This is a genomic window from Veillonella criceti (assembly GCF_900460315.1).
GTDB classification, from domain to species: Bacteria; Bacillota; Negativicutes; order Veillonellales; family Veillonellaceae; genus Veillonella_A; species Veillonella_A criceti.
Genome location: NZ_UHIO01000001.1, coordinates 1,125,856 through 1,183,526 on the forward strand (window position 1 = coordinate 1,125,856; position 57,671 = coordinate 1,183,526).

The 57,671-nt window shown below is 37.0% G+C and carries 53 protein-coding genes, 1 tRNA gene, 1 CRISPR repeat array and 3 riboswitches (2 of these 58 only partly in view); of the genes, 13 read left to right on the forward strand and 41 right to left on the reverse strand.

Going from position 1 to position 57,671, the window contains the following annotated elements:
• From cas6 to DYE54_RS05190, 11 genes are all read right to left on the reverse strand, one after another.
• A protein-coding gene (gene cas6, locus DYE54_RS05140) for a CRISPR system precrRNA processing endoribonuclease RAMP protein Cas6 (protein WP_115310229.1) crosses the window boundary here: on the reverse strand, nucleotides 1–290 show its beginning. 529 nt of this gene lie to the left of the window's left edge; the window shows 290 of its 819 coding nt (coding positions 1–290); the start codon lies at nucleotides 288–290; the stop codon falls past the left edge of the window.
• A gap of 48 nt (nucleotides 291–338) precedes the next feature.
• Complete coding sequence (cas1, locus tag DYE54_RS05145; protein WP_115310230.1) at nucleotides 339–1,322, reverse strand: CRISPR-associated endonuclease Cas1; 984 nt, start codon at nucleotides 1,320–1,322, stop codon at nucleotides 339–341.
• A 147-nt stretch (nucleotides 1,323–1,469) separates the two neighbouring features.
• Nucleotides 1,470–3,524: a CRISPR direct-repeat array (repeat unit 35 nt; unit sequence GTTTCAATACCGCAAGCGGTAAGCAGTGCTGCAAC).
• A 467-nt stretch (nucleotides 3,525–3,991) separates the two neighbouring features.
• The gene (locus tag DYE54_RS05150; protein WP_172460564.1) at nucleotides 3,992–5,962 is read right to left on the reverse strand and encodes a TIGR03986 family type III CRISPR-associated RAMP protein; all 1,971 of its coding nucleotides are present in this window, start codon (nucleotides 5,960–5,962) and stop codon (nucleotides 3,992–3,994) included.
• 2 nt (nucleotides 5,963–5,964) lie between these two features.
• A complete protein-coding gene (gene csx19 / locus DYE54_RS05155; RefSeq protein WP_115310232.1) occupies nucleotides 5,965–6,540 on the reverse strand; it encodes a type III-D CRISPR-associated protein Csx19 in 576 nt (191 codons plus the stop codon).
• A 7-nt stretch (nucleotides 6,541–6,547) separates the two neighbouring features.
• Nucleotides 6,548–7,951, reverse strand: a complete 1,404-nt coding sequence (locus DYE54_RS05160) for an RAMP superfamily CRISPR-associated protein (protein ID WP_115310233.1) — start codon at nucleotides 7,949–7,951, stop codon at nucleotides 6,548–6,550.
• Nucleotides 7,952–7,962: 11 nt separating this feature from the next.
• Entirely contained in the window at nucleotides 7,963–9,651 is a 1,689-nt protein-coding gene (locus tag DYE54_RS05165) for an RAMP superfamily CRISPR-associated protein (RefSeq protein ID WP_115310234.1), read from the reverse strand.
• Nucleotides 9,651–10,295, reverse strand: a complete 645-nt coding sequence (locus tag DYE54_RS05170) for an RAMP superfamily CRISPR-associated protein (protein WP_115310235.1) — start codon at nucleotides 10,293–10,295, stop codon at nucleotides 9,651–9,653. Before DYE54_RS05170 ends, DYE54_RS05165 begins: the two co-directional genes overlap by 1 nt.
• A 2-nt stretch (nucleotides 10,296–10,297) precedes the next feature.
• Entirely contained in the window at nucleotides 10,298–11,890 is a 1,593-nt protein-coding gene (locus tag DYE54_RS05175) for a Cas10/Cmr2 second palm domain-containing protein (protein ID WP_115310236.1), read from the reverse strand.
• Between the two features lie 671 nt (nucleotides 11,891–12,561).
• Complete coding sequence (locus tag DYE54_RS05180; RefSeq protein WP_115310237.1) at nucleotides 12,562–14,469, reverse strand: TM1812 family CRISPR-associated protein; 1,908 nt, start codon at nucleotides 14,467–14,469, stop codon at nucleotides 12,562–12,564.
• Between the two features lie 101 nt (nucleotides 14,470–14,570).
• Complete coding sequence (locus DYE54_RS05185; RefSeq protein ID WP_115310238.1) at nucleotides 14,571–16,721, reverse strand: TM1812 family CRISPR-associated protein; 2,151 nt, start codon at nucleotides 16,719–16,721, stop codon at nucleotides 14,571–14,573.
• Nucleotides 16,722–16,792: 71 nt separating this feature from the next.
• A complete protein-coding gene (locus DYE54_RS05190; RefSeq protein WP_115310239.1) occupies nucleotides 16,793–17,158 on the reverse strand; it encodes a hypothetical protein in 366 nt (121 codons plus the stop codon).
• A 104-nt stretch (nucleotides 17,159–17,262) separates the two neighbouring features.
• On the opposite strand from DYE54_RS05190, the gene DYE54_RS05195 reads away from it, so the two are divergent.
• The gene (locus DYE54_RS05195) at nucleotides 17,263–19,749 is read left to right on the forward strand and encodes a WYL domain-containing protein (RefSeq protein WP_115310240.1); all 2,487 of its coding nucleotides are present in this window, start codon (nucleotides 17,263–17,265) and stop codon (nucleotides 19,747–19,749) included.
• 61 nt (nucleotides 19,750–19,810) lie between these two features.
• Here the strand turns inward: DYE54_RS05195 and cas2 are convergent, their stop codons facing one another.
• A complete protein-coding gene (cas2, locus tag DYE54_RS05200; RefSeq protein ID WP_115310241.1) occupies nucleotides 19,811–20,086 on the reverse strand; it encodes a CRISPR-associated endonuclease Cas2 in 276 nt (91 codons plus the stop codon).
• Between the two features lie 235 nt (nucleotides 20,087–20,321).
• Between cas2 and DYE54_RS05205 the strand changes: the two genes are divergently transcribed.
• Nucleotides 20,322–20,564: a hypothetical protein gene (locus DYE54_RS05205; protein ID WP_115310242.1), complete on the forward strand. Its 243-nt coding sequence runs from the start codon at nucleotides 20,322–20,324 to the stop codon at nucleotides 20,562–20,564.
• Nucleotides 20,565–20,693: 129 nt separating this feature from the next.
• Here the strand turns inward: DYE54_RS05205 and DYE54_RS05210 are convergent, their stop codons facing one another.
• The 4 genes from DYE54_RS05210 to DYE54_RS05225 all read right to left on the reverse strand — a co-directional run bounded on the left by DYE54_RS05210 (nucleotide 20,694) and on the right by DYE54_RS05225 (nucleotide 23,519).
• Nucleotides 20,694–21,155, reverse strand: a complete 462-nt coding sequence (locus tag DYE54_RS05210; protein ID WP_115310243.1) for a hypothetical protein — start codon at nucleotides 21,153–21,155, stop codon at nucleotides 20,694–20,696.
• Nucleotides 21,156–21,159: 4 nt separating this feature from the next.
• Complete coding sequence (locus DYE54_RS05215) at nucleotides 21,160–21,606, reverse strand: Panacea domain-containing protein (RefSeq protein WP_115310244.1); 447 nt, start codon at nucleotides 21,604–21,606, stop codon at nucleotides 21,160–21,162.
• A gap of 136 nt (nucleotides 21,607–21,742) precedes the next feature.
• Entirely contained in the window at nucleotides 21,743–22,663 is a 921-nt protein-coding gene (locus DYE54_RS05220) for a hypothetical protein (RefSeq protein ID WP_245935693.1), read from the reverse strand.
• A gap of 94 nt (nucleotides 22,664–22,757) precedes the next feature.
• Nucleotides 22,758–23,519 (reverse strand): helix-turn-helix domain-containing protein, encoded by a 762-nt coding sequence (locus DYE54_RS05225; RefSeq protein ID WP_115310246.1) that lies wholly within the window; start codon nucleotides 23,517–23,519, stop codon nucleotides 22,758–22,760.
• Nucleotides 23,520–23,840: 321 nt separating this feature from the next.
• On the opposite strand from DYE54_RS05225, the gene DYE54_RS05230 reads away from it, so the two are divergent.
• Both DYE54_RS05230 and DYE54_RS05235 read left to right on the forward strand, forming a co-directional pair.
• Nucleotides 23,841–24,464 (forward strand): site-2 protease family protein, encoded by a 624-nt coding sequence (locus tag DYE54_RS05230; protein WP_115310247.1) that lies wholly within the window; start codon nucleotides 23,841–23,843, stop codon nucleotides 24,462–24,464.
• A 65-nt stretch (nucleotides 24,465–24,529) separates the two neighbouring features.
• The gene (locus DYE54_RS05235) at nucleotides 24,530–25,012 is read left to right on the forward strand and encodes a low molecular weight protein-tyrosine-phosphatase (protein ID WP_115310248.1); all 483 of its coding nucleotides are present in this window, start codon (nucleotides 24,530–24,532) and stop codon (nucleotides 25,010–25,012) included.
• Between the two features lie 93 nt (nucleotides 25,013–25,105).
• Here the strand turns inward: DYE54_RS05235 and DYE54_RS05240 are convergent, their stop codons facing one another.
• The 11 genes from DYE54_RS05240 to DYE54_RS05290 all read right to left on the reverse strand — a co-directional run bounded on the left by DYE54_RS05240 (nucleotide 25,106) and on the right by DYE54_RS05290 (nucleotide 36,232).
• On the reverse strand, nucleotides 25,106–25,744 hold the full coding sequence (locus DYE54_RS05240) for a bifunctional 2-keto-4-hydroxyglutarate aldolase/2-keto-3-deoxy-6-phosphogluconate aldolase (RefSeq protein ID WP_115310249.1): 639 nt from the start codon (nucleotides 25,742–25,744) through the stop codon (nucleotides 25,106–25,108).
• A gap of 108 nt (nucleotides 25,745–25,852) precedes the next feature.
• Entirely contained in the window at nucleotides 25,853–26,803 is a 951-nt protein-coding gene (locus tag DYE54_RS05245) for a sugar kinase (RefSeq protein WP_115310250.1), read from the reverse strand.
• A gap of 79 nt (nucleotides 26,804–26,882) precedes the next feature.
• Nucleotides 26,883–27,869, reverse strand: coding sequence for a 2-keto-3-deoxygluconate transporter (gene kdgT / locus DYE54_RS05250; protein WP_115310251.1), 987 nt, complete (start codon nucleotides 27,867–27,869; stop codon nucleotides 26,883–26,885).
• Between the two features lie 56 nt (nucleotides 27,870–27,925).
• Nucleotides 27,926–28,711: a gluconate 5-dehydrogenase gene (locus DYE54_RS05255; RefSeq protein ID WP_115310252.1), complete on the reverse strand. Its 786-nt coding sequence runs from the start codon at nucleotides 28,709–28,711 to the stop codon at nucleotides 27,926–27,928.
• Between the two features lie 154 nt (nucleotides 28,712–28,865).
• Complete coding sequence (gene kduI, locus DYE54_RS05260) at nucleotides 28,866–29,708, reverse strand: 5-dehydro-4-deoxy-D-glucuronate isomerase (RefSeq protein ID WP_115310253.1); 843 nt, start codon at nucleotides 29,706–29,708, stop codon at nucleotides 28,866–28,868.
• Between the two features lie 128 nt (nucleotides 29,709–29,836).
• Nucleotides 29,837–30,865 (reverse strand): LacI family DNA-binding transcriptional regulator, encoded by a 1,029-nt coding sequence (locus DYE54_RS05265; RefSeq protein WP_115310254.1) that lies wholly within the window; start codon nucleotides 30,863–30,865, stop codon nucleotides 29,837–29,839.
• A gap of 409 nt (nucleotides 30,866–31,274) precedes the next feature.
• On the reverse strand, nucleotides 31,275–31,607 hold the full coding sequence (locus tag DYE54_RS05270; protein WP_115310255.1) for a branched-chain amino acid transporter permease: 333 nt from the start codon (nucleotides 31,605–31,607) through the stop codon (nucleotides 31,275–31,277).
• Nucleotides 31,604–32,317 (reverse strand): AzlC family ABC transporter permease, encoded by a 714-nt coding sequence (locus DYE54_RS05275; RefSeq protein WP_115310256.1) that lies wholly within the window; start codon nucleotides 32,315–32,317, stop codon nucleotides 31,604–31,606. The genes DYE54_RS05270 and DYE54_RS05275 overlap by 4 nt, the downstream gene beginning before the upstream one ends.
• The gene (locus DYE54_RS05280) at nucleotides 32,307–33,449 is read right to left on the reverse strand and encodes a 5-methyltetrahydropteroyltriglutamate--homocysteine S-methyltransferase (RefSeq protein WP_115310257.1); all 1,143 of its coding nucleotides are present in this window, start codon (nucleotides 33,447–33,449) and stop codon (nucleotides 32,307–32,309) included. Before DYE54_RS05280 ends, DYE54_RS05275 begins: the two co-directional genes overlap by 11 nt.
• 67 nt (nucleotides 33,450–33,516) lie before the next feature.
• Nucleotides 33,517–33,628: riboswitch (SAM riboswitch) on the reverse strand.
• A 181-nt stretch (nucleotides 33,629–33,809) separates the two neighbouring features.
• Nucleotides 33,810–35,252 carry a [FeFe] hydrogenase, group A gene (locus tag DYE54_RS05285; RefSeq protein ID WP_115310258.1) on the reverse strand — a complete coding sequence of 481 codons (1,443 nt, stop codon included), beginning with the start codon at nucleotides 35,250–35,252 and terminating at the stop codon, nucleotides 33,810–33,812.
• A gap of 227 nt (nucleotides 35,253–35,479) precedes the next feature.
• Nucleotides 35,480–36,232 (reverse strand): BUD32 family EKC/KEOPS complex subunit, encoded by a 753-nt coding sequence (locus tag DYE54_RS05290; RefSeq protein WP_115310259.1) that lies wholly within the window; start codon nucleotides 36,230–36,232, stop codon nucleotides 35,480–35,482.
• Nucleotides 36,233–36,558: 326 nt separating this feature from the next.
• Here DYE54_RS05290 and DYE54_RS05295 point away from each other — a divergent pair, with 326 nt between their 5' ends.
• A complete protein-coding gene (locus DYE54_RS05295; RefSeq protein WP_115310260.1) occupies nucleotides 36,559–37,509 on the forward strand; it encodes a 2-hydroxyacid dehydrogenase in 951 nt (316 codons plus the stop codon).
• 183 nt (nucleotides 37,510–37,692) lie between these two features.
• On the opposite strand, the gene DYE54_RS10150 is transcribed toward DYE54_RS05295, so the two are convergent.
• The gene (locus tag DYE54_RS10150; RefSeq protein WP_172460565.1) at nucleotides 37,693–37,854 is read right to left on the reverse strand and encodes a hypothetical protein; all 162 of its coding nucleotides are present in this window, start codon (nucleotides 37,852–37,854) and stop codon (nucleotides 37,693–37,695) included.
• 197 nt (nucleotides 37,855–38,051) lie between these two features.
• Between DYE54_RS10150 and pyrF the strand changes: the two genes are divergently transcribed.
• Nucleotides 38,052–38,771: an orotidine-5'-phosphate decarboxylase gene (gene pyrF, locus DYE54_RS05300; RefSeq protein ID WP_115310261.1), complete on the forward strand. Its 720-nt coding sequence runs from the start codon at nucleotides 38,052–38,054 to the stop codon at nucleotides 38,769–38,771.
• A complete protein-coding gene (pyrE, locus tag DYE54_RS05305; protein ID WP_115310262.1) occupies nucleotides 38,768–39,355 on the forward strand; it encodes an orotate phosphoribosyltransferase in 588 nt (195 codons plus the stop codon). The genes pyrF and pyrE overlap by 4 nt, the downstream gene beginning before the upstream one ends.
• Before the next feature lie 165 nt (nucleotides 39,356–39,520).
• On the opposite strand, the gene DYE54_RS05310 is transcribed toward pyrE, so the two are convergent.
• The 5 genes from DYE54_RS05310 to DYE54_RS05330 form a co-directional block, all read right to left on the reverse strand.
• The gene (locus DYE54_RS05310) at nucleotides 39,521–39,892 is read right to left on the reverse strand and encodes a metal-sensing transcriptional repressor (RefSeq protein WP_115310263.1); all 372 of its coding nucleotides are present in this window, start codon (nucleotides 39,890–39,892) and stop codon (nucleotides 39,521–39,523) included.
• A 73-nt stretch (nucleotides 39,893–39,965) separates the two neighbouring features.
• Nucleotides 39,966–41,543, reverse strand: a complete 1,578-nt coding sequence (locus DYE54_RS05315; protein ID WP_115310264.1) for an ABC transporter ATP-binding protein — start codon at nucleotides 41,541–41,543, stop codon at nucleotides 39,966–39,968.
• Between the two features lie 13 nt (nucleotides 41,544–41,556).
• Nucleotides 41,557–43,131 (reverse strand): ABC transporter substrate-binding protein, encoded by a 1,575-nt coding sequence (locus DYE54_RS05320; RefSeq protein ID WP_115310265.1) that lies wholly within the window; start codon nucleotides 43,129–43,131, stop codon nucleotides 41,557–41,559.
• 111 nt (nucleotides 43,132–43,242) lie between these two features.
• Nucleotides 43,243–44,106: an ABC transporter permease gene (locus tag DYE54_RS05325; protein WP_115310266.1), complete on the reverse strand. Its 864-nt coding sequence runs from the start codon at nucleotides 44,104–44,106 to the stop codon at nucleotides 43,243–43,245.
• Entirely contained in the window at nucleotides 44,090–45,058 is a 969-nt protein-coding gene (locus tag DYE54_RS05330; protein ID WP_115310267.1) for an ABC transporter permease, read from the reverse strand. The genes DYE54_RS05325 and DYE54_RS05330 overlap by 17 nt, the downstream gene beginning before the upstream one ends.
• A 345-nt stretch (nucleotides 45,059–45,403) precedes the next feature.
• Here DYE54_RS05330 and DYE54_RS05335 point away from each other — a divergent pair, with 345 nt between their 5' ends.
• Nucleotides 45,404–46,111 carry a class I SAM-dependent methyltransferase gene (locus tag DYE54_RS05335; protein ID WP_115310268.1) on the forward strand — a complete coding sequence of 236 codons (708 nt, stop codon included), beginning with the start codon at nucleotides 45,404–45,406 and terminating at the stop codon, nucleotides 46,109–46,111.
• A gap of 237 nt (nucleotides 46,112–46,348) precedes the next feature.
• On the opposite strand, the gene DYE54_RS05340 is transcribed toward DYE54_RS05335, so the two are convergent.
• The 5 genes from DYE54_RS05340 to DYE54_RS05360 form a co-directional block, all read right to left on the reverse strand.
• Entirely contained in the window at nucleotides 46,349–47,755 is a 1,407-nt protein-coding gene (locus DYE54_RS05340) for a pyruvate carboxylase subunit B (RefSeq protein ID WP_115310269.1), read from the reverse strand.
• A gap of 233 nt (nucleotides 47,756–47,988) precedes the next feature.
• Nucleotides 47,989–48,309 (reverse strand): hypothetical protein, encoded by a 321-nt coding sequence (locus DYE54_RS05345; RefSeq protein ID WP_115310270.1) that lies wholly within the window; start codon nucleotides 48,307–48,309, stop codon nucleotides 47,989–47,991.
• A 111-nt stretch (nucleotides 48,310–48,420) separates the two neighbouring features.
• A complete protein-coding gene (locus DYE54_RS05350) occupies nucleotides 48,421–49,323 on the reverse strand; it encodes a hypothetical protein (RefSeq protein ID WP_115310271.1) in 903 nt (300 codons plus the stop codon).
• Nucleotides 49,324–49,331: 8 nt separating this feature from the next.
• Complete coding sequence (locus tag DYE54_RS05355; RefSeq protein ID WP_115310272.1) at nucleotides 49,332–50,279, reverse strand: phosphodiester glycosidase family protein; 948 nt, start codon at nucleotides 50,277–50,279, stop codon at nucleotides 49,332–49,334.
• 19 nt (nucleotides 50,280–50,298) lie between these two features.
• A complete protein-coding gene (locus DYE54_RS05360) occupies nucleotides 50,299–51,111 on the reverse strand; it encodes a polysaccharide deacetylase family protein (protein ID WP_115310273.1) in 813 nt (270 codons plus the stop codon).
• Nucleotides 51,112–51,327: 216 nt separating this feature from the next.
• On the opposite strand from DYE54_RS05360, the gene DYE54_RS05365 reads away from it, so the two are divergent.
• The 5 genes from DYE54_RS05365 (at nucleotide 51,328) to DYE54_RS05385 (ending at nucleotide 55,263) form a co-directional block, all read left to right on the forward strand.
• Nucleotides 51,328–52,122 (forward strand): carbon-nitrogen family hydrolase, encoded by a 795-nt coding sequence (locus DYE54_RS05365; RefSeq protein WP_115310274.1) that lies wholly within the window; start codon nucleotides 51,328–51,330, stop codon nucleotides 52,120–52,122.
• A 191-nt stretch (nucleotides 52,123–52,313) separates the two neighbouring features.
• On the forward strand, nucleotides 52,314–52,763 hold the full coding sequence (locus tag DYE54_RS05370) for a helix-turn-helix domain-containing protein (protein WP_147285261.1): 450 nt from the start codon (nucleotides 52,314–52,316) through the stop codon (nucleotides 52,761–52,763).
• An 89-nt stretch (nucleotides 52,764–52,852) separates the two neighbouring features.
• A tRNA-Ser gene (locus DYE54_RS05375) sits at nucleotides 52,853–52,943 on the forward strand.
• A gap of 117 nt (nucleotides 52,944–53,060) precedes the next feature.
• A riboswitch (SAM riboswitch) is annotated at nucleotides 53,061–53,152 on the forward strand.
• 139 nt (nucleotides 53,153–53,291) lie between these two features.
• On the forward strand, nucleotides 53,292–54,125 hold the full coding sequence (locus DYE54_RS05380; RefSeq protein WP_115310276.1) for a MetQ/NlpA family ABC transporter substrate-binding protein: 834 nt from the start codon (nucleotides 53,292–53,294) through the stop codon (nucleotides 54,123–54,125).
• Between the two features lie 123 nt (nucleotides 54,126–54,248).
• Nucleotides 54,249–54,339: riboswitch (SAM riboswitch) on the forward strand.
• Nucleotides 54,340–54,432: 93 nt separating this feature from the next.
• On the forward strand, nucleotides 54,433–55,263 hold the full coding sequence (locus DYE54_RS05385; protein WP_115310277.1) for a MetQ/NlpA family ABC transporter substrate-binding protein: 831 nt from the start codon (nucleotides 54,433–54,435) through the stop codon (nucleotides 55,261–55,263).
• Nucleotides 55,264–55,387: 124 nt separating this feature from the next.
• On the opposite strand, the gene DYE54_RS05390 is transcribed toward DYE54_RS05385, so the two are convergent.
• The 3 genes from DYE54_RS05390 to deoC all read right to left on the reverse strand — a co-directional run.
• Nucleotides 55,388–55,810, reverse strand: coding sequence for a cytidine deaminase (locus DYE54_RS05390; RefSeq protein ID WP_422822089.1), 423 nt, complete (start codon nucleotides 55,808–55,810; stop codon nucleotides 55,388–55,390).
• On the reverse strand, nucleotides 55,807–57,129 hold the full coding sequence (locus DYE54_RS05395) for a thymidine phosphorylase (protein ID WP_115310278.1): 1,323 nt from the start codon (nucleotides 57,127–57,129) through the stop codon (nucleotides 55,807–55,809). The genes DYE54_RS05390 and DYE54_RS05395 overlap by 4 nt, the downstream gene beginning before the upstream one ends.
• A gap of 75 nt (nucleotides 57,130–57,204) precedes the next feature.
• On the reverse strand, nucleotides 57,205–57,671 hold the 3' portion of the coding sequence (gene deoC / locus DYE54_RS05400) for a deoxyribose-phosphate aldolase (RefSeq protein WP_115310279.1). 232 nt of this gene lie beyond the right edge of the window; 467 of the gene's 699 nt are visible here — the last part of the coding sequence; the start codon falls outside the window, past its right edge; it ends in the stop codon at nucleotides 57,205–57,207.

Here is a 57,671-nt window from a genome sequence, read left to right on the forward strand (position 1 = left end):
GATAGTATTAACTCTAACAACCTTTCATCCCAACAAGCAATACGAAACATAGCTTCTGTCCCTGGCTTAACTTTGATTTTATTATCAGTTTCCTTAATTTTAAATTTAAAAGTTAATGACGATAACGAAAAAGGTTTCAATTGAGACATATTATGATAAAATGTCGCTTCTTCTTCACTAACAGTCTGAAGCAAAGAAAAAAAGGCCCCATGCACAGCTCGTCCATTATACTTGTCTATATTTCCTTCTTTTACACATCGTAATTCAAACTCAATCGCACCTAAAATCATATGTCCTATTCACTCCTAAAGAAAACTACTCCTTAATTATCTTATATTTTATTTACTATTATCTGCTGTCTCTTTCTGATATTCTCGGACCTGTTTATAAAAATCTTTCACTTCTCTCTCAATTAATTTTCTCGGAGTTAAGCCATCTAATCCTTTAAATTCAGTTTCCATATACTTTTCATATACCTCAATCCATTTTACCTGACCTTGAGATGATAAAAAACAGCCTTTTTCTTCAAAAACAAAATCATCAATAGAAAAAGTCTTTACATTTAATACCTTTAATACTAATCGATCTGTTACCTTTTGTCTTAATAAATCCATTAAATCATAAACTAAACTATCTTTACGCCCATTATTACTATGAAGAACACCAATTCGTTCATCCAAATAAATCTCCATCATAGCTAAGCGTACTTCCCGTTCTAAAAAACTATAGGCATAACTCAACAAAGAATTTACTGGATCCATAGTCCCCTTGTGTTCACGTCCCACCCACTGCCAAGTATCTGCTCTTAATACACTACTGAAAGCTTCAAAATAATACTTTGAAGCCATTCCTTCAGTCCCACGCAATTTTTCAACAGAAGCAGAACGTTGACACATAAAAAATGCTTGTTTTAAATATTGTAACGAATTATTTATTTCCCCAGAACTATCTTTTTTTACATATCTTTTTAAAAGCTCTGTTTGTGCCATAATTTTATGTTTAACAATATAACGTGCCAACTCTAACTGATAAACAGAGTTTGTAAATAAATTTACTTGCTGGATTAATTTATTTGCCCCCACTCTATGTCCGCCCAAATAAGATAATACTCTACCTTTATAATCTACATAAATAATAATAACCTTATTAACAATTAATTCAGCAATAAGTTGAGTCGATATTTGTGCATATTTACTAATTACGACCTGTTTTACTGTTTTTAAGGGTATACTATATTGAACACTACCATCCTTGGCAACCACAACTCGCCCTCCGCTTTTACTTGCTACAGCCCCTGGCGATAATAAATACAGTATCGGCATACCTTTCCCCCATTTTGCACAAAAAACATTAAGATGGATATTTAAATCCCCTAAATCAATATTTATAAAGTAAGTCCAATCATCAGCTCAATCTATATAGAGGACTTCTACATAATTAACTAATACATTTTTACTTAATGCAATAACTATTCACTATTGCAAGTGGTAAGCAGTGCTGCAACCAGAACAAAGCGGCGTAATCACTATACTTGACTAAGTTTCAATACCGCAAGCGGTAAGCAGTGCTGCAACTCAAAAAAGAGCTCACTCAGGGGGCAACTCGAATGTCGTTTCAATACCGCAAGCGATAAGCAGTGCTGCAACTGCCAAGTCTTAGAACCATCAATGATCCCAGTTAGTTTCAATACCGCAAGCGGTAAGCAGTGCTGCAACATAAATATGTATCTGATTATATTGAGTTTATTAAAAATTGTTTCAATACCGCAAGCGGTAAGCAGTGCTGCAACTCTATCAAGAGTTTATGGAATCAGACTGTAATTTGTTTCAATACCGCAAGCGGTAAGCAGTGCTGCAACCTTTTAACGGAAAGATGTTAGAATTAAGAGCCGTTCAGTTTCAATACCGCAAGCGGTAAGCAGTGCTGCAACTAAAGACCTGGGCATAACAAAAGAAAGCATTTGTTTCAATACCGCAAGCGGTAAGCAGTGCTGCAACTATACCCTACAAAATTTTAATTACAGGGACACCGTTTCAATACCGCAAGCGGTAAGCAGTGCTGCAACACAGAGCCAGAACTCGTGGACATTGCAATCTTTGGGTTTCAATACCGCAAGCGGTAAGCAGTACTGCAACTTTAAAGCCGGCGTTAATATGATTAGTGACATGACGTTTCAATACCGCAAGCGGTAAGCAGTGCTGCAACTTTAGTAATTATTACAATTTTATTGTCAATTGGGTTTGTTTCAATACCGCAAGCGGTAAGCAGTGCTGCAACTGTAAACACGTCCGAAGGAATTCGGACGATCGAACCGTTTCAATACCGCAAGCGGTAAGCAGTGCTGCAACGTTATTTAAAAGCAAATGTATTGCTTCTTCATTTAGTTTCAATACCGCAAGCGGTAAGCAGTGCTGCAACTGGGCTTAAGGATTTTCCAGGCGAGATTATTAGTTTCAATACCGCAAGCGGTAAGCAGTGCTGCAACTATATATCTGGTTATAAGAGGAAAATGACATGAAGTTTCAATACCGCAAGCGGTAAGCAGTGCTGCAACTTAGAAAGGATATTATTATGGATAATATTATTGGTTTCAATACCGCAAGCGGTAAGCAGTGCTGCAACCGAGTACGTGCAAAAGTCAATACTGTATTGCCTCAGTTTCAATACCGCAAGCGGTAAGCAGTGCTGCAACTAAATCTGGTTTTATCGGTAATGAATGCGCACAAACGTTTCAATACCGCAAGCGGTAAGCAGTGCTGCAACGAAAAGCTCTTCATTGTTTGAAGATTTTGACGGTTTCAATACCGCAAGCGGTAAGCAGTGCTGCAACTAGAACCTGACATGATCCCTGTAATATGGGAGTTTCAATACCGCAAGCGGTAAGCAGTGCTGCAACTCTAAAGTAGAACAACAAGTATTTGAAGCTTTAAAGTTTCAATACCGCAAGCGGTAAGCAGTGCTGCAACCGGTGCAGTGGTTAAGTCTTTCGGGGAGGTAGTGGGTTTCAATACCGCAAGCGGTAAGCAGTGCTGCAACGGACGGCTCTGATTGGAACGCCACTGACGGCGTGAGTTTCAATACCGCAAGCGGTAAGCAGTGCTGCAACAATTAACGGCGAATTTAGCTTTAGCCAAACGCCAGTTTCAATACCGCAAGCGGTAAGCAGTGCTGCAACTAGTATGAATTTACTATCATTTAATTATGCGGAGTTTCAATACCGCAAGCGGTAAGCAGTGCTGCAACTAACTATGCCTATAGTAATATTGACTTCACTCAGAGTTTCAATACCGCAAGCGGTAAGCAGTGCTGCAACCCATTCCATTTTTCACGAATTTCACCATTTTCGTGTTTCAATACCGCAAGCGGTAAGCAGTGCTGCAACTATTGGTTATGCATGTAGTATGGCCTCCTTATTATTAGTTTCAATACCGCAAGCGGTAAGCAGTGCTGCAACGCTCTCAAATGGTCCCATTGGAACACCCTTATACAGTTTCAATACCGCAAGCGGTAAGCAGTGCTGCAACACTATAATCTCAAACTTCGCATAAACACTAGCTCAAAAACAGTATTTTAGAAACCTAAGCAACTCTATAACACTATTTTTCAAATCTTGTGTTTTGCTACTTCTTAGAAATAGTTTCAACTCACCAAAACACTGATAAATACTTCGTTCTCAATTACTGATAAAGTGTAAGAAATCTATTTTCTAACTATATTGATATTATAAGGGTTTTCTCACTTTTAGTCAATTTCAGGATAGATTTCTTAAAAATTACATAAAAATCAATTGAGCCCATACTTACACTATTTGTAACAATATTTTTGATTTTTACTATTAAAGAAAACCTTAAACCTTAAACCCTAACAGCTAAAATCTAAAATTTAAAGTCTAAAGTCTTATACTAAAATTACTTATACTAAAATTAGAGGTCATAACAAAATAAATGGTAAAACTATCATTCTATTACAACCTCTAATTCGTATTAATTACCTATCTAATTTTTATACTTTCAAATTCTAATGCTGGCTTTAATGGAATTCTATGAGTAAATTTCTTTTTATCATCACCACTAAGAGTCATATAAGCTACCTTTTGTAACCACTCTTCACTGCCCTTACCATTCCAATTCATCATAGCCAATAAAGTTTCTTTGGTCTTATTAAAAGACTCTTGACTCGCATTATCGCCAAGTTGTTCTTTCCTATATTCATTAAACTTATCGACGAAACTCTGTTGGTCTAAATTAGACATAGGTTCCTCAAATCCCATATTCCCTAAGAGCGCACTATATCGTTTATTCAAGTCATCAAGGACTAAATTGGTAACAATCATAATACTACCTAAACCAATACTTTTACCTTGGCCAATCTTAAAATAATACTGTGACTGTTTCTGATTAAACACTTCTAATAAAGCCCCTAATTCAAGATCAGTTAATTCATTAAAATATATTTTACCAGAGAACTTATTGCCCCAATCTAGCGGTCTAATCTTTTTCGTACCATTCACAAATTTTGTTTGATCATTGCTACACCAGTAATTTTTACTAATTTGTTGATGCCAATATAACTTATAACCACGAATGCCTGAACTTTTGCCCCAATGATTAATTTCTCCCCCTTTATCTGGTTGATTCAAATATAATTGGTGCGACGTCGGATTGGGACTCATTAAAGCCTTCGGATACTTTGCTTCTTTACAAACGTATTTAGCGTCTCCTTCCAAAGACGCATCACTAAAGAACACTCGACTCGCCCACCACTCCTTCTTGCCAAACATAGCATCTGTAAAATCTACAACATTGCTATTAATTGATTTAGGGATGTGTTCACCAATCGATTTGTCATAAGCAATTCGATATAAATGACCATGGCCAAAATGAACTACCTTATTATTTTCTTCACTATAAAAACAAGGTATTATAAATTCAATATCTGAGCGCCCAGTAATAGCTTGAATTTTTTCTTGATTATCATGTTTAAATAAACCTCCATGTTTTTCAGCTTTCGAGAATAAGAAAAAACGTTTTCGATTACCTTCTGTTAAACTCTTTTCTGCTACCATATCCGTATTACTACCTAATACCAATTTATAATCAGCATAATAATCTTCTACTACGGATTTTGGTACTTCAATGCGATTTGTATCTGAAAAATTATTACAAGTAATAGTATAATAATGTTTTTTTCCACTCATATTGCCAGTAATAATCTTACATGTAACTGTTTTTTCACTATCATTTTTAGACGAATATTTATCCCAAATAACACCTATGTCATCAATTTTCGGATAATTTTTATCATCTGAAATCCTCTTACGGCTCGAATCGCCCTTAAAGATAAAATATTTTGCTTCTGTAGCCTCATTATCTTTACTAGAACTCCTAATCTTCACTAAAAAGCCACTCTTCGGTTTTGCATACTTACCTCGTTTGTCTTCAGCTCCCAACAATTTTTCAGTATAATAAGCCTGTGTATGTTGAGTAGAATATTCATTTTGTTCAAGACTAATACTAGTAATCGCTCTAAAATATAGATGTCGATCAGCTACATCACCATCTGTATTATTCTTATTATAGGTTCTCATAGCACTACAAGATAAAATTTTGAAAATATTTTTTACCATACCACGAAGCGAACTTCCCGGAATAATTGGCACTCCAGCGGGAGAGTAAGACGCGAAATCGTCACTCCCCCCTATATAAAGGGGACTTTTATTTGTTATCTTTAAATCAATATAACCAGAGTAGCATCCATACTCTTTTACATATGATTTATAAGCAGCTTGTGCCTTTACTTTATCATTATTGTTAACTATTTTTTTCCATTCCTCAGAACTCGCCAATGGTGATACTACAACTTTTTTTGGAAGTGGCACAAAGTTATATGGAGATGTAGCAAACTTTTCAAAACTAATTTCTTGCACTTTATTAACCGATTTCTTGCTATTCTTTGATTCCATAATTAATCCTCCCATGCCTCTATTCGAAGAAATCTGTAATCATCATAACCAGCTAAATATACTTTAGCACCAGATACTTCATTATCAGAAAAGCCTATGTAATTACGCGTCACTAATCCATAATACTTTGAATCTTCTGCTACTGGTATGGTCATTTTTATCTTACGATTACTATCTTCTAATTTAACGCCCTGTTGACCATAGCCCGCATTAGTGCCCCATAATCGTCCCATACTATCGACAAATTCTACATCCATATCTCCATCTAATGTATCACAAATATAACGAGCTCTAAATTCATCATTGCCCTTTTTCAAATATAGCTCTTCCTGTTCATTAAAAATTCGTAACTCTAACACCAAGTTTAAATTCAATGGTTCATTATCAATCAGTTCTATAATCCCTCCTTTAACTCGTCCCCAACTCACTTTATTTATAAACCAAACAACAACTGTAGCTTCTTGTTTTATATATTGGGCAATTATATCTTCAAAACAATCTGATTTAAAAGTAAACGAGCTTATATTACTCTTACCAGCTTGATAAAATAACGATTGTTTTACTAAATCTATTGACATGCTGATTTCACACTCCCTCTCCCAAACTTGCAAATTCTTCTAAATACAAGTTTAATAGTTCTGAATCATCTTCATTATTTTCTCCAAAACTCTTTATGTTAAATTCTTGCCCATCATAGCGAATGTTGACAGACTCACCTATAATTCGTCCTTTACCAATGGATTTTTCACCACCAAATGGAATGCGTCCTGTACATATGTCCTTAATTAAACAAAGTGCCAAACCAGCTTCCCATTCCTGACAACGTTCAATCTCAAAGTGAATTTTCACATTATTACCAGACTCTTTTTCCTGCCACAAAGGTATATTAGTAAATAACGCAGAATCAATAACACCACCCGTAAAGCGGTCAACGCGGATTCGAGATTGTTTCACTTCTTTAACACCTTCTGAAATATACACTTCATCTACAATGAAGCGACTCTTGGCGCCCTGTTTAGTTCTGAAATCTAAATCAATGCCCATCAATGGATCTAATTTACTTTCGTCAATCCCTAAGCGCCGACATATATACTCAGCTTGTTTACGAAGAACACCTTTTACGGTAGTGCCCGGAATTGTTGGTAATAAATGCCCGTTTTTACCACTTTTAAATTGTACGGCATTAATCTTTTCGCCCTTAAAATCTATACCATAATCTCGAATAATTAACGAAGAATCTATACGTCCCTCTATATCAGCATAAAATGTATTCGTAGCAAAGGAAACATTACTCAAACTACCTTCATACTGATTACTACTAGGCTTATTGCACAACCACTGTTTTACCTCTTCAAATTTTGAAAAATCATAAAAATAGGCTGTTATATCTGAACTAGCAATTTTACCAAATCCTTTAGTCGTAGACCCACCTAATCGGATACCCGCTTTTAATTGATCAACAAGAGTTTTAATTAGCTGTTCTAATTCAGACAAATAATTTTCATGAACTCTTCTTAATGTAATCTCAATATGGAGTTTTCCAGTTGCCCCTCGTTCTACAACCTCAAAATCATACTTATGTCCGTCAATACCAACATTAACAACGCTATCAATAGCAACGCCTTCCCGAAATACAATATTAGCATCTTCTAACACAATGTCATTAATAATAATAGCACTTTGAGTAGAGCCTATTTTTGAATTAAAATCACCAAATAAAATACTACTAATCCCAACTTCATCAAAATCTTCGTCTAACTCATCCTTCAACGCTACTGTACTATTTGTCGTATTCCAAGCCCAATGACGTAATGCACCAGCTAAAGAGGTTCCTGGAATAAATGGGCGCTCTGCCTTATCCTTTACTACCTGTGAATCAACTTCGACACTTGCTCCAACAGCACCATCACCAGCCCCAATAATAAGTGGCGACATTAATTCTACCGTACCTTCAATCTTTATTTTTTGAATAACACTCGCTTCATTCATTATGTGTCCTCCTATTGTTTGCTATTTTTTCTAGCATGTCTACAGAACCAAAGCCAAAATTCATAGAAAAATACATCATTATCAAACGAAGGCAGTGTTAACTTTAGGTCTTTTGCTACCTGAAGTACTTTATCCCCTTCTTCAGCCGTTAATTGAAGGTCTTTGTACGGCCAATCAATCTTTTCTTTTGTCAATAAATCTGCCAATACCTCTTCACGACCATTAGCTAATTTAATTTTTATACGATTGAGCTGTTTCCAAAATACGCCACCTACCGTCTTAGCATGTTCACATTCTTTTAGAAATATGGCCTTATTTTTACTATAATCATATTCACCAAATCCTACCATCGCACGAGCACCTAAAAAACTCTCTAGCCTAGCAAATATATGCTTTTCACCAGCCACTTTTGCAGACCAACGATTAGCCTTCCGCCAATCCTGTATACATCTTAAGGCTTCTTTTCTTACTTTGCGAATTAATGTATCCATTAAAATGCGAGTAGCTACGCGTTCAACCTCTGGGCACAATGCACTTTGCAATGTCTGCTCCTCTGAAAAAACATTTTTATGAATATCCCAATTTCCGGATTGTGGTTGCCAAAACCTAAGCTGACCAAAGCCTTCTTCCGTACGCTCTCCAATGCCATTAAAAATGTATTCATTTAAGCGTGCCAACATATCTGCCGTCCACGGCGTTTCACTGGTAATTTCAAATACAGCCCCCTTTTCAATCGCTGGTACTTGCGGACGCTTTATACCCCAAATTGATACAAATCCATCAACCGTAGTATAATTAGCAAACATTTTTGTTATCTTAATGACACAATTATTCTCTTTAAATTTATTGATAATGTCTTGCAATGGACTTTGACTGTTAGAAGCTATCCCTGTTTCTAGCAGTATTGGCGTATCCGCTCTCAAATAGATTCGATTGTCAGTAAGCGATTGCACATCGATTATAGGATATACCGACTCAACCTCTTCAATAGGACCAAAACTAAATTCACATTGACCATAACCTGTAAATTTAGACCGTCCAATCCGCCCTTCAAAACGGTTATCTACTAAGTCTAATTTTTTTATTAACTTATCTAACGTATCTTCTTCTCCAAGAAGATACCCTTTGAATTCGTATCCGGCATCAATGGATTCATAGTTGTAAATCACCCCATCTAAACTTGTTCCACTAATACGTTCACGATCTCCTCCCTTTTTCTGTTTATTATTAGAGTTACGACTCATATGAAATGAAATCGATTTAAATATAGAAGCAGGATATACATAATCAGCATCAAAGGTGGCAAACCCTTTCATACTTTTATAGTCAACTAATGTATCTGACCAAGCTAATAAATCAACTACTTCTTTAGCCTCTTTCGTTGTACCAGTAAAATTCGTTGAATCTATAATACGTTGTTTTCTCTTTTGAATAGATTGTGGAATGGGAATAGTTCGTTGATTATTAGCTACAGGATACGCATCTACAAAACGAAGCTGGTTAAAAAATAAATTAACAAAATCTTCATCTTCATGAGCCAATTTACCTAGACCTTGCTCTTTTATAAAACGACCTGCCAAAACACCACGTAACACTGATCCAGATATAAAATCAACACTTTTTATTAACACACCATTAGTAGAGCTTGTCGTCAATACAATCGGTGATAACGTTTTAATAGTAACCTCTAATAGTTTCATTAATAAGCCCCCTCTAATCGTTTCGCCACTAACTCTACTTGATTATCTATGGTACATGTAATACGACCAAAACCTCGATTACGTTTTAATCCAGCTACTCTTGTATTTTGTAATAATAAAGCTAATAAGGATTCATTACTTGCTGTATCATCTAGTACTTCAATCGTTCCATAAAAAACTATCCCTGCATCAATAACTCTCATATTATGTAACGAACCTTGCTGTGTAAGGCCATTTTTATATGACTTTTTCATTTGATAGCGAATAGAAGAGTAACTTTCTAATACCGATTTACTATTAAAAAATTGGCTATATTTTGTTTGCAAATAATCCCACTGCTTACTTACCATGGCATAATTTTCTATAAAAAAATTAGAAATAATCAAATTTGGATTTTCAATATCACCACGATTGAATAAATTCTCTATTTCTTCTTTAGTTATAAAAGAAGCACCACTTAGTTCTGCCATCTCTAATAATTCAAGTGCACTTTCATATAGCAAGCCCCTAAATGTCCTAGCTGGGAAATAAGGCAACCCCCATCTATCATGAATTACGTCAGAATCAATATTAACATCCGCCTGTCCTGAGCTTAAATGAATTGGCGACTCCACTTTTATCGTTATTAAAAAAGATGTACTCATAACTAATCCTCCATCCCCACAGCATAATCCATCAATTCAATAGCATCCACATATGGTGTTTTTCCCTCAAACCAGAGCTTTTCTTCATAAGACTCCCAGTTGTTCACGGCCAATAAGGACTTACTATCACCTAATAATTCAAGATAACGCTGAATTTCATGTTCATCCTTTTGTAAAACAAATCGAAGTTCTTTCACTTTACCATATGAAACCGCTGGATTATCAGAGAACTTCCATTGATTAAACCGTGCAATACACTGTAATAGATTATCAATATGACGTGGATCATTTGACTCAATACCATTTACAATGTAAGGGCCAAAATGCATATTTCCCAAATTAGCCGTATATTCTTGTAAGCGAATTTGTTCTAACTCTGGTGCCTGTTCTCCATGTAACAGTGCAAAATCAAGCCAACTAGAACCTTTATAATTACGCGACTCACTTTTTGCTACAGCACATAATTGTTCTGCTAATTCATAACCACGGAAAAATGGATACGAAGTTGGCAGTATAGCAATCCCCGCACACGTATCAATAGAAATATCCTCAGGCTCTAACTCTTCTTTCATAAAATTCATGAACAAGCGCGTATATTTCAGTACATATTGAGCATTACATACAAACGTAATATCATCGCCCCCTAAAATTAAAGGACGAAGAGGGATTTTATGATTCGACCTACCTCCCTCAAGCTCAAGTTTTTTCTTATCATCTACAATAATGGACAATAATTTCTTAAAAGCTAATTTAGTTTTGTTAGCCACTTTTTTTGATAGTTTACTTCTATCTGTCAATGTTTTACATGCTCTAAATCGTAACCCCATATTATTGCCATCAATATGAACGATAGCAATATCATTGCCGCCTACATTTCGGCCCACAACGTGCTTCTCTTGACCCATATCATCTAATTCCATAGGGAATTCATAATTCTCTAATACATCAGAAAATTCAGATTGTAATGTTTCATTAGCTAATTTAGAATTATCAATTTTACTAAAACTCTCTTGTGAAATAATCCTTGCTTGACCGTTTTCTTTATACCAATAATTAGCCACTTCGCCATTAGTTTCACAGGGTACCGTTAAACCTGTGTCAAATATAGATATATTCGGAGATACACAATTCTGATTATCTTTTAATGTCTTATATAACTCACTTAAATCAAGAGAGAATTGTTCTTTATCTAAGGAAAGTTCCCCAAGAGCTGCACCAATTCTAACACCGGGATATAACACTAATAATTCTTTACTAAAAAGTTTAACTGTCTCTGGACGATAATCTGCCCCTTCAGCAGAAAATAAAACTAATGCATTACCACCGCCAATGTAAGCAACATAACAATCAGTAGGCAGCTGCTCTGTTACTAACTCAGATTTCTCCCAGCTATCTACATCAACAGTGAAATTACGTTGTGGTTCTTGACTTTGAACAAAGTTTTTTAATTTTTTCTCTAAAATTTCTTTACAAAGTACATCTTCAAAAAGACGTTCTACAATATAGGAAGCTCCTATATTTGTCTTTAACTTATTTCCAGAAAATATGTATTTCTGAATTGATCTCGTATCAAACAATAATCCCCGTACTTTCATAAATACCCTCCTAACTAAATCATAAACCTTACTTTTTATCAGCAATATTTGCATATGCATTACGCACTAAACAAATACAAGCTTTTAATGTATTCCCCTAAGCTGATTCATTTCTCTCACAAAATCATTATTTTAAATTATTCGACAAGTTCTATCAAAAAACCTCTAATTGAAGTTGATTATTAAGATACCTTAATTTTACACATAAAAAACTATAAACTTATATAGTAACACTACAATATAATCCCCTATTTTTCTGAAAAAATTATTATCACCAACACCATAGACATAATAAGTAATAGCCAAGGCCATAGCAAACTCCATAATGATGACAGTACCTCTTCATAGTCTTTCTGATACAATTTAACAATAATATAAACAATCAAAATACCACTCATAATAATTAATTTCTCCATTTTCCCTCTTCCTTATCAAAAATCATTTTAAAATTCATAAATTTAATATAATAACTCCTATATCTTACTTCTAATATCAACTCTATTATACAATTGAGTTACTCTTTTTCTTATTACAAACTATTGTGAACACTAAAAAAGCGGTAACCAAATGCGGATTATATCCGTCATTTAAGTTACCGCTCTCTTTTCTTTCTCTAAACTCGCTCTTATCCTCTTTCTATTACTAGAAACGATATACCAAAAACTTTAACACTAATGGCGCTTAATTTCTTGATATACACCGTATACCAGCTTAAGATACTGTTTTAACTCTTCACCAATATCATCATACGAATAATGTAACGTATTAGCATGATTAATATTATTACGAATACCACGTATTTTATGATACCCAATTAATACATCAATCGCTTTCTCCTCTGCCACTACAGACTGTATAATGACATCCCTAAATAAATATGAAAAGTCTTTCCTATACCGTTTTTCATCAAAATTAATCTCTACTATCTCTTTATCTGAATCTAACAAAGTCTCTATATCTAAAACGGTGGTTTTGTCTATAGAAACTTTATCTGTGCTAACTACCATTTCTGACTTTGTACAATTCATATAACTTTTTATAAGATTCAAAAATTCTTCATCACTAAAATCTAAAAGGCTTTTAAAAAAAGTGGCTACTTGGCGCCGACTTATATAATGCTCAAAACTGCCTCTATAGTTATAATCTCTATAAACAATTCTACGCCAAACTCGATCAGCCCACATAAAAGTATGAGGATTTTTTTTATCACCTATATATTCATTCAATTTACCTTTATCCGGTAAACTTTTACGTTCTTTTTCTAAACATTTTAAATTATTAACTAAAGATTCTGGCAATTTATCAGATGACCAAGGTTCTTTTTTGGCAATTTGTTGAAGAATATAACGAAGTTCTCTTATTTGACTTCCATTTTTCTTTATAACCGGCATCTCTTTTTTAGCAGATTTTTTCTTTTTTTGTAAGTTAGTACAATAACTTCCTATATAATTTGTTATAAATTCCCGCTTCCAATCACGTTTTTGTACCTGCCCTCGTTTTATGCATTCCTTAATAACCTCTACATCTTCGGTACTACAGATATGATTATCTACGATTATACTAGGCATCCATTCAGTGACTAATGTTAATCCTTGTTGATAAAATTTCTTATCTAAGCACCACTGTATAATATCCAGCCTATTACTATCCTCTTTAAATAATAATTCATATTCTTTTTGAATTAAATACATAATTTGTTCAAATAAATTCTCTTGAACTGACTTATCACTTAATTCGCTAAAAGATATAACTGATTGTTTTAAATTTTTAATTGAAGTTTCAAAACTATTACTACTACAAACTTTTACATTATCTGAGAAAGCCTTCATTGCTGCTAATAAATTAGCTAGTTCGGAACTAATCGGTATATTAGCTGTTTCAAAATAAGACTCAATATCATAAATACTACCAAAATTAATAAATTCATTGACCCCTGAAATCAGTCCCATCATACGATGAATGCCTGTTATATTTTCTACACGACTAATTCCACCATGAATATAATTAGCATATAAAAGCATAGATACCTTAATATTACTATGTTGAATTAACTGTATCACCGCTAAAATCATCATGGTAGCATTCCGAAATCCACCGGTCATGTCTACATATAAATTAACCGTATCATTTACTTTATCTGCATAACTTTTTAATAGTTGTGCCATCTGAATGACTGAATGTAAACCATCTATTCCTGTCATATCTTCATCATAATCAATACCCGAAAAACGGTTCACTAACGAAGGATATAAATAAGTCATTCGTTTAATAAAAAACTCTTCACCTGTCAGTGAAATAGATTGATCACATCCTATTATATCTTTAGCTGTAGCAAATTCTACATTTTCTTTTAACTTCTTAGTAGAAAAATAAAAAATACGATCTAACTTATTATTAGACATCACTAAATCTGACATAAGTTGACATACAGCAGCTTCATTTGTTTGAATACACGTAAACTGATTATTAACTGTATTCTCATACCTTTCATACTGTATCCCTTTAAAAATAATAGGATTATACATTTTATCTTTATCAACTCTTACTGGACTCAAAAAAGACAATAAAATATGTTTCATCTGTTAATTTCCCTTTCCTACATTGTTGTATCTAAAAGAGATAAATAAAGCAAATTCTTATTCAACCTAAACATTGATTCTCTAATCAAGACATATTGTTCCTACTTATGTATCTTCGCTTTAACTTGTTGAATCTTTTCTATACTTCCAGTTATTAATCGAATTAAATCATCGCTAGTAATATCCTCCTCTAAATCTTTAGTATTATCATGAGCATGAGCCATCGCATTGCGGTATGGTTTTAATGTATAATAATCATTCATAATTCGATATAAGTCATCTTTTGCCAGCTCTGCGGGAACCGCAATTTTTTCTGCAAGAAAAAGATCATAAATTCTTTTACATTTTTTATACAATATTAATTCCGAAGCGATTACACTATAATCCAAAAATTTCACCAATACATCTTGATTACAGTTTTGAATAACTAAATCAAACATACTTTTGCGTAACTTATATCCCGGTCCATTAATACTTGAACTAACTTGTTTCTCTAATGCACTAGAAGCTGTATCAGATAATAAGGTTTTATATTGTAAAGCATTTTTAGGTTCTTCATAAGATGCACAGAAAAACTTAATTAAGCCCCCATCATCATGTATATAAATCTCACGATCTTCCAATTGCGCTTTAAAATTTGCTACAAAGCATTGCACATCAACACGCTGATTTTTAAATGCTTTTTCTACTGAAGAAGAATTATATTGTCCTTTTTGACGACTACTTTTTTCTTTAATCGTAGTGCTTTCATCCTGATTACTAAATTCCATTAATAATTCTTTCCAAACCCCTAAAATAAGTGAACTTGCCTTATCACATTTACTTTGAATTCTATTATTTTCTTCTTCATTTTCATCAAACTCTGTTAATAATGTATAAATATTGCTAGATTTATTTATAGTTTTTACTTTTTTATCTGTATCCCTAGTTTCACTAGGCGCTTCCTTCTTAACAGAAGTATGTTTATTTACTATAATAATACCATTTTCAACTAAATAATCAGGAATGCATTCAACATATAATGACAAAGCTTGTTGAATATAGCGTCGATCTAAGCACCAACTAATAATATCACATACATCTATTTTTTCTTTGTTAACAATCGTTGCATATGATTGTTTCAACCGTCCAGTCAATAAACCAACAAGATCATAGTTTGCTTTTGCATTTAAAGAATGTCTCTCCGTCTCTGTTAAATCTATCGGATTACTCTTATTTATATATATTTTATAAGTTTCATCAAACTTTGCTTTTACTCTATCAAACTCTTGTAATGTTCTATTTAATTGCTGAATAGACTGTTCAAATTGACTTCTCCTTGATATTTGTACAGCATCAGCAAACTGATCCATAGAAGCTACTAAATTCCCTATAGCATTTTTTTTCGTTTCTACATCAATAGAACCACCTTGTGCCCAAAAAACATCTTTCAATGTTTTGACACTACCAAATCTAGAAAATTCTTCGGCGCCAGCGATGATATCAAATAAATCATAAATGCGTTTAGCATCATATACATGACCAATTCGCCCTGTTTCTGTTTTATTAAGATTTCCATATAAAATTTGACCAATTTTTAAGTTAGGTGTACTATATTGAGCCAACCGTACAATTGCTAAAATTGTCATGACTGCATCTCTCGGTCCCCCTGTAATATCGGCATGCAAATATACATCACTATCATCATCACAGACATTGGCTACATAACTACTTATACGCCCAGCCATTTGAATAACATTGGAAATTAAATATGAAACGTCTGTTATTACATCAGGACATTCTAAAATGGAATCCTCTGAAAACATCTTTTCAATAGTCTTTTTATCCATACAATCTTGTAATTGTCTTTTCAAAACATCTAATGTATTTACCTCTTCAATCATTAGATTATATTCTGAAATCTCATCCAAATTTTTATTTTTCTTATTAACAATACGTACTTTTTTACGCGCTGTATCAGAAGCAAATAGAAAAACTTTTTCTACAGGAATTTTTACTCCTTCGCCTTTAAAATTGCTATAGCCTTGAAGTAAATACTTCAAACATGATTCATTAGTAGTTTTTGTTGGTCCTAACTTTTCATACTGTGTAATATTATATACGCGAAGATTGTTTAAGTCTTCTTTATTAAACGCCTTCTCACATACAGTCTTATACTCATCTGACAACGAGCTAGTATTTAAAGCTGACATGAAGGTTACAACAATATGATGTTCTTTTGAAATATTTAATTCTATATTCTCTTTACACATAACACAACTCTCCTCTTAACAACCTACTCAAAAATTGTTACACTCTAGCTATATACATTATACTAACTTTCTTAGTACTCTCGAAACTGTTCAAATTCATAATATATGTCTTTATGGACACCCTTACTATCCATTCTTTCTTTTACACAGCGTTCACTACAAGCTGCTACTACAGGAATCTCTAAGGCTTTTAAAGAATTAACCATATGAAAAGTATATGTAAATTCTCCTTGACATAAAACAACACTAGGTTCTAGTTTTCTTATTTCTGCACAATATATGCTAACCAATTGCTTCACTTCATCTAAAGTAGCTTGAGGATTTATATTAGGAAAGAGAATATCTTTAATTGCACCAACTTTTTCAGCCTCTGCGCGTTGCTTCTCTGACCAGTTATCACTCGGATGATTAGAATGATTTATAAATAAAGGTCTCATACTATTTGTATATTCTCCCTTCTAACAACAAATTGATTATTATCTCCTTATTGTATATCTTTCGACACAAGTACTTTATTCCCTGCCAAAGGAGTTGATTATTTATGTCTCAATTTAAATTACATAATCTCGATACTATTCGTCGAGTCTTACGCCTTATGTCATATTATTTTTATTCACGGAATACGTCTACCAAATTTGGAATTAATCCACGAACACATGATACTGCGCTAAAAGTCATTCGTAATATTTTTCCTCCAGAATTTCAAGTCGATAAACAAGAACAATTTATAAAAAAATTACAATATAATCCAGAATTTACGAATCGCTACAACACGTCTTTTAATTACTTACAAAAAATATTTCAATATAAAATACCAAAACCTGAAACGGTACTTGACTTTTTACTAATTCTATCTGCTTTCGACAAAGATCATAATGACTTCACTTTCATAGAGCTAAAAAAATTTCTCTGGGATCCAAGGCCTTACGAGCCTAATCATTACCCCCATTATAAAACTCCACTAGAATTAAAACGAATAAAAGATACATTAAACGAGCCTGCTTTACGTGTACGCATTGATCGTCTTGTCAGTATCGGTATACTACAAGAAAAAACAAATAATAATGGAGTGCGGATTTATCATTTACCACACTATCCTCTCCCTGACTTAACCGACGAAGATTTATTATCCTTACAAGATGCTTTAAAATTTTATCGCAATGTATGTATACTCAGTGCACCTGGTTATACATTGGTAGATAAAATACGAACCATTTTGCCATCCACTAAAGACTCAAATGACTATCCTATTGTATTTCAAAATAATAATGCTACGCGCATTTTAGATAATGCAATCCTATCTGATGCGATAAAAGCAATCAACCTACATGAGCTACTCCACTTCACTTATGATGGTGCTGAAGAAGATATAAAAGTAATTCCGCACCATATCATTAGTGAGCCTTTATATAATCGTGAATATATCATTGGTCAACGAGTAGACTATAACGACAAAACAGATACATTTAAAATTAACCCTGCAGAGCCTTTTAAAGTTCAAAAAATGAATCGCGTCTATGTTAAATCTATACCATTGCCATTAATTTCATATGTAACAGCCCACAAAAATACAGACTTTAACATATCCGGAACTCTGTATCCACTCAATAAACATGCTAGTCCAACACAAGAATTAGTATTCAAGCTAATTTTTGATCCTCTCTATAAAAAATCAGACTTAATTATGAAAATAAAGGAAGCTTGCCGTGGCCAAAGTCTCACCCTATTAGAAAGTTCCGATTCTTATCAAATATATAAACTCAAAAGCTTTGATTTATTAAAAATCCTTCCCAATCTTCGCATTTGTATGCCTCATATTAAATTACTAGAAACAAATACTTCAATTGCAAAAAAAATAACTGACGATTTACATAAAACACTTAATAATTACTTGTTAAACTCCGTTCCAAACACAATCTCTGATGTAACAAAAAATAAAGGTAATCCCCAAACCGCTTCTTCAAGAATAAAATCTGAAGATTCATCAACAAACTTAAAAGAAAGAGGTTATTGGAATACTATTTTTAATGAATTAAATAGCTCAATTATGTTTACACTCATGGAGTTAATTCGCCAAGTAGATAGTGGTGAAGATATAGATAAAGAGTCTATTATCAATACACTAGCCTCTATTACTAATGTTTCAACAGCTAAGAAATTTACAAATTTTTTCTTCCGTTTTGATTTACAAACGCCTCGCTCTATCTTACCTAATCCACTTCCCGATTTCTTATTCGGTGATGAAGCAGGCTTTCTTAAACAATTAGTTGAAGACTGTAATTTTAACTGGCTAATATCAGAGGACTTAAAAAAGGAGTTACAAACTGCATGCAAAGAATTTCAACTACTTATTAAAACTACTCACTATTCCACACTCCCACCGATAGAAACAGCATTGACTACTAGTAATCAAAATAATTTATTAACTACTATATTACAATCGTTTAAATTAAAAAATAATATCTCTATTCAACTAAAATCAGAAAACTTAATAGGTTTTTCAAGTATAAATAATAACCCCCTTGCATTACCAAAACAAATTGAAGTCTCACCTTGTCGGCTAGAGTATAATTTAGCTACTCACCAATACGCTTTACTTGTATATAACAAAGATCAGTATACATTTGCTGGTATACCATTATCTGCAATAGAAAAAATAACAATAAGTAATACCTCAGTGCCTATTAATCTAGATACTATTTTTGCTAATTACATAGAAAAAAATAGTCACACTATTACGTTTATTCTTCACGACTCCACAACTAGAAATACTTTTGATCGTTGCTTTGGCATTTTTAGCCCTCACTTAATCGATGCTAGTCAATTAAATATTACTCAAAATCAAGGAAGTGAGAACCCAAAATATAAATTAACTATCTCATTTTGTGCTTTTGACGAAATTCAAACTACCATGTTTGATAAACTCTTATCCTTAGGATCAGCAGTCGAAATTATCGAACCTATATCTTTAAGAAAACATATGATAGATATACTACAGAAAAGTCTTACTCTTTGTTCACGGATTTAGCCAGGCTACACATAAAATCTGCTCGTTGTACTTTAGCTAAATTATTGTAAATATATTCCCCTCATGAAATAATATAATACTGCGACTTTTTCATCGTTTCATCATTTGTCCAAATATCTTTTACTGACCCCCATCCTAAAGGTGCTATAAGTAATTTACATTTATCTGATGTTTTAGTTATTTTCAATAAATGTTGTTGTATTTTATGCATACTAAGAGAATCTTTATCACTGATAAAAACACTACCTTGCAAACGATGAGCAAAACTTTCTAAGAATTTAACAACTTCTCGACGAATTTTGTCTTCGGATACATCATAACAAATAATATATTGCATACAACACCTCCTCTTTTCTATAACATCATTTTTATCATAAAATTTTACCTTAATAGTACTAGTATTGTAGCATTATATTTTTATCGTTCTCACACATATTATTGTGAAACTTATTCCACGTCAAAAAAGTCAACCTCAACGCTACCAATATCTATACACAAGACAAAATATTACAGGTATTTTGTCTCAAAATCGATTTTATTATATAATATAATTAGAAAAAGGAGGTATTTCTATGATTAAAGAAAAATTGATTGAAATGATTAGCTCTTACTTCAAAGTTGATGAAAGTAAATTCATGTCTGTAGTAAATAATATTGAAGGTCTTAACATTAACAGTATTGACGATGTAAAAAGCCTTGATGCCGATCAATTACAAACACTGCTTGCCAGCCTAAAAGATGCGTATGGCGAAGTAAGCGGTAATGAAGATTTAAAAGCAGGCCTTAGTAACCTAGCTGGAAAATTTTTCAAATAAAAAGCTAATAAAATATATTAAAAACAATAATGCGACTGGAAAGTATTCATATATCTTCCAGTCGCATTATTTGCCTTTAAAGCTTTTACTTCTTATACTACTATTTTTTAATGAATTGTTATTTCCGCTTCATTTTATTGTTGGAAACATAGAATGCGCCTCGTCAAACCATAATATATAGAACACATTTCTATCAACAACACCAATTAAACGTTTACGAGCATCAATTCGTAAAGAAAATACTTTTTCATAATTTCTCATGTATCCTCGTTCAATAAAAACTTTTTGGTATTCTTTAGGCAAAAGCGTTCCCGATATAAAATGATTATTAGTACCGTTTCCCTTTGCCTTACCTCCCGATTGTGATTTTATTTCAAACCAAGTCATTGTCTCAAAACTTTTTAACTTTGCAATAATCGTATCTATAACAAATAATCCTTCCAATCGCCAACACTCATGACCCCTTTCAATTTTATCAAAGGACCAAGCAAATCGGCTGTTATCCAAATTAAAAGCTACATTAGGTAAATCTTTCTTTTTTGCATTCAAAAAGGCGCCTGACTGACGCCCTTTTTTATTCTTATTCCCCATTTAATTACCAGTTTTCTTGATAGTAATCTAACATAGATTCCTTAGTTATAATATTCGTACAAATAGCTCCTTCAGGACAATCTCCACGAGCTTCTAACCATGGCATTTCTCTATGTGTCATTTCACTTAATTCATAAGCTGGTAAATCTTTTAACGAATTTATTACTACATCAATTGTTTCTTTATTAGTACCTGTCAATCGGTCTAAATCAACATCATACTTCTTCAAAAAATTAGAATCATTTAACATAAACATACCTTTGTGGGCATCATACAAAGCTCTACATACTGGCCCTTTAGCCCAAGCTTCAAATTCATCACTAAACAAAGGTATATCATCCCATACTAGTGACATTGCTTGTGAATAAAATACTAGCTTTTGCAATTTCATAGCAGACATAGAACCAACACTATCTAATATATATTTTGCTACATCAAATACAGTTGCCATATCTGCACCTCCTTTATGCTAATACATTCTCTTTTTATTATACTTCATATCCTCATAAAAGTGTAGAAAAGTGTCTCTATAACTTTTCATTTCCATGATTAACACTAACTAAATCCGATAAATCGCAATATGTCTCTTATTTAAACAGCGCTTCCATATCTACTAGTCCTACTGGTGCTGGTGATACTAAGAACAAGCTTACTACAGCCAAGATGGTAACGGCAATAGCCGTATAAGAAAATGTACCGCGACGGCTAAATTCATAAATTCCAGCAAAACGCATGCCAATAGCTGCCCCTACTGCCGCTACAAGTGCAGGCATAGAGAAAATAAATTCGGTAGCAAAGATAGCCATAATCCCCATGAAGGCCGCCACAAAAGTAATCACAGGAATCATCACATCTTGTTTACTCGGGAAATTACGCCCTAAAGCCCGTGCGTAAAAAGAAGTATCTAAACCAAATAAACCTAAGAATACCGTCAAGAAATTCCAAAGTTGAGTCCATGTACCACGAAATGCATCACGATGTTTAGCTGCATACCATGCAAAACCAGTAAGCCCTAACATAACTAAACCAACCAAAATAAAGTAGTAATTAACTGGCATATATGGCACTGCAAATACACCAACTAAGCACCAAATTGTGGCTATAACGGCACTTAATAGCACTTGACTCAACGCAGGACGTTCACTTTGCGGTAATCGCTTGTACATATTCATCGCTAGTTCAGCAATAAAGCACAAAATAAAAAATGCAATAGCCGCTGGTGGTGCTACAAAGGCCAATATAACGGAACCTAACACAGGAATCGCTACACGCCAGCCTTTAAATAAAATAAGTTGCTTAACATTTAATCGAAAATCTTGCGTTTCAGACGTAAATCCATTATACACAGCAAAGGTAAGCATAAACGCTACTAGTTCTAAAGGCTTAGCCCCCCAATACAACAAAGTAGGGGCAATAATAAAGGATAAAGCTACCCCCGTAAAACGTGAAATGAGAGCCGCTACTAGACCCACTGTAAAAAACGGCAACAATGCAACAATAATATCCATCATACTCTCCATTCTACTACAAATACTAATTACAACGTGCTACTTTCTTGCCTTCTAGTATAGCGAATTATCCCCTTCCAATGCAAATTTTCTCCTAACTTGTTTTACGCGCCCCTTTATATCCCTGCCATTGATCAAGACGTTTTCTCACCGCGGAGTACGAACACCCCAATTCTTCAGCAATTTGTAGCGGGCTTTGCCCGTCCTGATAGCGCAAACATACTTCATACGTATTCAATTTTAACTGATTTCCATGCAAGTGAATGCCGGCTTCTTTTAATCGTTCTGCTACAGTAGCAGGCTTAATATTATATAATATGGCTAACTCCGTCGTCGTCATATGACGTTGTGTATATAAATAAACAAGTTCTTTTACATTTACATAAATTCGCTTGTTACTATGCCGAATTCGTACGCCAGCTTGCCTTAGTATGGTGAGTACTGTCCAACGTGAAATCTGTAATCGTCTAGCAATCCAAGAGGCACTTTGCCCATTGCTATAAAAAGAAATGATTTGTTGTTGCTTCCTTAACGATGGCGCTATATACGTTGACTGTTTAGATGCTAAGATACCTAAGTTACGTAAACGAGCCGCTACTGTAGTATGTGAACATTGATAGCGTTTAGCCAACTGCTTAACACCTAGCCCCTCTTTCAAGTAAAGATACGCCATCTCTTTCATGGGCAATTCTTTTCGTCTAGAATGAATCGGTATTGCATATTCATGAAGTCGCCGTACCACAGTATCTTGACTACAATGCAATTCTTTAGCAATGGACCACGTAGACATACCTTTTTCTAAATATAACTGCTTCAATAGTGGTCTTGGAATAACCACTTGTTGCCCCTTCCCCATATAGGTAAACCTCCTCATATATTCTATGTTGACTACCCCTAATCGCTACCACTACAAATTCTAATTACAACTACAGTTAGAGTTATTTCCTTAATTTAGAGTTATCCCCTTCATTTAGAATTATTTCCTTACACTTTGAGCTCACTGCCCATTATAAAAAGAAGCGCCCTAGGAATCAATAGTTTCACTCACACCAATAGAATGAGTTGCATACCAATAGTGGTAAATGTACTGCTAGTACATTTTTTGACGCTAATTTTGCGTATATCGATATTTTACGGTATACTAATAAATATATAAATTTTACCAAAGGAGCTGTTTATGTTTAACTTCAGTTTATTAAATATTGTCGCAGCCTTGCCTGCTATTATTATCGCTATGGCTATGCATGAATATGCCCATGCTAAAGTGGCCGATGTATTAGGCGACGATACACCCCGCCGTATGGGACGTCTTACTATGAACCCCTTTGCACATCTTGATTTTATTGGTATGTTAATGCTCTTACTCTTACATTTTGGGTGGGCAAAGCCTGTTATCATTAATCCAGCAAATTTTAAAAATAAAAAAAGAGATGATATGCTCGTTTCTTTAGCTGGCCCATTGGCTAATATTATCGTAGCTTTTATAGCGGCTTTCGTGCTATTTTTTGTGAATAATCACAATATTGACGTATCACAAGGTTTATATACAGTAATCTCCCTTATGGTTATTATTAATGTAAATTTTGCTATATTCAACTTAATCCCTATTCCACCACTCGATGGCGCTCATATTGTCTCCAACTTTCTATCGCCATCTTGGCAGATGAAATATTGGCAATGGCAACGATTTGGCTTCTTAGCCTTAATTCTCCTTGCCTATACGCCATTTTTAAGCATGGTACTCATCCCCGTACAGCAAAGTATCTTAAAACTATTTAGCCTAATTTTGCAATTTGTATAAGTAACCTTATTTTGCAACTTGTATAACTAGCTTTATTTTACAATTTATATAAAAGGAGTTATGTTATGACCGCATCAAAACGGCCTATTCATATTCAATTTGTTTGTCATGGTAATATTTGTCGTTCGACTATGGCGGAATTTGTGTTCAAGGATTTAGTAAACAAAGCGCAGCTAAACAAGAATTTCATCATCGATTCTACAGCTACTAGTCGCGAAGAAATTGGTAATGACACACATCCTGGCACTAAAACTAAATTACGTGCTCTCAATATTCCTTTTACTCCACGTAAAGCACGTCAAATTACTAAAGATGACTATAATTCAGCAGATTATATCATCATTATGGATGAAAATAATCGTCGTAATCTAGAGCGCCTACTTGGTCCTGATACTGATCACAAAATTCATAAAATGCTTTCCTTCATTGGTGAAATTCGTGATGTCAAAGATCCTTGGTACACTGGTAACTTTGATGAAACCTATGATGATATTGCCCCTAGCTGTAAGGCTTTATTGAAGCATCTGATTCTAAAATATAGCCTATAACATTGCCCTTAACGACTATAAAAAGCCCAAGGCTCACTATCAATAACTGATAACGCCTTGGGCTTTTACTATTTATCCTATCCCCCTACTATTTTATTTACGAGCCTCTGCCACAGCAGCCACGAATTTCTTAGCCGTTTCTGTAATTTCTGCCAATGTTTTACCACCACCAGTTAAAGCACCACCAGCACCAACAGCAACAGCACCGGCCTTAAACCATTCTGCTACATTGTCAATGCTAACACCACCTGTTGGCATCATTTGAGCTTGTGGCAATGGACCTTTGACAGCTTTAATAAATTTACTACCTACCACTTCACCAGGGAATACTTTTACAATATCGGCACCAAGTTCAAGAGCTTGAATTACCCCTTGAATTGTAGTTGTACCAGGCATGCAAGCCACACGATACCGATTACACAACTTGATAGTATTTTCATCAAATGCAGGCGATACGATAAAAGCGGCCCCATTTAAAATCGCCATCCGTGCTGTTTCTGCATCAAGTACCGTACCCGCGCCAATAACCACACTCGCATCCTCTTTATATTTTTCAGTTAATGTTAAAATGGCTTCATGTGCCCGCGGCGTTGTAAAGGCCACTTCAATGGCTGTTACACCACCAGCAATGCAGGCCTCTGAAATTTGCACGGCTTCTTCTGGCGTATTACCACGAATCACTGCCACTACACCAATTTTTTTTACGGTTTCAATAACTTGCAATTTATCCATATAGGTCCTCCCAATCGTATCTTTAGCTCTGTTTCCTACTCTATTATATACAGTTCAACGTCATTCGTCATCATGTTTCAATGCTTCTAATACAGTCAATACCACTAATTATTCACTTAATTTAGCACTGTTCTGATACGCGACTAACTGTTCTAGCGTCGGTAAGCCTTCATTATCGCTTTCGACTTGCACTTGTAATGCGCCAATCGCCGCTCCACGACGAACAGCTTCACTCCAACTAAGACCTTCTAAACGGCCACTAATTGTACCAACCGCAAATCCATCACCAGCGCCTACTGTATCCACAACGTTTTCAACAATATAGGCTGGTGCGTAAAAGGTTTCATCAGTCGTTTTTACATAAGCCCCTTTGGTGCCTAGTTTCACAATCACGGCTTTAGCCCCTTGTTTTAAATAGAAATCAGCAATCTCTTCTGGCGTTTCAAACCCAGTTAGAATTTTACCTTCCCCAAGGCCTGGTAATACAATATCTGCTAAAGACGCTAAATAGTTAATGTTTTTACGCATAACATCTTCAGATGGCCAAAGAGCCGGACGAAGATTGGTATCAAAGGACACTTGCACACCATGAGCCTTAGCCGCTTTCATCATCGCAATAGAGGTTTCACGACAAGTTTCAGATAAAGCCGGTGGAATACCCGTCACATGTAGATGATCATATGATTCCCATTGCACGGTGTCTACAACTGACGGTTCCATATAGGAAAACGCTGTAAAACGACGGAAATTAACTACTTCAGGATCCCCTTCCAATGTTTTTGCCTTAAGTTGCATGCCTGTACGATTTACATCATCCAAAGTCACATAGTCTGTACTAATATGTTGTTCTGCTAAAAAGTCTAAAATATGTTGCCCAAATGGATCATTGCCAACACGACTAATATAGGCTGTTTCATGACCTAAACGACTCATCCCCACAGCAAAATTAACTTCAGCCCCACATACATAGCGACGAAAGGTCGTGACATCTTTTAATGCTTTAGGTTCTGTAGCTACCATTAATCCCATTGGTTCACCAATTGTAAGAACACGTGCCATTTTTATTCCTCCTCAATATAGCAAGCAACACCCTGAGCCGACGGAGGCGCAAGGTGTGCTGCTAATGCGTTTACTTATATTACCCATTTACCACAATGCGAGCGGCCTTTGTTTTACCTTCATCGCTGAAATGTTTACACCAGAACGCAGTTACAATTGGTACTAAAATCGATGTAACCACTACGGCCGTCGCTACTAAAGCTGTAGCGGCTGGCGCAATGGGTGCAAAGGCGGGAATCATACCAGCAATGATAATAGGGTTAGTTACGGCAGCCCCAGCTGTACTAGAAGCAGCAAGACCTGCACCACCATTACCACCAGCTAAGAATTTATCCGCTAAGATAAGAGGAATACCAGTAATAATGATAACAGCAACCCCTAATAAAACACCTAATAAGCCAGTATGAACAACCATCATAAGGTCAATTGTATTACCTAAGGCAAAGCCAAAGAAGGGAATCATAAGCATAGTACCTTGGCTGAAGAATGTTTTACATTCTTTATCAAGGTTACCAAGAGCAAAGCCAATTAAGAATGGTAATACAGCGCCTACAAATAGATGTGGCTCAAAGGTAGCTGCCCCAGTTGTACCAAGAATCATCATGGTAACTAATGGGCCAGACTCGATGGACATCAAAACAAATGCCCCTGCATCTTCCTTGGAGCCATACTGTGCCATCAAGGAAGCATATAAACCACCATTAGTCATGTCCATAGCTGTAACGATAGCTAAGGTGGAGAGTCCTGCAAAAAATCCGGTTTCAATCATACCACTAGGCATAAACATAACACAAATATGCCCAACGATCCATGCTACTAAAATCTTTGTTACTACTAAGGTACCTGATTTTTTCAAAACAGTACCTGTTGCTTTTAAATCAATACTGGCACCCATACAGAAGAACCATACCGATAAAATAGGAACGGTGCCACTAATCAAACCATTTGTAAAAGAACCAAAGTATTTACCAGTTCCAGGTGCTAAGGTATGTAATAAAGCACCTAGTAGTAAAGGTACGAGCATAAGCCCGCCGGGAACACGTGATACTGCCTTCATGATATTCATGTCGATTTCCTCCAATTAAGGGCTAGGCCTCAACTAAGATAACCTAGCCGAATAGATTATGGTTGTTTACCAATGTACGCTAAGATACCGCCATCTACATACAATACATGACCATTAATAAAGTCTGATGCTTCAGAGGCTAAGAATACAGCTGGACCTTGTAAGTCTTCTGGTGTCCCCCAACGAGCGGCTGGCGTTTTAGCAATAATAAAACTATTGAATGGATGCCCTTCCGTACGAAGTGGTGCGGTCTGAGGCGTAGCAATATAGCCAGGGCCAATACCATTACATTGAATATTATATTCACCATATTCAGAGGCAATATTACGTGTTAACATTTTTAAGCCACCTTTAGCGGCTGCATAAGCAGACACTGTTTCACGGCCTAATTCACTCATCATGGAGCAAATGTTAATAATTTTACCATGACCTTTTTTAATCATGCCTGGAATAACAGCTTTGGCCATGATGAAAGGACCTACTAAGTCAATATCAACAACTTGACGGAATTCTTCAGCAGCCATTTCTACCATAGGGATACGTTTGATAATCCCCGCATTATTTACAAGAATATCTACGCCACCAAGTGTTTCCTCAATATCTTTAATCATAGGGATAATTTCTTCTTCTTTAGTTACGTCAGCCACATACCCTACTGCCTCAATGCCAACTGCTTTATAGTCAGCAACTGCTTTATCTCGAGTTTCTGCATCTAAACAGTTGAAAGCAATTTTAGCACCAGCTCCTGCTAACGCTTGTGCAATGGCAAAACCAATGCCGTATACAGCGCCTGTTACGAGTGCTACTTTTCCGTCCAAACGGAATTGTTCTAAGCCGTTCATGTCAAACCTCCTCTAAAATCTGTCCTTAAACCGATTACGAATTCTAAACTATAATCACTAATAAACCGAGCAAAATTCATATGTGTATCGATTTCGTAAATCGGTAAAAAAATATGTTTTGCTTATCTACGTTGATATGGAAAAATACCCATGATTATTTCATATCTGTAATAGCAATATGGTCCATATCATCAAACGCTTGGTTTTCACCACCCATAGCCCAAATGAACGTATAGTTGGATGTACCAGCACCAGCATGTAAGCTCCAAGAAGGACTAATGATAGCTTCTTCGTTATGCATTACAATGTGGCGTGTTTCTTGTGCTTCACCCATCATATGGAACACTACATTATCTTGTGGAACTTCAAAGTAGAAATAAATTTCCATACGGCGTTCATGCGTATGTGGTGGCATAGAATTCCATACGCTACCTGGTTTTAATTGCGTTAAGCCCATGGATAATTGGCAAGTTTCCAATACATCTGGATGAATGAACTGATTAATTACGCGATCATTCGCTGTTTCCATAGCACCCATTGGACGTTTATTCGCTTTAGCCATTGGAATAAAAGTTGTTTTATGGGATGTATGAGCTGGCGCCGATACCATGTAGAATTTAGCTGGTTTTGCTGGATCTACACTTTGGAAGGTAACTTCTTTAGTGCCTTTAGTAATGTACACACAGTCTGTATAGGTAAGATTAAATTCTTCACCATCAGCTACGATTTTACCATCGCCACCAACATTGAAAATACCAATTTCACGGCGTTCTAAGAAATACTGTACGCCAAAGGTATGCCAGATGTCCATGCCTTTTTCAAGATTAACTACTTCATTAACAGGCATACAACCAAGTGTTACCATACGGTCAACATGGCTATATACAGCCGTTACTTCATCAGCCTTAAAAATATCTTGAATCAAAAATTCGTTGCGCAACTCCTCAGTTGTATACCGTTTAATGTCGCGCGGGTTTACACTATAACGTGTATCCATGTGTGTCACTCCTTTTATATACTTTAAAATAAATACCTACTCTAGATTTGTAATAATTCTATTTAAGAGCCCGTAAAACGGGCTCATTATTACCTAATTTACAAGATTGCCTAGTCGCACTGCCTATATCACAATGATTGTCGTTCCACAATGGAACAGGGTAAAATGACTGTTTGTTGCTCTAACCTTGGCGTTTCTTCTTCACTTAAGGCTTCTTTAATTCGCCCCACTAACAAGCGAGCACATTCTTGTCCAATTTCATAGGTTGGCAATTCGACAACAGAAATGCCTGGTCCGATGACATCCATCCAAGTCCAGTTATCATAACTATACACGCCTAAGTCATCTGGAATTTGTAGTTCTTGTTGACGTGCTAACATGGCAATATCACTTAATACGACACCATTACCGGCAAATACAGCTAAGCGTTCATTGGCTGCTCTCGCTGCCTCTAATTGTGTTATGACGGTATTAGCAAGAATCGCTTTTGTTGTTTTATCATACTCTAGTGTTAAGGCCTTACGGCCTGTTTTCCCTTCGTATTGCTTTACAAACTCATCAAAACGAAGTCGTCGTATACCATTAGTCCCAACGCGCCGCGTAGCAAATAGAATTCGTTCATACCCTTTGCGAAGCAATAAATCTAAACTAGCGTCCGTAATATGTTGCGTATCCGAAGATACTAAATCACAATCACAACCTGGAACGGGCCGGTCAGCCAACACGATGGGCATAATCGAGCGATTGACTTCATTTAAATACTCTACTTCAGCCCCCGTCGCATTAATAACGACTCCATCTACACCTTGAGCAATCATAGACTGAATATAACGACGCTCTTTATAAGGATCATCAGCGGCATCAGCTAACAGAACCGTAAACCCATGTTCCTCACACCAATCGGCAATGCCCGAATATAAAATGGCTGAAAACGGACTTGAAATATCGGATACAATAACCCCAATCATATGACTTTGTTGTAACCGTAAACTCCGTGCCATCCTATTTGGCTTATATTCAATCTCCTTAATGACTTCACTAATTCGTTCGCGCGTGGCCGCTGACATATATTCATATTTACCATTAAGATATCTAGAAATCGTTGTCTTAGAAAAACCAGTACGCTCAGCAACATCGGCAATTGTTATTTTCCCCATCTAGCATCCTCCCTTCGTGTCTGCCCTATAAAAGGTTAAGCACTTAGACTATACCATACACGAACACAATTGCCTACATACCTAGACAAAATTACCTCTCTATACCAACATTCCATCATATAAAATATTGTGTATCGATTTACGAAATCGTTTTCGTAACTTCGTCACAATCATAATACAACAATACAATTGTTTTTACAACATATTTACTATGCATTATTCACATGAAATAATTTTATTTACTATTTTTTTATCCAAATTTTACAAAAAAATAGTCCAAATTCCTCGCTAGTATACGAAAGAATCTGGACTATAGCTGTTTTGCATAGCTACACTTCATTTTTTATTAAAGTTTCAAAAATAATAGAAAAACATCAGTTTTCACTAATAATAATCATCAATTTTACGGTCATTTCACAAATACTTGCTGAATCAATACCATATATACAATCGTACCAGTGGCAATACTAAGCAACATATTGTGCTTAATTAGATGTATAACCACCAATGCCACAATAGCTAATACTTCCGGTAACCCATGTGGATAGTCCCATACGGTCACATCTTTTAAAGAATATACCACTAATAAGCCCATCACAGCTGCCGGCAATACAGTTCCTAAATACGTAATTAAAGCTGGTGGTTTCGTCGTTTTTGAAAAAATTAAAAACGGTGTAAACCTAGTTGCCATCGTTCCCAACACAACAGCACCAATAGTAATGACCATTTCCCAACTACTCATACTTCACGCCCCTCCTTTGTCTGTTTAGGCTGAAACCAAAAGAGACCACAAAATATGATAACCATCAATATCATAGCCGGTAATATAAACATATCAGGCCCTAACAAACCTAACAAGCTCATGGCTACTACCAAACCAATTAAACCAGATTGATATTTCTTAGCGGTCAATAGCATATCTAAAAATATAACAATAAATAAAGCGGCTAAAATAAACTCGATGCCTTTCATATTTAATGTTATAAAATGACTTCCAATCGCCCCAATAGCCACACCGCCTACCCAATATAGATAGTTGAGCCAGGTCACATGTAAATAAAACCATCCGCAATCAATTTGACTTGGCAAATTAATGGTCGCGTTAATAGCAAAGGTTTCATCACATAACCCATAAATCAATGGATATTTTTTCCAATCTAACGTCCCATAGCGAGTCAACATGGTTAAGCCATAAAAAATATGTCGCCCATTAACCATAAAAGCTAGTACAAAAGCGCCTAAAGGGTCAAAGGGCGCCGCTAACAGTGCGACGGTAACAAACTCCATGGACCCGGCAAAGATAGTGGCACTCATGAGAAACGGTAAATACCAAGGTAAACCTTGCCCCACAGCATATAACCCATAGGAAATACCTAAAAATAAAAAACTCGCACATATAGGAACTGTTAATGGAAACGCATAGCGAAAGGCCTCTTGCCCCTTATTCGTCATAAGGGCCCCACGCTTTTTCTGCCACTCGCTTAATCAGTGCTAATTTAGCAAACTGTTCGGCTTCCGTCAAATTATTGCCTTCTTCAGTAGACGCAAATCCACACTGTGGACTTAAGGCTAATTGCTCTTTAGGAACGTATAAAGTAGCTTCTTCAATACGAGCTAATAAATCTTCTTCTTTTTCAAGTACTGGGAATTTAGACGTAACTAACCCCAATACTACCTTTTGATTTTTTATAAAACGTAAAGGAGCAAATCCACCAGCTCGATCAGAGTCATATTCTAAAAAGAAACCATCAATATGACAATGTCCAAACAAGGTTTCTGCAATCGGTTCATAGCCACCAGAAGAAAACCAAGTCGAACGGAAATTACCACGACAAATATGCATAGTCACTGCCAAATCGTCTGGTTTACCTTCAAGAGCATAATTAATAACTTCAACATATTTTTGTGCAATATATTGTAAATCTAAACCACGTGCTGCGTATTCTTTACGTTTTGTTTCATCACAAAATTCGCCCCAAGAGGTATCATCTAATTGCAAATAACGACAACCAGCCGCATAGAACGCCTTGATAGCCTTACGATACGCTTTAGCAATGGCCTCAAACAAGGCCTCTTCCTTTTCATATTGCGGAATCGGTTCATAATGTTCTTCACGAACGCAGCAGATTAAATGTAACATAGATGGCGAAGGAATCGTAAATTTAGCAACCGCTCTATCCCCAACTGCCTCTTTAACAAATTGAAAATCCTTTATAAATGAATGATCTTCTGGAAAATCAATGATATCAACAATTTTAAGGGTCGCTGCTTTTGGTTGATGTCCTTTAAAAGCGACTGACCAATGGTCTGCTTTTATTCGTTCAACACCTACTAGTTGTTCTAAGAAATCTAAATGCCAATAAGCTCGACGAAACTCCCCATCAGTTACCGCTTTAAGGCCTACAGCGACTTCTTTATTGATTAAGTCTTTAATCGCTTCATCTTCTATCTGACGTAATTCAGTATTACCAATTGTCCCCGCTTCTACATCTTGGCGTGCCTTTTTTACTGACTCAGAGCGTAAAAAGCTACCTACTACATCATAATGAAATGGTCCTTTACCTACTTGTTTTGTGTTACTCATACTCTCAATCTCCTCTCAAATTAGGCAGATAAAGAAAAAAGTCGTCAACAAATGACGACCTACAGTCTTATCATCTGCCGGTTTCCCGTTGGACTTAGCACCTTCCTCTATATACTTAGTTATAAAGCAGGTTGCCGCAGCGTCACTGGGCCAGTTCCCTCAGCTGCTCTAGATGATACTATAAAGTTATAGCTACCAAAAGGCATCTACTACTACCATTTGGATATCTATTATAATACTTCAAAGGAAAGATATCTGTCAACTACAGTCAAACATAAGGGCCTGAAGCCAAAAAGAGCATTGAAAGTCATAATTTAAACCTTCAATGCTCTCTTATCATATTCTAACTAAATAAACTGATTATTCAGGCTTTTTAAATTTAGGGGATGTTGGGCAAGTTTCAGGCGTAACATCTTTACGAACACCTAAATCAGCACTACGATCTGTGTAATGAGTATGTAATAACTCTTCAGAACGTTCACCTAATGGTTTGCCTAAGAATTCTTCATAAATAGCTTTAATTTCAGGATTTTCATAGCTAGAACGAAGTTTCATTTCAGCGTCAGCTTTATAAATACCTTCAATACGAGCAGATTTTACTTTATCGGCTACTGGCATTTTAACACGTGGCTGACCGCCACCACCAATACAACCACCACGACAAGCCATCATTTCGATGAAGTCATATTTTTTACCAGTCGCTTTCATATTATCTAAGAAATCGCGGATGTTTTTACCACCATGAACTACGGCAACTTTTAATGTTTTGCCGCCAATTTCAACGTCAGCTTCTTTAACACCTTCCATACCACGTACATCTTGTAAGTTAGTAAATGGTTCTGGAGATGGTTCATTGCCAGTAATGAATTTATACGCACTACGCATAGCCGCTTCCATTACACCACCAGTGTTACAGAAAATGACACTACCGCCTGTTTCAGCACCAATATATTTATCCATAGTAGATTCTTCTACTTGTGTAAAATCTACGCCAGATTCGCGAATCCATTTCGCAAATTCACGAGTCGTAATGCAATAATCTGTATCACGAAGGTCTTCTTTACCCCAGTATTCAGCAGATTTATTCTGTTCTGGACGACGAATTTCAAATTTCTTAGCTGTACATGGAGCTACACTTACAGATACAATCTTTTCTGGATCCAATTTCATCTTTTCAGCGAAATAGGTTTTAAGTACAGCCGCTTCCATAGCAATACAGCTACGAGTAGTCGAAATGTTTGGTAAGTATTCTGGGTAGTATGTTTCTGCAAATTTAACCCAAGCTGGACAGCAACTAGTGAACTGTGGCAATTCACCATGACCGTTAATAACACGTTCAATTAATTCGCTCGCTTCTTCCATGATTGTTAAATCGGCACCAAAGTTAGTGTCAACAACATAGTCAGCACCTAACGCACGAAGGGCACCAATCATTTTACCTTCTAAGAAAGAACCTGGTTCATAACCAAATTCTTCGCCAATCCCAACGCGCACAGCAGGGGCCGTTTGGATGACAACAATTTTATCTGGATCAGCAATCGCTGCTTTTACTTGATCTAATTCACTACGTTCATTCATAGAATCGAATGGGCACGCAGCAGCACATTGACCACAATGAACACAGATTGGTTTATCACCAGTAGATTCTAAATCATAGTAGTCAAGTACACCCATAACATCAGCACAAGCACGACGGCATAACGTACAGTTTTTACATTTTTCTAAATCATGCACAATCGCAATATTATCTTCAGCAATCGGCACGCGACGATCAATGTGTTGGAATCGACTTTCGAAACTCATAATTTTGCACCTCACACAAATAATACTAGTTATGTATTCAAATACTCCGACCTCTGTCGAAATGGACATCGACCATACGCTTTATGGTTGTGAGTGATGTCTCTTTGTAGTATAGCATCTTAAATGTCCTATTTTCAAATAGGAATTAGATAAACATTGCGCATATTTACTATGCATTTACCAATAATAACCACTATTTTAAAAATACTAAAAGAATAGTCTAAACTCTATAGAAATTTCAATATGTCTCCTAATAATAGACAGTCGTTTGTCATCGTTAAGGCTAATAAATCAACCCAGCCAAATCGAGCCAGCCAATACAAGCTCTTCATTAAACAGGTCTTATTTTTGAAAAACATCTGTGCTTTTTCTATAGTTGCTTGTCCCCTAGCTGTATCTGTATATCCCGCTACAGCTGCTGTCAAAGCCTGAGGGCATACAACTTTTTCACGGAAATAGCCATGAATAAATAGTAGCACATCCATTACTTTATCATCCATACATTTTAAGTGGTAATCATTTTCCCAATCTAAAAATTGTACGGTTTCTGACTGTTTATCATAAACTATATCTCGCAACACAGGACGGCCATGACTAAAACCAGCTGCATGAAGTTTAGCTAATCCCTGTCCAGCTCTATAAAACGCTGCCTCCAACACACTGTCATCAGCCTGTGCCGGATGGATCAAATGAGCTAATGTATCCCCACCACTAAGGGTAACAAAATATTCCGGTGTATCTACCAAAACCTTAGGGGCTAAACCACACGCCTGTGCAACAGTTTTCATTTTATTCACTTCACGATTATATCCATGTTGCCCACCAAAACGTAACCGCCACCGTTTATTACGAATATGACGTTTCACAAAGTATTTTCTGTCGTCATAAACAAAAGAGAACACCCGCTCCATCGGATGCTCTCGCAATGCGTTATATAACTTCTCTTGCAACGCTGAATCTGTTACAAAAGAATCCTGCATACTATCACTCCTAGTTTTTACTACTCCATTTATTCCAAGTTCAACTCTTTTAAATAAAAAATCAACAAAGTTTAAATTTAGTTTAACTTTTGTTTAAATGTACTTAATATTTTACACTTTTTTTACAAATAAGCAATATTCCTTTGAAATGTATCGATATAAAACAATATGGCCCCTGCTATATATAATCTAATTTTGTAATCCTCTATCCACCTATCACTTTGTTTGAACAGTCTTATCATTTAGCGTATAATAAAATCAATACATAGTCTTTTCTTTATTCCTGCCAGATAAACTGGCAATCTTGAATTTAATGAGGTGATACCATGAAAATTATCGTAATGGAACCATTAGGCGTATCAACAGACAAAATTAACGCTGTTTCAGCTCCACTAAAAGCGGCAGGGCATGAATTTTTCTATCCTGAAACCCAAGAGTTAGATCAGACTAAATTGCTTGAACGTGTCAAAGATGCTGATGTCCTTATCTTAGCCAATCAGAAATTATCTGGTGATATTATTCGCCAATGTCCAAATTTAAAAATGATTTCCATTGCTTTTACTGGCGTTGATCATGTAGATTTAGCAGCTTGCCGCGAACGTAATATTACAGTTTGCAATGCTGCTGGCTATTCGACTAATGCTGTTACCGAATTAGCTTTCGGTTTAGCAATTTCCGTATGCCGTAACATCGTTCCTTGTGATCATCAAAGTCGCCATGAAGGCACTAAAGCCGGTCTAGTTGGTTTCGAATTATTTGGCAAAACCTTTGGTGTCGTAGGTACTGGTGCTATTGGCAAACGAGTCGCTGAAATCGCCCTTGCTTTTGGGTGTCGCGTTATTGCCTATAACCGTAGTGAAAAACCTGACTTGATTGAAAAAGGCGTTACTTTTGTAAGTAAAGACGAACTATTCCGTCAAGCAGATTTTGTGTCCTTACATACGCCGCTTACTGAGGAAACAAAAGGACTTGTAGATGCTAAAACGATTAAGCTTATGAAACCAACAGCTGTATTAATCAACACGGCTCGTGGTCCGGTAGTTGATAGCCAAGCGCTAGCCGCTGCTTTAAATGAAGAACGATTAGCTGGTGCTGGTATTGATGTTTTTGAAATGGAACCGCCCATTCCAGCCGATCATCCATTATGCCATGCCAAAAATACAGTATTAACGCCTCATGTCGCCTTTGCTAGTAAAGAAGCCCTTGAAACACGGGCCGACATCGTAATTGAAAACATAAAACAATGGGAAGCCGGTACACCACAAAACTTAGTATAACTACTAAATGTATCCCCTTCCAGCGCGATACATTTTGTCCTATAACCCTATACCCGTAATAAAAAAATTGCTTATTAAATAAAAAAGAAGATATGATTGTTTGTCCATTGATGCTTGCATCGCTAGGACAAACAATCATATCTTCTTTTATTTACTACATCAACTCATTATCAACTAGGCTTTTTAGTACTGCCCATCTATTATTTCTGTTCCCTGCTCTCTCAACTGATCTTCAATCCATTGATGATCCGCTTCACCAATTAATGCTTCATGAACCTTTTCAGCATCTACGGCTTGCATTTTTTTAGCACTTTCAATAATTTCAGCGGCATCTTGCCAAGGCAATTGAGCAGACCTTACAAATCGCGCCCACTCTTTACATCAAGAATTCTCTATATATTAATAGTACCGATATTTTATAAAAAATTCAAGTCGATAGCACTAAGTGCATAATACGTTAAGTTTTAATTGACTTTACTGTTTTTTTATGTAAAAATTACTTGAATATATCTATAATTAGAGTACGATTAAGGGGGTTCACCATGGCAGATGACAGACTAATCGTTGCCTTAGATGTAGCAACAATGGATCAGGTTACCCAATTAGTAACCACGTTAGGCGATAGCGTTTCCTACTATAAAGTAGGCATGGAATTATTTTATGCAGCAGGCGCGCAAACCGTAACATATCTTCAAGAGCAGGGGAAATCTGTATTTCTTGATTTAAAATTACACGATATTCCTAATACTGTAGCTCAAGGTGTCACTTCACTTACTCATTTAGGAGCTAAACTCATTACCTTGCATGCCCAAGGTGGTCCTATCATGATGGCCGCAGCCGCTAAAGCGGCTACAGAAGCGGCTGAAACACTCCAAGTCGAACGCCCTAAACTATTAGCCGTTACCGTCTTAACTAGTTTTGACGAAGATGCTTGGACATCTATCGGTGGGCAATTACCAATTCGTGACCAAGTATTACGTCTAGCCAAATTAGCTAAAGCCTCTGGTATGGATGGAGTTGTAGCTTCGCCATTAGAAGCCAAAGCCATTCGTGAAGCCTGTGGCGATGATTTCCTTATTGTAACACCTGGTATCCGCCCATCCTTTGCGGCTGCCAATGATCAAAAGCGAATTGCTACACCTAAGAGCGCACTCCTTGATGGCGCCTCTAAATTAGTCATTGGTCGCCCAATTACCAAAGCTGATAATCCGCAAGAAGCGGTTCGTTTAATTGTTGAAGAAATGGAGGCTATCAACGCATGATGACAGAACAAGAAGTAAAACAATTATTAATCGACACCCAGGCTATCTTAGAAGGCCATTTCCTACTGACCTCTGGCTTACATAGCCCGATGTATGTAGAAAAGTTCAATGTATTACAACACCCCAAATACACAGAACGCCTTTGTCAAGAATTGGCAACACGTTTCAAAGACCAAAATGTAGAACTCGTAATTGGTCCAATGACTGGCGGTATTTTATTAGCTCATGAAGTAGGTAAAGCCCTCGGTACACGTGCTATTTTTACAGAACGTGAAAAAGGGGTTATGACACTTCGCCGTGGTTTCCGTATTGAACCAGGCACACGCGTTCTTATTGTAGAAGACATTGTAACCACTGGTGGCTCCGTTCGTGAAGTCGTAGACGTAGTCAAAGCCTCCCAAGGGGAGATTGTAGGTGTAGGACTTCTTGTTAACCGCAGTGGTGGCAAAGCTGATTTTGGTATTCCTAATGATAAAGTACAAGCTTTATTAAATTTAACTGTACCAACCTACCAGCCAGAAGAATGCCCACTATGTAAAGATAGCGTCCCAATGACGGAACGTGGTAGCAAACACATTAAATAGCCCCTTAATAATTTAACAAGTTCTATATAACTAAATACAACAGCCCCTCATCGTAGGCCTACATGAAACATTTCTAATTCATATAACCTAACTGATGAGGGGCTTTTATTATCACTAAATTGTACTGACGGCCTATTTAAAATAACACCCAATGACTATAATCAGCTATTTAATAAAACGGTCTATAGCTTCATTTAATTTTTTTAGAGTTTCTGTATCATTATTTTTTGCAGCATCAACAATGCAATGTTCAATATGATCTTTCATGACAACACGACTTACACTTTTCACAGCAGAACCTACTGCCGCTAATTGCACTAATACTTCACTGCAATCACGTCCACTTTCAACCATACGTTTTACCGATTCTAAATGACCAATAATGCGTGATAGACGATTAAGAACAGCCTTAGTCTGTGTATGTGTATGTGTATGATCAGGCATAGCCTCTAATATACTATCATCATGTTCATGTTTGTGAGTATGGTTGTGTCCTAAACCCAATTCATGCCATACTTCATGTGATTCTTGGCTCATTCTTTCACCACCTTATAAATACATAACTCTTAATATGTATTTATTATATCATATCTGACAAGGTCCTTAAGATTCACCATTTACTATATGCTGTCACCAATTGCTTAGCTGTTAATGATTGCGGTTGCGCCAACACATCATTAATTGATGAGGCTTCCACTATATGACCAGCCTCCAATATGTATAGACGCTCACAAAGTGCCGCAGCAACTCGTAAATCATGAGTAATCACAAGCCCTCCTAACGGTCGCTGCTTACGTATAGCTTGTAAAACTTCAATAATTTCATATTGTACTGCTGGATCTAAGGCAGATGTCATTTCATCACAAAGTAATAGGTCTGGTTCACTAGCTAATGCTCTAGCTAGCGCAGCTCGCTGGCACTCACCACCGCTTAACTCATGAGGATACCTCTGTCTATACGCAGCTGGTAAATGAACCTGTGCTAATAAATCTTCTATCCGCTCATCTATAGTCTGAGCAACTTTACCCATGGTGGTTCTTGACTGTTCAAAATTACTGTTCTTTTTTTGTTTGCCTTGACAACGCAAAGCTTCCCCTATACTCCAACCAATAGTTTGCCGTGGATTAAATGAACTTTGGGGGTTCTGCAAAATCGGCTGTACTAATCGCCCCAACTCTTGTTTTGAAAAAGTGCCCAACAGTTGCCCTCGGTAGGCAATATCTCCCTGCGCTATTGGCTGCTCTCCTAGGAGCGTTTTAAAAAGAGTACTTTTACCCGCACCACTCAATCCCATCAAGGCAACCCATTCACCAGCCTGCAATGTGATTGATATATCACGTAACACCACCTGTTCCGTTTCATAAGCAACCGTTACGCCTTTCATTAGCAATAAAGGTGATTTATGGGCTGTTATATCAGTCACTGAATTATTTCTTGTCACGGCCTCTATACTAACCTGATTTAAACGTAATCGGTCGACTTGATCCGTACTATTCAGTAATTGTAATTGGCCTTCTTTCATTTCATACAGGGTCTGACTCATATGAGTAGCCAATTCTAACTGATGCGTTACAAATATAACAGCTACCTCACTTTCTAGCCGTATGTTACGTAATAATGTCACCATTTGTTGTTGTCGCACTACATCTAAATTAGCTGCCGGTTCATCAGCCACAATTAACTTCGGTTTTGGTAATAAGGCTAATAGCATAACCACCCGTTGTGCCATACCACCAGACAAGGCGCTAGGCCGCTGCTGTAATACGGTCAAAGGCAAATCTAATTGCTGCAACAAATGAGCTATACGCTGTTGTGCTTCAGTCCATGGTAGTCGAATCGCTTTAGCCACATCACAACATTGCGTTTCAATTGTTTTAAAAGGACTCAATGAAGCCTGTGCCTCTTGTGGCACATATACAATCTCTCGACCTCGCAACGAATGCCAAGCTTGATCCGTTTTAGGCCATGCGACACCAGCAAAGGTCCCCCTCTTGTAAGAAACCTCACTATGTTGAGGCAATAAGCCTGTCAAAGTCCGCAATAGTGTTGTTTTACCACTGCCTGAAGGGCCTACAATGGCAATACATTCACCAGGCTTTAACTGCAAATTTAAATTTTGTAATACTATTTGATTATGATACGAAACTGTTAAGTCTTGTAAATCCAATAGCCATGGTGAACTTTGCATCGTTTACACCCCTTTAAGGTTCTATGTCCACATCCTTAGTTATTTCATAATAATCAGTTGGATAGGCTTTAAAATTAATTACTTTTTCTGTCATGACTAAATTCATTTTTAAATGAGCCACATATATCACCGCCTCATCAGCTAACACTTGTTGCACCATTTGCTGAAGCAAAGAGTGTCGTGCTTCGGGGGCTACAGTAGCCTCTAAGTCTGCCATTAAATGTTCAATCTGCGGGCTTTTATATTGTCCTACATTATCCACGGCTTCAGAAAGTATATTCGTTTTAAAATAATACGTTCCATCACCTGTGGGTGCTGTGACAAAAGCTTTTGCAAAGACATCAAAATCACCTTGTTTTAATACACTTTGATACGCATCAGTCGCATTTACAACCACTTTAATTCCAATTTTCTTTAGCGTGGCTTGTGCTGATTCCGCTAATAAAGGTAATTCTTGGCGAGATGTATACGTCAGCCAACGAATCGTTAAAGGTTGACCACCTTTATCTACATAGCCATCGCCATCAGTATCGCGATACCCCGCCTCTGCTAATAAAGCTTTCGCCTTAGCCTCATCATAACGAGGCCCTATTAACTCCATTTGCCCTAATTTAGTAGTACTTGGAAATGGACCTACTGCGGGCACACCATAGCCATTTAATAATACAGAAGCAAATTGTCCTTTATCAATAGCACTAGCAACCGCTTCACGAACTCGTTTATCTTGCACAGCCGGACTCATAAAATTAAACGCCACTTGATACACTCTTGAAGTTGCGGCTGAACTAATCGAAAACGCTTGCGTATCTGAAAACAAATTTAAACTGCTATATGGTAACCCTTGAGCGACTTCTATATCCCCCTTTTGCAAAGCCATTGTCAACGTGTCTCCATCGGTAATGCGTAGCACTTCTACCCCATCTAATTTAGGCGCGCCACCCCAATACGAATCATTGCGGACCAAACTAACGCCCGTTTCACTCACTTTGGTTGCTTTAAAAGGACCTGTCCCCACAACTAAGCCGTTAGGGGCTCCATCACTTAAATCAACAATGGCACTATACGGATCGGCTAGAAATGTTAATAATACCGTAACAGGATTCGCCGATTGAATTGTTATATACGGTCCCTCTACCGTAATAGCTTCAAGCTTCAAATCCTTTGGTGCTCTGTCATGCTCTCGCACTAACTCTTCTAAATTTGTCTTTACTAGCTCTGCCGTAAGTGGCTTGCCATTAGAAAATATTACGCCATCACGAATATGAAATCGCACGGTATGATCATCTATCATTTGCCAAGAATCGGCTAACCAGGGTGCTACCTCCATCGTTTCAGTAAAACGAACCAAGGTTTCACCAACGCCATAGCGAACAGCACTCCACCCTTGATACGACACATGAGGATTTAAACCGGCATTCTCCATAGCAGGTCCATAGGCTGTAGTGCCATAATGTAATATTTTCCCTTTTGGTGCATCCGAGGAGCCACAGCCTGCTAATACAAACAGACTTATTAAGAGCATACTAACAACACCAACACGTCGCCACCAACTAGACGATATATCCTTTTGCTGATTGTATCTAAACATACTGCTAACCTCGCTTTCACACAATCACGGCTTATTAAACATCACCACACCACAATGTCTAAAATTACCATGCCACAATATCCAAAATCGTATAATCTATTTAAAATTACATCAATTGACCTTCATTAATAGTTGCCGCATACGTTCCCCCATATAGTGAAAAGAGCTGACGGCTAAAATAATGGCAACACCTGGTCCCCACATAAGCCATGGCGCCGTTTGCAATAAAGATCGATTTAAACTAAGCATGCTACCCCATTCAGCTAATGGCGGCGTAGCGCCTAACCCTAAAAAGGAAAGACCTGCCAATTCCATAAGTACAACCCCCATATCAAGAACAGCCGTTACTATAATAGGACCGATAATATTAGGGACTATATGATGCACTATGATACCGTGTTCCTGCTGTCCTTGTAATCTAGCAAGTTGAATATACGGTGCCTTGCTAATTTGTAAAGTCAAACTCCGTGCTAATCGAGCATATTTAGGCCAAAGTACGCACATTAAAGCCACTGCAGCCTGTTTCATCCCGCCCCCTAGCATAGCGGCTAATGCAATTGCAAAGACCAATGCTGGCAAAGACATTGCCACATCAGTAACAGCTAGAATAACACGACTGAACCAATTTTGCCGTAAAGCACTCCAAAGTCCTAATAAAGTGCCCACTATGCATATAACAAATGTTATGCATAAGGTTATCCCTACCGTTAAGTGTCCCCCAATTAATATACGGGCTAGTACATCGCGTCCATATTGATCGGTACCTAGCCAATGTACACTACTAGGTCCTTCTAAAGCTTGACTCAGCACTTGATCATAAGGATCTTCCGGCCATATAATAGGGCCTATACTAAGAACCGCCACGAGTAACACGCCTGGCCAAATTAAAGACCATATCTGAGCCACCCATCGACAAGTTTGTCCCCCTAGATAATAGCGCTTAGCTAAAGTGCTATCACTACCAAGTTTCCTCATTACGCCCTCCAAACACTTGATGATGCCAATGTTGTTGCCAACGATCTACACTATAATTCAATACTACATAAAATAAAGATACCCAAAGTACATAGGCTTGTAAAACAGGATAATCACGCGTAGTAATCGCATCGAAGGCCATTTTACCAATGCCATCCCACATAAAAATAGATTCCACAATCGTAACGCCACCGAGTAAAGAACCACAACTTAAGGCCACTAATGTTAAAACTTGGGGGGCAATCGCTATACTGACATAGCGCCCCATAATCATTAACCAACTTAAGCCTCGACTACGCAATCCCATTATATACGGTTTTTGCAATTCATCTAATGCTAAGGCCCGAACTTGTTGTGTATACTTAGCACTCATAGACCATACCAATGTCATAGTTGGTAAAATAATACTTCGCCAATCTGTCGAGCGTGAAACTACCGGTAACAAATCCCACTGCAAAGCCACTACATATAAAAGCAATAAAGCCGTAAAGAAATTAGGCATCGTATTACCAAATATTGCCAGACCTCGTATTAATCGATCTGACCAATGACCGGATTTACACGCACTCCACAACCCTGCTGGTACTGAAATAAGTAAGGTAATACCTATAGCACTCCCCATTAATACAATCGTAGCCAATAACTTATCACTTATAATTTGAGCTACTGATTGCCCTGTTACAAAAGACTGTCCTAAATTTCCTTGTAACAATTGCGACCACCAACAAATATACTGCACCCCTAATGACGCATCTAGCCCCAACTCAGCTCTCTTTTCTGCTTGCATCGTTAAACTAACACTTTGTTGTTGTGAAAAAACCATATCTACTACATCATCCTGCGTTGCATGCATCAATAAAAAAGTCAGTGTCGCTACACCCCATAACACTAGAATACCGCGCCATATAGGCCACTGCCCTATATGTTGGTACCAAGGTTTATTCTGTCTCATAGGGTCACCTCTCTATGCTAAAAACTCCGTTAAACTCATTAATCTGCTTATTTTAGTGTACCTATCTCAAAGCATCTTGAAAAGCCACCTAGGGGGATAGATATTTGAAAAATAACCCCCACCCCCGCTTACGAAATCATAAAAATTTCTCTATACTACTAAAGTGACGATTGCATACTATAATTACTTACAATCTATAATATATTAATCTATATAGTAAATCACTACAATATACAAAATATACAAATCTATCCAAAGCTATTTAATAAATCTCTCCGCTATATTAAATACGCTATAAAAAATTATTGTAGCACCCTACACTACAAGTATAAACAGGAGTCTGTTATGAATATATCGGAACGAATTGAATCTTATTGGGATACTCGCAGCGATGCCTTCAATAAACTGCGTCTTCAAGAATTAAAAAGCCCTAATGCTATAGCATGGCATAGTTTATTAGCTAAGCATGTGCCACTTAATCTCCCACTACGAATCTTAGATGTAGGAACTGGTACTGGCTTTTTTACATTTTTACTCTGCCGTCACGGTCATACTGTAACTGGTATTGATATGTCACAACAAATGGTACAGCATGCTCGCTGTAATGCAGCTAATTTCCATAGTACAGCCACCTTTGAAAAAATGGATGCCACAAATTTAACCTTTGAAAATGAAACCTTTGATGCGGTTTTAAGTCGCAATTTAACCTGGACTTTACCAGATCCTAAAGCAGCCTATACCGAATGGCTTCGAGTCTTAAAACCAAATGGTGTCATTCTTAACTTTGATTCTGACTATGGTAAAACACACTTCACTCGCAACGAAGGGCGTGTTCATGCTCAAATTGATACAACTTTGTTAGATGAGTGTACAGCCATAAAAGATAGTTTAGCTATCAGTCAGGAAACACGGCCTGCTTGGGATATATCCATTTTTAAGGAACTAGGCGCCAAAGATGTAAGTGTCATTGACGATGTAAGACAAGACGTCCAAAAAGACGACACCTTGCAGTATGAAGAAATTAAGATATTCATGATTAGAGTTGTAAAATAAGTCAGTCTTTTTAATCTTAATGTAATAAAAGAGAAACACCGATTCGAAAACCGGCGTTCTTACGAACAATGGTTTTCTTCATCGGTGTTTCTCTTTTATTTTACCTTCAGCCCGTTTAAAAAGACTAACTATATTTTACGGGAGGGAAAAGGCGTTCTTACGAACGCAGGTTTTCGAGTTGACAACGCTCTTTTATAATTCTAAATTTAAATACCCAGACTAACTGGATATAACAAATTATTCACGTGGAAGATCAATTTCTTTAAGAATAACTTGTTTGCTGTGTTTTTCGAAGAACTGTAAGGATACTTCTGGGAACATAGCATAAGACAATACGTCTTCATCAGTGAAACCTTGGTAACCCAATTCGGATAATTTCTGACGATACATTTCCAATTCAGGTTTGATAAGGTCTGCTGGACGGCAAGTGATAGGTTCTTCATCACCGATGATTTTCTTACGAATATCATCGCTAATAGGAGCTGGTAAACGACCATATTTACCACGAACTAAGTCTTTAACTTCGCTAGGAGTCATTTGATAACGTTCCATTCCGTTTGCCATGAAGTTAACGTTCATCATAGCCATAGTACCAACGATTTGGCTAGTAGGTGTTACCAATGGAGGGTAACCAAGATCAGCACGAACTTTAGGCATTTCGTTCATAACATCAAAGAATTTGTCGGACATACCCATTTCACGAAGTTGGTTCTGAGTATTGGACAACATACCACCAGGAATCTGATAATGACGAACTTCTGGCAATACTTCATGAGCTGGTGTAATACCAAATTCATCAGCAATTTCTTTACGAACGCCACGGAAGTATTCAGCTAATTCACGAAGAGTAGCTAAATCCAAACCTGGATCATATTCAGTACCGCGGAACATTTCAACGATACTTTCAGTAGCAGGTTGAGAAGTAGCATGACCGAATGGGCTAAGAGCCGTATCGATTACGTCAACGCCAGCTTCAACAGCTTTTAAGTAAGTAGCACTAGCAAGACCACAAGTGAAATGGCTATGTAAGTCAATCATCATGTCATCGCCAAGACGTTTTTTAAGGTCTTGAATCAAGGATACAGCATCGTATGGAGCTAATAAACCAGACATATCTTTGATACATAAGGAATCCATACCCATATCTTTTAATTCTTCAGCTACTTTTACGAACATTTCATTAGTGTGTACAGGGCTAATAGTGTAAACCATAGTACCTTGTACATGAACGCCACATTTTTTACCAGCTTTAATAGCGGCTTCCATGTTGCGTGGGTCATTCAATGCATCGAAAATACGAATACGATCAATACCGTTTTCTTTAGCTTTTTTAACAAATGCTTCTACTACATCATCAGCATAATGTTTGTAGCCCAATAAGTTCTGGCCACGTAACAACATCTGTAATGGAGTGTTTTTAAGATGAGCTTTTAACGTGCGAAGACGTTGCCATGGATCTTCGTCCAAGAAACGAAGACAGCTATCAAATGTAGCACCGCCCCAGCATTCCAATGCTTCATAACCAACACCGTCCAATTTTTCTAGTACTGGCAACATTTGGCTCGTACGCATACGAGTTGCCAAGACGGACTGATGACCATCGCGGAGGACGGTTTCCATGATTCTTAGTTTTTTCGCTTTCATAACTCCTTCTCCTTCACTGTCGAGATGAATTGTATCCTTTCGCTCTATAAAACCTTCCACATTTTACAGATTAACAATCCATTTCTTTTTTAAATTACGCTTATAACGAATCCTTTCTATCTATAATACTTTGATAAAAAGGGATTCATCTCACATATCTATTAGACTACTAAAGAGTTTCTTTGTCAACATATTTACAATACGGATTACTCATAAATATATAGGTCAACAAATTATTTAATTTTTTTAGGTGCTGTTTCGATGACAATATTTCGCCCATCTTTTTTCACCTGTATCGAAAAATCTCCCACACCATCCTTAAAATATTCCATCTTAATATCTAATAAAAGTTTACCTATTTGAGTCTCAACTTTCTCAGTTAGAAACTCACGATAAAAGGCTTCCTGACTGTTACTAGAAGACTTTCGTAGCGGTGCAGGACGCTTACTTTCTGCCTCACCTTTGCGCATTGCCGTTTCAAATGTTTCTTCTTCTACTACATTCTTAAACATCTCTGCGTCACTAAGACCCTTTTTAATTTTAAACTTAGCCATAATTGCCTCCTCAAAGCTCATATAATCAAGAAAAGGCCTGCTACAGCAGACCTTTTCACTTACCTATGCATAAACCTCATAATTGAAATCAAAAGTCTGTTTATGCGTCATTTATTGTTTTTTGTTATCACTAGAACGTTTATCAGTTATCATTTTTTCTATAGATGCAACCGTAATATCTTTTAATTCTTGTGGCTCACTAAAAGTATCCACTGTTTCAAAGCCAACGCCTAAACGCCCTTGCAATACCGATAAAGCTTTATCGTCTTCATCAACTTTAGCAATATAAATATCTTTATCTTTATCAACACCAATTAAACGATAGCGACCAGCTGGATTAATAACGCGCCAGCCCCCTTCAGTACCGTCAAACATGAACACATCGCCCGTTCTAACATTGTCATAGAAAAAGATATCTTCATCATAGAAAACCGCAATACGACCGATATTAGAGGCCTGCATATATACCCGACGAGTGTCATAGTTTGCATCAGTCCGATAAATACGATATGCATTTTCAGCAACCTTAATTTTCATATACACGACATTCGTAGCCGTAGAAAACGCTGCATCCACAATTTTACTATCCGATGGTAAATCTTGCATTGTCGTATCAACTTCGTGTTCTGGACTTTCAGGGTCAAAACGAGCAAGAACTACATTATCTTCAACGCCCCCATATAACCCCATAATTGCTAGGTCACGATCAGGCAACCACTCAAAATAACTAACTTGTCGCCCTTTTAAATCGATATCAGTAGGCGTCTTTTCACCAGATGTATACACCTTGACTGAATCTTGTGTCACTACGGCCATATATTTATGCCCTTGTGAATAATATTTATTGCCTTCCCCTACATCAGGGAAATTGCCATCTTTCTCTTGACCATCACTGGCTGTCACTTCAAAATCAGTAGTTGGCGCAAAATAAATTTGATCTAAATAATAATAAATGCCGCCTTGTAATGCTAGCCCCAAGACAAAGGCGCTCATAATTTTACCAAACGATGCCATGGGTCCTCCTATTTCACAATAAAGGCGGTAGGAATCATCCGCTCACCTAATAAATCGGCTGGTTTATTAACAACCTTACCATTGTAATATAGCGTTGTACTCGAACCACCATCTAAGTTAGCTGCAATATAGGCACCTTCTTCAAACAATACATCTTGTACATCACGTAATGTAGCGCCTGTTGAATAGCCTGGTTGACGCCCATCGATAACAACAAAAATAACGGTACCATCTTTACGCTGACCAATGGCCGTTCTCGGACCAATACCCCAGCCACCATCGCCATCAGTAATCATCTTTTTACCATCTACAATTAATGGTGGTCCAAAGGTAATCCCTTCAGCTGCATTCATATCAGACAATTCAGTTTTATTATACGTACCAGCAATTAAATTGCCTTCCTTAGTAAAACCTACAAAATCAACGGCTTCATCAGGGCCTACATCTTTACCTATTACATAGTTGCCTTCTTGCATAATAAAGCCATAAGGTAAACGTCCCGTTCCCGTCCCGTTAGGGTCATGGAAACCACCAGCATTTATAGCCGCTACGGCATCATTATCTTTGGCAATATTACTTACCGTTTCCCCTTTTTCCTCAATATTTCTGGCCGTTGCTACTTTTACGCGCCGAGGATCAGGAATTTCTAGTACATAGCCTACATAACGAGTCGATTCAATTTTATGCATTTTAAGTGTTGTATCTTCACGCGCTTTAAACTTAAACAAATCCTGACTCCGCACTGTGCTGACTGTGCCTAGAATCATATTAATCTCATCCTGATTAAATAACCAAGTAATGTAATGTGGATGACGCGAACGCATTATCGCCCCCACAACAGTACGTTTCAGATTATCAAAAGGGCCAAATAGTACTACGATAGGCGAAGTAACCATGGTAAAAATAAACATGACAAGAATAAATTTTACCCACCCTTTACTAAAAAATCGTTTCATCCTTAACTCCTATCTGTCCTTATAAATCAGCATAATCTTCTGTGGTTATGCGCTCTTCAAAATGAGCTAAATCTACTGCATTACCAATCCAAATACGATGCAACGCATATGGATTATCACCTTTATGAACCCAGCCTGGATTCATTGTAACTGCTAAGAGAATGCCATTATCAGCCGCTGCTTTTTGTGAGTATTCATTTTCACGGCCATAGGGATAACAAAACCACTGATTATCAATGTCTAATTTTTCCTTTAACGCCAGCTGTGCTTTCACAATATTCGCTAATTGATCGCTATTAGATAATTCATTCATTCGTACATGATCATACCCATGACTAGCAATTGTGACGCCACCGTCTTTCATCTCTTTAATTTGTTCCCAAGTTAAACGAGTACCTACATCACCAGGGTTCACATACACAGTCGCAGCAAAACCATACTCTTTTAACACTGGATATACAATGCTATAGGTATCAGCATAGCCATCATCAAAGGTTAACACTACTGGCTTCACCGGTACGGCCGTTCCATGGCGAACATATTCATTCAATTGCTCCATCGTAATAGGATTAAAACCCTTATCATGTAAAAGTTTCATCTGCGCTCTAAATAAGTCTTCACGAATGACCGCATCATTATCTTCATCAGGCCCAATTTTGTGATACATAAGCACCGGAATTCCCTCTGGTACAGCTGTAGCCACCGTTTTAGTCACTGCTTCTGGTTGAGTGTTAGCCTCACTAACCGTTGCCTCTTTTGTTTCAGACATACAACCGGCTAATATCATCAATAGGCCCGCTAGCAAAGCAAAGACTACTATGAAACGTTTCATAAATTGCCTCCCATTTTATTCTATTGTTTTTAAAAATAGTTATACAACGTATATTATATCACAAACAATCAGACCATGCCTATTGACAGCTTTTCAAATCTCCCCCTATACTAGTACTGTAATTTGTATAATATATATAACCATATAGCATATAATAACTAGTTAATTAGCCACAAAGGGATTAACCTAACTGTTAGAAAGGACTTTGTATCATAGATGAAAAAGAAAATCGCTTTATTACAAATGGATGTAGCCGTGGGCGATGTGAATCGCAACTATAATCATGTAGAAGAATTAATAAACACAGCCGCCAAAGAACAACCGGACATTATGGTATTACCAGAAACATGGAACACAGGTTTCTATCCTACGAACCAACTACCAACAGAAGCGGACAAAGATGGCGAACGAACACAAACGATACTCAGCCAACTAGCTCATAAACACAATGTAAACATCGTAGGTGGTTCAGTAGCTACTTTACGGGAAGGCAAGGTATACAATACGTCCTATATTATCAATCGAGAAGGCCACATTATCTCGCAATATGATAAAATTCATAGTTTTACACCGGCTAAAGAGGATAAATTTTTCCAAGGTGGCGAACATACTCACCGTTTCTTCTTAGATGATATTCCTTGCTCCAGTGTAACTTGCTATGATATTCGTTTTCCTGAAATCATTCGCACCACCACTTTACAAGGTGTTGATTTATTCTTCGTACCTGCTCAGTGGCCAACTATGCGTCAACGCCACTGGGAAATTTTAAATACCGCTCGCGCCATCGAAAACCAAATGTTCCTCTGTGCCGTTAATGCCTGTGGCTATATTGGCAAGGTAAAATGTGCCGGCAATTCCTTATTGCTTGATCCTTGGGGCGACGAATTATTACACTTAGGTGATACAGAAGAAATCGCTATCGGCACCATTGATTTAAGTGTTACGGAAGAAATTCGCCGTAAAATCAATGTATTTAGAGATCGAAAACCAAATATGTATCATTTGGACTAAAATAATATAAACAGACTTATCAAAGCGTTCATTTTTACAGTGTAATCCAGTAAAAAATGAACGTTTTTTGTTAATTAGGTATAGTTTTTTCATATTTTAATTTCAAATCATTAGACAATATATGTTTTTAGGAGTAATATATAGTTGTTTATTTAATTAATCCTTATTACCACACAGAGGAGGCGTATGTGGTGTCAACAATACACGAAAAATTATCTATGACTACTCCAAAGAAAACTAATTCTACTAATATAAGTAATTTTACACGGCACCCAAAATTCAACTTAAAAAGAGGCTCTAAATCCGCCTTAGCACTGGCTGCGTTTCTAAACCCCATATTCCCATCGGCCCATATAGACGGCCCACCACAAGGTCAAACTTTATATAATTGTCTAGGCTGTAAAATCGCCCATTTGCGGAAAGAAAAAGGCTGGTATCAAAAAGATTTAGCTCAAGCAGCTGGTATTAGCACTAGTTACATTTCTCGCTTAGAACGTGGCTATCATATAGAAGGCGTTACTTTAGATATTTTACTAAGAATTACAGAAGTGTTTGATATTTCTCTAGGACAACTTTTTACTTATACAAAAGATGAAATTACCATTGCTCATTATCGGGAAGAACTCCATAAATATTGCTAAGAACTACTTCAAAAAATTTTATTTTTATGGATTGACAAGATTTTTACTTTCTTCTATAATAGTAAAGTACGTTACACAAAGTAATATATGGAGAGGTGTCCGAGCGGCTTAAGGAGCATGATTGGAAATCATGTGTGCGGTAATACCGTACCGAGGGTTCAAATCCCTCTCTCTCCGCCATAAAAAAAGCACATTCAAAAGCTATACCGCTTTCGAATGTGCTTTTTTTAATTTTATTTTCCTACTTTACAAGTGTGATTTCTTCATGCTATAATCAGCAAAGAAATTTTAATAGCGATATTATCTAGAGTGATGGAGGGACTGGCCCTATGAAATCCGGCAACCATTCGATGGTGCTAATTCCTGCGGCATATACCGAGAGATAACAAATGTAGCGATGACTCGGCAAGCCGAGGGCATCGTTTTTTTATTACTCACCGCGCTATACTACTTTTGTATGGGGATATAAAAGTAGTCCTAAATTTCTATTTGAGAGAGTTTATTTGAGACAAAAGGAGGGCTTCATCTATGAAGAAATTTTTATCTGTAGCTGCTACATTTGTATTAGGCAGCGCTCTACTACTAGCAGGTTGTGGCAATGATCAAGGCAATGCAGCAACTAGTTCTGACAAAAAGGTAACATTAACAGTAGGTGCTTCACCAGTTCCCCATGCTGAAATTCTAGAACAAGTGAAAGACAAATTAGCTAAGGAAGGTGTAGAGCTTAAAATCATTGAATTTAGCGACTATATTAAACCTAACTTAGCATTAAATGACAAAGAGTTGGACGCTAACTTCTATCAGCACGTTCCATATATGAAAAAATTTGAAGAAGAACATAATATGAAATTCGTTTCAGCTGGTACTGTTCATATTGAACCAATGGGAATTTATTCTAATAAAATCAAAGATAAAGATTTACAAAACGCTATTCCAAATGGTGCCAAAGTAGCAATTCCCAATGACCCTACTAATACAGGACGAGCATTACTCCTATTACAACAAGCAGGTCTAATCACCTTAAAAGAGCCTAACAATATTTATTCCACTAAAATTGATATTGCCGCTAATCCTAAAAATTTAGATATTATTGAATTAGAAGCAGCACAAACACCACGTAGCCTCGATGATGTAGATATTGCTGTTATCAACGCCAATTATGCACTAGGGGCTCAATTAAATCCCGTTAAAGATGCTTTATTCTTAGATGATAAAAACTCACCGTATGCCAACTTAATTGCAGTTCGTCCTGGTGATGAAAATCGTCCTGAAATTCAAAAGTTAGTTAAAGCACTACAATCTCCAGAAATTAAAAAATTCATTGAAGATAAATATCAAGGTTCTATTTTGCCAGCATTCTAAGCGCTATATAACAAAGTAGTTCATACACCAAATACCTAACAGGCTCTGCACGCAGGGCCTGTTTCTTTTTGCTTTACAAATTTGTCCTCTCATGATATACTAACCAAAGAATTATATATGAAACGTTATCAAGAGTGATGGAGGGACTGGCCCTATGAAATCCGGCAACCATTCGATGGTGCTAATTCCTGCGGTATATACCGAGAGATACAAGGCGTAAGCAATGATGGCTCGGTACTACGAAGCCATCTTTTTTTATTCACTCAGCTAATGTTTCTTAATTATTGTAAGCCCGAGGAGGTATAGTATGAAAAAAATTTTATCCCTAGCAGCTACTGCAATTCTTGGTAGCGCCTTATTACTTGCTGGTTGCGGTAGCGACACAAATACTGCCACTGGTAGCAGCAACAAAGTAACAATTACAGTCGGTGCCTCACCAGTACCACATGGTGAAATTTTGGAACAAGCTAAACCTTTATTAGAAAAAGAAGGCATTGACTTAAAAATTATTGAATTTACTGATTATGTAAAACCTAACCTAGCGTTAAATGACAAAGAATTAGATGCTAACTTCTTCCAACATGTACCATACATGGATAAATTTGCTAGTGAACATAGCATGGAATTAGTATCAGCTGGTAAAGTGCATATCGAACCAATGGGGATTTACTCTAAAACAATTACAGATAAAAACTTAGATTCTGTATTGCCAAACGGCTCTAAAATTGCCATTCCAAATGATCCAAGTAATAGCGGTCGTGCCCTTCTTCTATTAGAAAAAGCAGGCTTAATTACCTTAAAAGATCCTAACAATATTTATGCAACCAAAACAGACATTGTTAACAACCCAAAAAATCTTGAATTTGTAGAATTAGAAGCGGCTCAGTTGCCTCGTAGTTTAGATGATGTAGCTTTAGCCGTTATCAATACTAATTTTGCCTTAGAAGCTGGTTTGAATCCAGTGAAAGATGCTTTATTCTTAGAAGATAAAGATTCCCCATATGCTAATATCGTAACAGTTCGCAAAGGGGATGAAAATCGTCCTGAAATTCAAAAATTAATGAAAGCACTTCAATCGCCAGAAGTGAAAAAATTCATTGAAGACAAATACAAAGGTGCTATTTTAGCAGCCTTCTAGGCAAGAAATCTAGCATAGCCCTCATAAAACGCAACTTAGTTACATAGTTAACTTAGTTATATAATCAAAAGCGAGTTACTCAAAAGACACGCCCTGTGTTCTTCGAATAACTCGCTTTTTTATGTTATAAATTGTCAGCACTAAAACTCTGAGGTAATAATTCAGCTAATTCATAAACGACTAATTCCGTTTCACTCTGTTCTAAAATAATTAAGGGTACCTTAAATTCAACTAATACTTGGCGACAGGCACCACAAGGCATACAAGGCCCTTTTGAATCTCCTACAATAGCAATAGCCTGAAAAGTCTGATGTCCAGTAGCTACCGCTGATTGAATCGCCACCCGTTCAGCACAATTAGTAAGGCCATAAGAGGCATTTTCTATATTACAACCGGTGAAAATAGTCTCATCCTCACAAAGCACCGCCGCCCCCACAGCAAACTTGGAGTATGGACTATAGGAATTCTGTTTAGCCTCATAGGCCGCCCCAATCAGACTTCTATACTCATCAAACGAACTCATATTTAACGAAATATATTGGCTCATATATACGCCTCCGTTCCTTCTTCAGTAACGCGGGCCCATACTAATGGCTGCTTACTAGGTTCCGCTGCGCCAAAGGACAAGGCCGACAAATAACGTGCCTTAGCGTCCTCTAAAGTACTCTTAGTATTACTTTGTACATACGCTATTGTTTCCCCTGCTACCACTTCATCGCCTGTCTTTTTCAGCATCCAAATTCCAGCTTTATAATCTATGGCATCTGTTTTAGTATAGCGTCCAGCCCCTAAAGCTAACGCGGCGCGGCCACAAATTTCAGCATCCATATGCGTAATATAACCAGACACGGGCGCCAAAACAGCTTCTTTATACTGCGCCTCTTTAAAAGTGGCCTTAGTTAATACAGAAGTGTCTCCACCCTGTGCTTCCACTAATTCACAAAACTTAGTAAAAGCAGCCCCACTTGCTAAAGTAGTGTTTGCCAAACATTTACAGGCTTCATAAGAGCCTTTACCACCTAAATACAACATATTCGTTGCTAACTCCAAGGACTCTGTAACTAAGTCCTCAGGCCCTTTCCCCTGCAGCGTATCAACCACTTCTGCAATCTCTATAGCGTTCCCAATAGCTTGTCCTAAAGGACGATCCATATCGGTAATAAGGGCTACCGTTTTTCGCCCATTATGAGTACCAATAGCAACCATAGTTTCAGCTAACGTAACAGCGTCCTCATACGTTTTCATGAAGGCACCGCTCCCCACTTTGACATCGAGTAAAATAGCTTCACTTCCAGCTGCCAATTTCTTACTCATCACAGATGATGCAATCAATGGAATACTGTCGACTGTCCCCGTTACGTCGCGCAATGCATATAATAACTTATCGGCTGGAGCCAAGTTACCCGATTGCCCAGTTACAGCAACACCTACATTTCTAACAATTTGAAAAAACTCGTCTTTCGTAAGTGCAACGTTCACATGGGGGATTGATTCCAGCTTGTCAATTGTTCCGCCCGTATGGCCTAAACCACGACCTGACATCTTAGCTACCGGTACACCACAAGCAGCTACAATCGAGGCAATAATAAACGTCGTTTTATCGCCTACACCACCTGTACTATGCTTATCCACCGTAATCCCATGAATACTGGATAAATCAATTTGTTCCCCAGATTCCGCCATAGCTTTCGTTAAACTCGCAGTTTCTTCCGCTGTAAGGCCTTGAAAATAAACCGCCATGAGCCATGCACTCATTTGATAATCAGGAATTAAACCATTAACAAATTCATTCACAATATAGGTAAGTTCTGCATTGCTATGAATGCCTCCATTACGTTTTTTTAATATCAACTCATTCATATGCATAGGCTGTATCCCTCATTTCTCAATTTGCGATCAATGCATTGTTGTAACTCTACATACCTCAAGCGTTTACTGCACCTAGTAAGAAAAAGTTTCATCTAAATGAGTTTCTAATAAGCCCACGGCTGCGCTAGCACCCAAACGCTCGCAGCCGGCTGCTAAATATGCTACCATATCTTCAATAGAACGAATCCCACCAGCAGCTTTTATTTTCACACCAGGGCCAATATACGTTTTAAATAACTGTACATCGGCCAATGTAGCGCCTGCTGTACCAAATCCAGTCGATGTTTTTATATAATCAGCACCACCATCAGTAACGGCTTGACAAAGCGCCACTTTTTCAGCTTCTGATAAATAGCATGTTTCAATAATCACCTTTAAAATCGCCGAACCACAGGCTTCTTTCAAGGCTTTTATCTCCTCAACAATCGTTGCATAATGCCCATTTTTAACCGCACCTAGATTAACAACCATATCAATTTCACAAGCCCCTTCAGCTAAGGCTTGTTTTGCCTCTGCTACTTTAGCCGCTGTTGTCATAT

Excerpts from the sequence above, each read along its gene's own strand:
- cas1 (WP_115310230.1), bottom strand. The coding sequence starts at position 1,322 with ATGCCGATACTGTATTTATTATCGCCAGGGGCTGTAGCAAGTAAAAGC.
- DYE54_RS05150 (WP_172460564.1), bottom strand. The coding sequence starts at position 5,962 with ATGGAATCAAAGAATAGCAAGAAATCGGTTAATAAAGTGCAAGAAATT.
- csx19 (WP_115310232.1), bottom strand. The coding sequence starts at position 6,540 with ATGTCAATAGATTTAGTAAAACAATCGTTATTTTATCAAGCTGGTAAG.
- DYE54_RS05160 (WP_115310233.1), bottom strand. The coding sequence starts at position 7,951 with ATGAATGAAGCGAGTGTTATTCAAAAAATAAAGATTGAAGGTACGGTA.
- DYE54_RS05165 (WP_115310234.1), bottom strand. The coding sequence starts at position 9,651 with ATGAAACTATTAGAGGTTACTATTAAAACGTTATCACCGATTGTATTG.
- DYE54_RS05170 (WP_115310235.1), bottom strand. The coding sequence starts at position 10,295 with ATGAGTACATCTTTTTTAATAACGATAAAAGTGGAGTCGCCAATTCAT.
- DYE54_RS05175 (WP_115310236.1), bottom strand. The coding sequence starts at position 11,890 with ATGAAAGTACGGGGATTATTGTTTGATACGAGATCAATTCAGAAATAC.
- DYE54_RS05180 (WP_115310237.1), bottom strand. The coding sequence starts at position 14,469 with ATGAAACATATTTTATTGTCTTTTTTGAGTCCAGTAAGAGTTGATAAA.
- DYE54_RS05185 (WP_115310238.1), bottom strand. The coding sequence starts at position 16,721 with ATGTGTAAAGAGAATATAGAATTAAATATTTCAAAAGAACATCATATT.
- DYE54_RS05190 (WP_115310239.1), bottom strand. The coding sequence starts at position 17,158 with ATGAGACCTTTATTTATAAATCATTCTAATCATCCGAGTGATAACTGG.
- DYE54_RS05195 (WP_115310240.1), top strand. The coding sequence starts at position 17,263 with ATGTCTCAATTTAAATTACATAATCTCGATACTATTCGTCGAGTCTTA.
- cas2 (WP_115310241.1), bottom strand. The coding sequence starts at position 20,086 with ATGCAATATATTATTTGTTATGATGTATCCGAAGACAAAATTCGTCGA.
- DYE54_RS05205 (WP_115310242.1), top strand. The coding sequence starts at position 20,322 with ATGATTAAAGAAAAATTGATTGAAATGATTAGCTCTTACTTCAAAGTT.
- DYE54_RS05210 (WP_115310243.1), bottom strand. The coding sequence starts at position 21,155 with ATGGGGAATAAGAATAAAAAAGGGCGTCAGTCAGGCGCCTTTTTGAAT.
- DYE54_RS05215 (WP_115310244.1), bottom strand. The coding sequence starts at position 21,606 with ATGGCAACTGTATTTGATGTAGCAAAATATATATTAGATAGTGTTGGT.
- DYE54_RS05220 (WP_245935693.1), bottom strand. The coding sequence starts at position 22,663 with ATGGATATTATTGTTGCATTGTTGCCGTTTTTTACAGTGGGTCTAGTA.
- DYE54_RS05225 (WP_115310246.1), bottom strand. The coding sequence starts at position 23,519 with ATGGGGAAGGGGCAACAAGTGGTTATTCCAAGACCACTATTGAAGCAG.
- DYE54_RS05230 (WP_115310247.1), top strand. The coding sequence starts at position 23,841 with ATGTTTAACTTCAGTTTATTAAATATTGTCGCAGCCTTGCCTGCTATT.
- DYE54_RS05235 (WP_115310248.1), top strand. The coding sequence starts at position 24,530 with ATGACCGCATCAAAACGGCCTATTCATATTCAATTTGTTTGTCATGGT.
- DYE54_RS05240 (WP_115310249.1), bottom strand. The coding sequence starts at position 25,744 with ATGGATAAATTGCAAGTTATTGAAACCGTAAAAAAAATTGGTGTAGTG.
- DYE54_RS05245 (WP_115310250.1), bottom strand. The coding sequence starts at position 26,803 with ATGGCACGTGTTCTTACAATTGGTGAACCAATGGGATTAATGGTAGCT.
- kdgT (WP_115310251.1), bottom strand. The coding sequence starts at position 27,869 with ATGAATATCATGAAGGCAGTATCACGTGTTCCCGGCGGGCTTATGCTC.
- DYE54_RS05255 (WP_115310252.1), bottom strand. The coding sequence starts at position 28,711 with ATGAACGGCTTAGAACAATTCCGTTTGGACGGAAAAGTAGCACTCGTA.
- kduI (WP_115310253.1), bottom strand. The coding sequence starts at position 29,708 with ATGGATACACGTTATAGTGTAAACCCGCGCGACATTAAACGGTATACA.
- DYE54_RS05265 (WP_115310254.1), bottom strand. The coding sequence starts at position 30,865 with ATGGGGAAAATAACAATTGCCGATGTTGCTGAGCGTACTGGTTTTTCT.
- DYE54_RS05270 (WP_115310255.1), bottom strand. The coding sequence starts at position 31,607 with ATGAGTAGTTGGGAAATGGTCATTACTATTGGTGCTGTTGTGTTGGGA.
- DYE54_RS05275 (WP_115310256.1), bottom strand. The coding sequence starts at position 32,317 with ATGACGAATAAGGGGCAAGAGGCCTTTCGCTATGCGTTTCCATTAACA.
- DYE54_RS05280 (WP_115310257.1), bottom strand. The coding sequence starts at position 33,449 with ATGAGTAACACAAAACAAGTAGGTAAAGGACCATTTCATTATGATGTA.
- DYE54_RS05285 (WP_115310258.1), bottom strand. The coding sequence starts at position 35,252 with ATGAGTTTCGAAAGTCGATTCCAACACATTGATCGTCGCGTGCCGATT.
- DYE54_RS05290 (WP_115310259.1), bottom strand. The coding sequence starts at position 36,232 with ATGCAGGATTCTTTTGTAACAGATTCAGCGTTGCAAGAGAAGTTATAT.
- DYE54_RS05295 (WP_115310260.1), top strand. The coding sequence starts at position 36,559 with ATGAAAATTATCGTAATGGAACCATTAGGCGTATCAACAGACAAAATT.
- pyrF (WP_115310261.1), top strand. The coding sequence starts at position 38,052 with ATGGCAGATGACAGACTAATCGTTGCCTTAGATGTAGCAACAATGGAT.
- pyrE (WP_115310262.1), top strand. The coding sequence starts at position 38,768 with ATGATGACAGAACAAGAAGTAAAACAATTATTAATCGACACCCAGGCT.
- DYE54_RS05310 (WP_115310263.1), bottom strand. The coding sequence starts at position 39,892 with ATGAGCCAAGAATCACATGAAGTATGGCATGAATTGGGTTTAGGACAC.
- DYE54_RS05315 (WP_115310264.1), bottom strand. The coding sequence starts at position 41,543 with ATGCAAAGTTCACCATGGCTATTGGATTTACAAGACTTAACAGTTTCG.
- DYE54_RS05320 (WP_115310265.1), bottom strand. The coding sequence starts at position 43,131 with ATGTTTAGATACAATCAGCAAAAGGATATATCGTCTAGTTGGTGGCGA.
- DYE54_RS05325 (WP_115310266.1), bottom strand. The coding sequence starts at position 44,106 with ATGAGGAAACTTGGTAGTGATAGCACTTTAGCTAAGCGCTATTATCTA.
- DYE54_RS05330 (WP_115310267.1), bottom strand. The coding sequence starts at position 45,058 with ATGAGACAGAATAAACCTTGGTACCAACATATAGGGCAGTGGCCTATA.
- DYE54_RS05335 (WP_115310268.1), top strand. The coding sequence starts at position 45,404 with ATGAATATATCGGAACGAATTGAATCTTATTGGGATACTCGCAGCGAT.
- DYE54_RS05340 (WP_115310269.1), bottom strand. The coding sequence starts at position 47,755 with ATGAAAGCGAAAAAACTAAGAATCATGGAAACCGTCCTCCGCGATGGT.
- DYE54_RS05345 (WP_115310270.1), bottom strand. The coding sequence starts at position 48,309 with ATGGCTAAGTTTAAAATTAAAAAGGGTCTTAGTGACGCAGAGATGTTT.
- DYE54_RS05350 (WP_115310271.1), bottom strand. The coding sequence starts at position 49,323 with ATGGCATCGTTTGGTAAAATTATGAGCGCCTTTGTCTTGGGGCTAGCA.
- DYE54_RS05355 (WP_115310272.1), bottom strand. The coding sequence starts at position 50,279 with ATGAAACGATTTTTTAGTAAAGGGTGGGTAAAATTTATTCTTGTCATG.
- DYE54_RS05360 (WP_115310273.1), bottom strand. The coding sequence starts at position 51,111 with ATGAAACGTTTCATAGTAGTCTTTGCTTTGCTAGCGGGCCTATTGATG.
- DYE54_RS05365 (WP_115310274.1), top strand. The coding sequence starts at position 51,328 with ATGAAAAAGAAAATCGCTTTATTACAAATGGATGTAGCCGTGGGCGAT.
- DYE54_RS05380 (WP_115310276.1), top strand. The coding sequence starts at position 53,292 with ATGAAGAAATTTTTATCTGTAGCTGCTACATTTGTATTAGGCAGCGCT.
- DYE54_RS05385 (WP_115310277.1), top strand. The coding sequence starts at position 54,433 with ATGAAAAAAATTTTATCCCTAGCAGCTACTGCAATTCTTGGTAGCGCC.
- DYE54_RS05390 (WP_422822089.1), bottom strand. The coding sequence starts at position 55,810 with ATGAGCCAATATATTTCGTTAAATATGAGTTCGTTTGATGAGTATAGA.
- DYE54_RS05395 (WP_115310278.1), bottom strand. The coding sequence starts at position 57,129 with ATGCATATGAATGAGTTGATATTAAAAAAACGTAATGGAGGCATTCAT.